The organism is Kouleothrix sp., from assembly GCF_046328425.1.
Classification (GTDB): Bacteria; Chloroflexota; Chloroflexia; order Chloroflexales; family Roseiflexaceae; genus Kouleothrix.
Map to the genome: position 1 here is coordinate 288,358 of NZ_JAXLWP010000005.1, position 57,671 is coordinate 346,028.

The 57,671-nt window shown below is 68.3% G+C and carries 48 protein-coding genes and 1 riboswitch (1 of these 49 running past the window's edge); of the genes, 23 read left to right on the forward strand and 25 right to left on the reverse strand.

Translation table 11 applies throughout. From position 1 onward, the window contains the following. The 5 genes from U0177_RS05920 to U0177_RS05940 all read left to right on the forward strand — a co-directional run. Window positions 1-1,165: the 3' portion of a hypothetical protein gene (locus U0177_RS05920; RefSeq protein ID WP_409569675.1), read on the forward strand. The gene continues 938 nt to the left of window position 1, outside the view; only the last 1,165 of its 2,103 coding nucleotides appear in the window; the start codon falls outside the window, past its left edge; it ends in the stop codon at window positions 1,163-1,165. Window positions 1,166-1,792: 627 nt separating this feature from the next. Beyond that, window positions 1,793-2,110, forward strand: a complete 318-nt coding sequence (locus U0177_RS05925) for a hypothetical protein (RefSeq protein ID WP_409569676.1) — start codon at window positions 1,793-1,795, stop codon at window positions 2,108-2,110. Window positions 2,111-2,932: 822 nt separating this feature from the next. Beyond that, window positions 2,933-3,919, forward strand: a complete 987-nt coding sequence (locus U0177_RS05930; RefSeq protein ID WP_409569677.1) for an ATP-binding cassette domain-containing protein — start codon at window positions 2,933-2,935, stop codon at window positions 3,917-3,919. A gap of 149 nt (window positions 3,920-4,068) precedes the next feature. Further along, a complete protein-coding gene (locus U0177_RS05935) occupies window positions 4,069-4,866 on the forward strand; it encodes an ABC transporter permease (protein ID WP_409569678.1) in 798 nt (265 codons plus the stop codon). A gap of 2 nt (window positions 4,867-4,868) precedes the next feature. Then, window positions 4,869-5,654, forward strand: coding sequence for an ABC transporter permease (locus tag U0177_RS05940; protein WP_409569679.1), 786 nt, complete (start codon window positions 4,869-4,871; stop codon window positions 5,652-5,654). A gap of 39 nt (window positions 5,655-5,693) precedes the next feature. On the opposite strand, the gene metK is transcribed toward U0177_RS05940, so the two are convergent. The 8 genes from metK to mtnA form a co-directional block, all read right to left on the reverse strand. Next, the gene (gene metK / locus U0177_RS05945) at window positions 5,694-6,905 is read right to left on the reverse strand and encodes a methionine adenosyltransferase (RefSeq protein WP_409569680.1); all 1,212 of its coding nucleotides are present in this window, start codon (window positions 6,903-6,905) and stop codon (window positions 5,694-5,696) included. Between the two features lie 232 nt (window positions 6,906-7,137). Next, on the reverse strand, window positions 7,138-7,521 hold the full coding sequence (locus tag U0177_RS05950; protein ID WP_409569681.1) for a hypothetical protein: 384 nt from the start codon (window positions 7,519-7,521) through the stop codon (window positions 7,138-7,140). Window positions 7,522-7,627: 106 nt separating this feature from the next. After that, window positions 7,628-8,890 (reverse strand): adenosylhomocysteinase, encoded by a 1,263-nt coding sequence (ahcY, locus tag U0177_RS05955; RefSeq protein WP_409569682.1) that lies wholly within the window; start codon window positions 8,888-8,890, stop codon window positions 7,628-7,630. Between the two features lie 51 nt (window positions 8,891-8,941). Further along, complete coding sequence (locus U0177_RS05960; protein WP_409569683.1) at window positions 8,942-9,172, reverse strand: hypothetical protein; 231 nt, start codon at window positions 9,170-9,172, stop codon at window positions 8,942-8,944. Further along, the gene (locus U0177_RS05965) at window positions 9,169-10,170 is read right to left on the reverse strand and encodes a Gfo/Idh/MocA family protein (RefSeq protein ID WP_409569684.1); all 1,002 of its coding nucleotides are present in this window, start codon (window positions 10,168-10,170) and stop codon (window positions 9,169-9,171) included. The genes U0177_RS05960 and U0177_RS05965 overlap by 4 nt, the downstream gene beginning before the upstream one ends. A gap of 51 nt (window positions 10,171-10,221) precedes the next feature. Then, a complete protein-coding gene (locus U0177_RS05970) occupies window positions 10,222-11,202 on the reverse strand; it encodes a carbohydrate kinase family protein (RefSeq protein ID WP_409569685.1) in 981 nt (326 codons plus the stop codon). Between the two features lie 42 nt (window positions 11,203-11,244). Continuing rightward, a complete protein-coding gene (locus U0177_RS05975) occupies window positions 11,245-12,288 on the reverse strand; it encodes a hypothetical protein (RefSeq protein ID WP_409569686.1) in 1,044 nt (347 codons plus the stop codon). A gap of 107 nt (window positions 12,289-12,395) precedes the next feature. Further along, window positions 12,396-13,439, reverse strand: a complete 1,044-nt coding sequence (gene mtnA, locus U0177_RS05980; RefSeq protein WP_409569687.1) for an S-methyl-5-thioribose-1-phosphate isomerase — start codon at window positions 13,437-13,439, stop codon at window positions 12,396-12,398. 42 nt (window positions 13,440-13,481) lie between these two features. Then, a riboswitch (SAM riboswitch) is annotated at window positions 13,482-13,666 on the reverse strand. Between the two features lie 154 nt (window positions 13,667-13,820). Between mtnA and U0177_RS05985 the strand changes: the two genes are divergently transcribed. The 3 genes from U0177_RS05985 (at window position 13,821) to U0177_RS05995 (ending at window position 18,134) form a co-directional block, all read left to right on the forward strand. After that, on the forward strand, window positions 13,821-14,669 hold the full coding sequence (locus U0177_RS05985; protein ID WP_409569688.1) for an MBL fold metallo-hydrolase: 849 nt from the start codon (window positions 13,821-13,823) through the stop codon (window positions 14,667-14,669). A gap of 220 nt (window positions 14,670-14,889) precedes the next feature. Further along, window positions 14,890-16,875, forward strand: a complete 1,986-nt coding sequence (locus U0177_RS05990; RefSeq protein ID WP_409569689.1) for a glycosyltransferase family 4 protein — start codon at window positions 14,890-14,892, stop codon at window positions 16,873-16,875. 212 nt (window positions 16,876-17,087) lie between these two features. Then, on the forward strand, window positions 17,088-18,134 hold the full coding sequence (locus U0177_RS05995; protein WP_409569690.1) for a GHMP kinase: 1,047 nt from the start codon (window positions 17,088-17,090) through the stop codon (window positions 18,132-18,134). A 255-nt stretch (window positions 18,135-18,389) separates the two neighbouring features. Here U0177_RS05995 and argF read toward each other — a convergent pair whose 3' ends face one another. The 15 genes from argF to argC form a co-directional block, all read right to left on the reverse strand. Continuing rightward, window positions 18,390-19,316, reverse strand: coding sequence for an ornithine carbamoyltransferase (argF, locus tag U0177_RS06000; RefSeq protein WP_409569691.1), 927 nt, complete (start codon window positions 19,314-19,316; stop codon window positions 18,390-18,392). 60 nt (window positions 19,317-19,376) lie between these two features. Further along, window positions 19,377-20,591 (reverse strand): MFS transporter, encoded by a 1,215-nt coding sequence (locus U0177_RS06005; protein WP_409569692.1) that lies wholly within the window; start codon window positions 20,589-20,591, stop codon window positions 19,377-19,379. Further along, window positions 20,582-21,952: an argininosuccinate lyase gene (gene argH, locus U0177_RS06010; protein WP_409569733.1), complete on the reverse strand. Its 1,371-nt coding sequence runs from the start codon at window positions 21,950-21,952 to the stop codon at window positions 20,582-20,584. The genes U0177_RS06005 and argH overlap by 10 nt, the downstream gene beginning before the upstream one ends. Window positions 21,953-22,190: 238 nt before the next feature. After that, window positions 22,191-23,435 carry a bifunctional glutamate N-acetyltransferase/amino-acid acetyltransferase ArgJ gene (argJ, locus tag U0177_RS06015; protein ID WP_409569693.1) on the reverse strand — a complete coding sequence of 415 codons (1,245 nt, stop codon included), beginning with the start codon at window positions 23,433-23,435 and terminating at the stop codon, window positions 22,191-22,193. Window positions 23,436-23,655: 220 nt separating this feature from the next. Next, complete coding sequence (locus tag U0177_RS06020; RefSeq protein ID WP_409569694.1) at window positions 23,656-26,004, reverse strand: glycoside hydrolase family 31 protein; 2,349 nt, start codon at window positions 26,002-26,004, stop codon at window positions 23,656-23,658. Window positions 26,005-26,025: 21 nt separating this feature from the next. Next, entirely contained in the window at window positions 26,026-26,535 is a 510-nt protein-coding gene (locus U0177_RS06025) for a GNAT family N-acetyltransferase (protein ID WP_409569695.1), read from the reverse strand. Window positions 26,536-26,752: 217 nt separating this feature from the next. Then, window positions 26,753-27,997, reverse strand: coding sequence for an argininosuccinate synthase (locus tag U0177_RS06030; RefSeq protein WP_409569734.1), 1,245 nt, complete (start codon window positions 27,995-27,997; stop codon window positions 26,753-26,755). 115 nt (window positions 27,998-28,112) lie between these two features. Then, complete coding sequence (locus U0177_RS06035; protein WP_409569696.1) at window positions 28,113-31,304, reverse strand: SNF2-related protein; 3,192 nt, start codon at window positions 31,302-31,304, stop codon at window positions 28,113-28,115. A gap of 120 nt (window positions 31,305-31,424) precedes the next feature. Next, a complete protein-coding gene (gene carB, locus U0177_RS06040; protein ID WP_409569697.1) occupies window positions 31,425-34,826 on the reverse strand; it encodes a carbamoyl-phosphate synthase large subunit in 3,402 nt (1,133 codons plus the stop codon). A gap of 41 nt (window positions 34,827-34,867) precedes the next feature. Further along, the gene (locus U0177_RS06045) at window positions 34,868-35,260 is read right to left on the reverse strand and encodes a GxxExxY protein (protein WP_409569698.1); all 393 of its coding nucleotides are present in this window, start codon (window positions 35,258-35,260) and stop codon (window positions 34,868-34,870) included. Window positions 35,261-35,293: 33 nt separating this feature from the next. Further along, entirely contained in the window at window positions 35,294-36,433 is a 1,140-nt protein-coding gene (carA, locus tag U0177_RS06050; protein WP_409569699.1) for a glutamine-hydrolyzing carbamoyl-phosphate synthase small subunit, read from the reverse strand. Window positions 36,434-36,452: 19 nt separating this feature from the next. Beyond that, the gene (locus tag U0177_RS06055; RefSeq protein WP_409569700.1) at window positions 36,453-36,956 is read right to left on the reverse strand and encodes a GNAT family N-acetyltransferase; all 504 of its coding nucleotides are present in this window, start codon (window positions 36,954-36,956) and stop codon (window positions 36,453-36,455) included. Between the two features lie 70 nt (window positions 36,957-37,026). Next, on the reverse strand, window positions 37,027-37,962 hold the full coding sequence (locus U0177_RS06060; RefSeq protein WP_409569701.1) for a TIGR03560 family F420-dependent LLM class oxidoreductase: 936 nt from the start codon (window positions 37,960-37,962) through the stop codon (window positions 37,027-37,029). Between the two features lie 24 nt (window positions 37,963-37,986). Then, window positions 37,987-38,772, reverse strand: a complete 786-nt coding sequence (argB, locus tag U0177_RS06065; RefSeq protein ID WP_409569702.1) for an acetylglutamate kinase — start codon at window positions 38,770-38,772, stop codon at window positions 37,987-37,989. A gap of 53 nt (window positions 38,773-38,825) precedes the next feature. Then, on the reverse strand, window positions 38,826-39,839 hold the full coding sequence (gene argC, locus U0177_RS06070) for an N-acetyl-gamma-glutamyl-phosphate reductase (RefSeq protein ID WP_409569703.1): 1,014 nt from the start codon (window positions 39,837-39,839) through the stop codon (window positions 38,826-38,828). A 540-nt stretch (window positions 39,840-40,379) separates the two neighbouring features. On the opposite strand from argC, the gene U0177_RS06075 reads away from it, so the two are divergent. Then, window positions 40,380-40,931 (forward strand): PadR family transcriptional regulator, encoded by a 552-nt coding sequence (locus U0177_RS06075; RefSeq protein WP_409569704.1) that lies wholly within the window; start codon window positions 40,380-40,382, stop codon window positions 40,929-40,931. Between the two features lie 50 nt (window positions 40,932-40,981). Then, window positions 40,982-41,821, forward strand: coding sequence for a molybdate ABC transporter substrate-binding protein (modA, locus tag U0177_RS06080; RefSeq protein WP_409569705.1), 840 nt, complete (start codon window positions 40,982-40,984; stop codon window positions 41,819-41,821). Window positions 41,822-42,086: 265 nt separating this feature from the next. On the opposite strand, the gene U0177_RS06085 is transcribed toward modA, so the two are convergent. Together U0177_RS06085 and dnaK are read right to left on the reverse strand one after the other, a co-directional pair. Beyond that, window positions 42,087-42,926 (reverse strand): lysophospholipase, encoded by an 840-nt coding sequence (locus U0177_RS06085; protein WP_409569706.1) that lies wholly within the window; start codon window positions 42,924-42,926, stop codon window positions 42,087-42,089. Window positions 42,927-43,095: 169 nt separating this feature from the next. Beyond that, entirely contained in the window at window positions 43,096-44,967 is a 1,872-nt protein-coding gene (dnaK, locus tag U0177_RS06090; RefSeq protein WP_409569707.1) for a molecular chaperone DnaK, read from the reverse strand. A 331-nt stretch (window positions 44,968-45,298) separates the two neighbouring features. Between dnaK and U0177_RS06095 the strand changes: the two genes are divergently transcribed. The 13 genes from U0177_RS06095 to U0177_RS06155 all read left to right on the forward strand — a co-directional run bounded on the left by U0177_RS06095 (window position 45,299) and on the right by U0177_RS06155 (window position 57,634). Further along, the gene (locus tag U0177_RS06095; protein ID WP_409569708.1) at window positions 45,299-45,430 is read left to right on the forward strand and encodes a hypothetical protein; all 132 of its coding nucleotides are present in this window, start codon (window positions 45,299-45,301) and stop codon (window positions 45,428-45,430) included. 184 nt (window positions 45,431-45,614) lie between these two features. Further along, window positions 45,615-47,240 (forward strand): serine/threonine-protein kinase, encoded by a 1,626-nt coding sequence (locus U0177_RS06100; protein ID WP_409569709.1) that lies wholly within the window; start codon window positions 45,615-45,617, stop codon window positions 47,238-47,240. Window positions 47,241-47,310: 70 nt separating this feature from the next. Next, a complete protein-coding gene (locus U0177_RS06105) occupies window positions 47,311-48,387 on the forward strand; it encodes an NADH-quinone oxidoreductase subunit D (protein WP_409569710.1) in 1,077 nt (358 codons plus the stop codon). Between the two features lie 21 nt (window positions 48,388-48,408). Then, window positions 48,409-50,163 (forward strand): proton-conducting transporter membrane subunit, encoded by a 1,755-nt coding sequence (locus U0177_RS06110; protein WP_409569711.1) that lies wholly within the window; start codon window positions 48,409-48,411, stop codon window positions 50,161-50,163. 88 nt (window positions 50,164-50,251) lie between these two features. Then, complete coding sequence (locus U0177_RS06115; RefSeq protein ID WP_409569712.1) at window positions 50,252-50,974, forward strand: hypothetical protein; 723 nt, start codon at window positions 50,252-50,254, stop codon at window positions 50,972-50,974. 2 nt (window positions 50,975-50,976) lie between these two features. Then, complete coding sequence (locus U0177_RS06120) at window positions 50,977-52,449, forward strand: proton-conducting transporter membrane subunit (protein WP_409569713.1); 1,473 nt, start codon at window positions 50,977-50,979, stop codon at window positions 52,447-52,449. 2 nt (window positions 52,450-52,451) lie between these two features. Continuing rightward, entirely contained in the window at window positions 52,452-52,814 is a 363-nt protein-coding gene (locus U0177_RS06125) for an NADH:ubiquinone oxidoreductase (RefSeq protein ID WP_409569714.1), read from the forward strand. After that, window positions 52,811-53,641 (forward strand): hypothetical protein, encoded by an 831-nt coding sequence (locus tag U0177_RS06130; protein ID WP_409569715.1) that lies wholly within the window; start codon window positions 52,811-52,813, stop codon window positions 53,639-53,641. The genes U0177_RS06125 and U0177_RS06130 overlap by 4 nt, the downstream gene beginning before the upstream one ends. 107 nt (window positions 53,642-53,748) lie before the next feature. After that, a complete protein-coding gene (locus U0177_RS06135) occupies window positions 53,749-54,825 on the forward strand; it encodes an ABC transporter ATP-binding protein (protein ID WP_409569716.1) in 1,077 nt (358 codons plus the stop codon). A 105-nt stretch (window positions 54,826-54,930) separates the two neighbouring features. Continuing rightward, entirely contained in the window at window positions 54,931-55,698 is a 768-nt protein-coding gene (locus U0177_RS06140; protein WP_409569717.1) for a hypothetical protein, read from the forward strand. A 275-nt stretch (window positions 55,699-55,973) separates the two neighbouring features. Beyond that, complete coding sequence (locus U0177_RS06145) at window positions 55,974-56,273, forward strand: ArsR/SmtB family transcription factor (protein ID WP_409569718.1); 300 nt, start codon at window positions 55,974-55,976, stop codon at window positions 56,271-56,273. 158 nt (window positions 56,274-56,431) lie between these two features. Continuing rightward, window positions 56,432-57,016 carry an ANTAR domain-containing response regulator gene (locus U0177_RS06150; RefSeq protein ID WP_409569719.1) on the forward strand — a complete coding sequence of 195 codons (585 nt, stop codon included), beginning with the start codon at window positions 56,432-56,434 and terminating at the stop codon, window positions 57,014-57,016. A 9-nt stretch (window positions 57,017-57,025) separates the two neighbouring features. Beyond that, window positions 57,026-57,634, forward strand: a complete 609-nt coding sequence (locus U0177_RS06155) for a hypothetical protein (protein WP_409569720.1) — start codon at window positions 57,026-57,028, stop codon at window positions 57,632-57,634. The last annotated feature ends 37 nt before the right edge of the window (window positions 57,635-57,671 follow it).

Consider the following 57,671-nt stretch of genomic DNA (forward strand, 5'->3'; position numbering starts at 1 on the left):
CCTGGTTTGCCTGAAAAGCTGGCGCTTCGGCTGCGCGGGCGGCACACAGCATATTGCGGCGCTGCTGAGCGCGCTCGACTACGCGCAGCCCGCGCTGCGCCTGCCGCCCGAAAGCATGCCCGGCGTCGAAACCTACCTGGCGGCCGGCTCGGTGCCGCTGCCGCACACATTTCGCCAGGGCACTCGCACGATCTCGTGGTACCACGGGCCACTCGGCACTGGCGAGCACCGGCGCGACGTGGTGCTGCCGGTGCGCGCGGCCGACGAGCTGCTGCACTACGATCTCGCTCACGGCATATTCGATGTTTCGTATGCCGCCGCCTGGGAAATTGGGCGCCTGCTAGCCTTGCAGGACAAAGCCTTCTCGACCGGGCTGTTTGTGTGGAAGCGCCGCAACATCCAGTCGCGGCGCCAGGCCGAGCAGCGTGCCAAGCAGCCGCACCTGCCCATCCCTAAGCTCGAGGCTGTGCCAATGCCGCAGACGCTGGTGCACTGGCTTGACCGGCTGCGGCTGCTCGAGGGCGTCCCGTTCAACTACCTCGTGCCCGACGAGCGTATGCTGCCGCGCGAGTCGATCCGCTTTTTTCTGATCGACCAGCTGTGGGTCGACGCGCTGATCGACGGCGCGCTGAGCATTGGCCGGGCTACATCGGCCGACTACCGCAACGACCAAGCCGGCCAGTTTGGGGCGCCGCCCGACCCCAGCCGCGCGATCACTGGCGTTGTGCTGCGCTCGGCAGCGGTAAGCGGCTGGCCAAGCCTGCTGGCCGACGCCTACGACCACGACGGGACGCAGCTTGAGCACCTGCGCGGCGAGCGCCTTGGCCCCGATGTCGCGATCCACCTGTTTGCCGGCGTGCTCGGCAGCGTCGCGCTGCACCTGCCACCCGAAGCGCTGCACTTCGGCGCCGACCCGCCCGACGAGCACGCCGGCGAGCCGCACAAAGACTTGCGCGACAGCGCGGGCCACAGCGGCGCGGCGGGAGTTGCCGCGCTGGCCTGGCGAAAAAACGCCGCGCGCGTGCTCGACGTCGGCGCGCTGGCCGAAACCATGCGCAGTGCGCTCGGTCTGCCGAGCATCTCGTCGGCCCAGTTCGCGCTCCAGATGATCGCAGGCGCGCCCAGAGTTGTGTTTCAGCGGGTTGCACGGCGGCGGCCGGGCTAGCCGCTGGCGACATACATCAAACGCAAGACTGATCTTACATTCGCAAATCTGTGCTAAGATCGGCGCATCATGCATTCGTATTAGACTTCTTGGGAAATAGGGGAGCCGGAGGAGCGAAGCTTCTCCGAACCTCTCGGTGACAGGACTTACGCGGTGTCCTCCCGCATGGGAGGTTTGGGAGGGCGCAAGCCCTCCAGACTCTTTTTGGCTGGTCGCGGCCGGCGGTGGCCGCGACCAGCAAAGAGTTTTCGGGGGCGGCTTTGCCGCCCATACATTAAGCGTAGTAGACAAGGACAGCTCTTGTGGTATGGTTGTTGTCGCTAAACCACAACCAAACACCGACGGGAGCCGCCCTGATGACGACTATACCACAGCTGGCCGCCACGCTTGCGGCGGTGTTGACCGAGGAAGCCGACCGTGCCAGCCGCCAGACCGGCTTTGTTCAGCGCTCGGACGCCAAACTGACCGGCAGTGTGTTCGTGCAAACGCTCGTGTTTGGCCTCCGGTGCCGACCCGCAGGCGAGCTTGAGCGCCCTGACGCAGACGAGTGCCGCCTTGGGCGTAACCATCTCGCCCGAAGCCTTGCATCAGCGGTTTGACCGAACCGCCGCCACCTGTCTGGAACACGTGCTCGGGGCTGCGATTGGCGAGGTGCTGTGTGCTGACCCACTCAGCTTGCCCATCCTCGACCGCTTCGCCGAGGTGGTGGTGCAAGATAGTACCACGATCGCCTTGCCCGAGGCGCTCGCTGCGGTCTGGACCGGCTGCGGTAATGGCACGCCCGACGCCGGCAACGCGGCGCTTAAAAGCAAGGTCGCCCTCGACCTGCGCACGGGAGGCCTTGCGCGGCCCGACCCGCCTGATGGCCTGAGTCGGATGCTCACGCCACCCTGCATCACGATCTGCCGCGGGCGCGGTCCGGCTGGTGGATTTGGGCTATTTTGACCTCGCCCTGCTGGCGGAGTTGGACGCGCGGGGCGTGTCCTGGTTCTCGCGCATGCGGGCACTGACCAGCCTGCAAACGGACGATGGACGCTGGTGGCGCCTGCACGACCTGCTGGCCGCCATGCCCGAGGCAACGCTCGATCACCGGTGCGGCTGGGGCGGGAGGCGCAGGTGCGGGCGCGCTTGCTGGCAGTGCGGGCACCGCAGGAGGTGGTCGACCAGCGCCGCCGCCGCTTGCGGGAGGAAGCCAAAGCGCAGGGCCAGATGGTCAGCGCGCTGCGCTTGGCCTTGGCGGCGTGGAGCGTGTTTGTGACCACCATCCGCCGGACGGACTGACGGTGACGGAGGCGCTGGTGCTGGCGCGGGCGCGCTGGCAGATCGAACTGCTGTTTAAGCTGTGGAAAAGCCACGGGCAGATTGATCTGGTACGGGACGTGCAGCCGTGGCGGGTGCTGTGAATTGTATGGACGCTTGCTCAATCAAATTGTGCAGCATTGGCTGCTGCTCGTGGCAGGTGGGATGCGCCCGCACGGAGTTGGGGCAAAGCGGCACAGACAATTCGTACGCATTGGATCGCGCTGGCAACGGCGATGGGGCAGCCCGCACGGCTGCGGGACGCGCTGACGACGCTGGCACGCTGTATTCAAGCAGGCTGCCGCAAGAACCGACGCAGGAAACATCCGTGTACCTTCCAGCGGTTTTTGATGAGTACCGATAGCTGTGTGGCGTAAGCTTAATGCGCATGGGGGCGGCGAAGCCCCCCCCGAACCCCCACCACGTAAGTCGTGTCAGTGAGCATGTTATTGAAAGGCCGAGCGCGCCGTGAGCACAGCACGCGAGACGATCGCCGTCGATTCCCTGAGCAAAACGTACCACGTGCCCGAGCGCGAAGGCGGCTTCGGCTCGGCCGTGCGCAGCTTCTTCCGCCGGCGCTACCGCGACGTGCAGGCCGTGCACGAGGTGAACTTTCGCATCGGCCAGGGCGAGATCGTCGGGTTTCTTGGGCCAAATGGCGCCGGCAAAACCACCACGCTGAAGATGCTGGCCGGGCTGCTGCACCCGAGCGCCGGCCGCGCCGACGTGCTTGGCTTCACCCCGTGGGAGCGCAAGCGCGGCTACCTGCAGTCGATGACGCTGGTGATGGGCCAGCGCAACCGCCTCGCGTGGGACATCCCGGCGGCCGACTCGTTTCTGCTGAACCAGGCAGTCTACCGCATCGGCGATGCCGACTACCGCCGCACGCTGGCCGAGCTCGACGACCTGCTCGAGCTGGCGCCGATCATGCGCAAGCCGGTGCGCAACCTCTCGCTCGGCGAGCGCATGAAGTGCGAGCTGGCGGCCGGCCTGCTGCACCGCCCGCAGGTGCTGTTCCTCGACGAGCCGACGATCGGGCTCGATATCACCGCCCAGGCGCGCATCCGCAGCTTTCTGCAGGAGTACAACCGCCGCACCGGGGCGACGATCCTGCTCACCAGCCACTACATGGCCGATGTCACCGCGCTGTGCGAGCGGATCATCATCATCCACCACGGCCAGCTCAAGTACGATGGCGCCATTAGCGATCTGACGCGCCGGATCGCGCCGTTCAAGCTGATCGCCGTGGCGCTGCGCGACGAAACCCCCGGCGACCTCAGCCGCTACGGCACGCCGCTGCCAAACGAGAACGGCGACGGCAAGCGGCTGATCCAGGTGCCCGCCGGCGAGGCCGCCACGATCACCGCGCGCCTGCTCTCGGATCTGCCAGTGCACGACCTGACGATCGAAGACCCGCCGATCGAAGACGTGATCGAGCGCGCCTTCCACGAATAATACGCTGTTCGGTTGATCACGTATCGATTGCGACTCGTGGCTTCGCCACGGAGTGCAACACAATAAGAAATTTGGGGGCGGCTTCGCCGCCCCCAAACCCCCACCAAAGTGTCAGTAATCAAGCGAAATTGGTATAAATAGGAGCACGCATGCTGCGAATCTACTGGCGCATGTGGCAGGTGAACTGGTCGGAGCAGTGGCAGTACCGCGCGAACCTGCTGATGTACCTGTTGTACTGGCTGGTCTCGCCGATCGTGTACCTGTCGGTCTGGTCGACGGTGGCGCGCGGCCAGGGCCAGGTCGGCGGCCTCACGCCCAACGACTTCGTCACCTACTACCTGACGCTGCTGATCGTCGACAACCTGGCCAGCGATATTACCATCCACCTGCTGGCCTACAAGATCCAGGATGGCACGCTGTCGGGCGATCTGCTCAAGCCGGTGCACCCGATCCTCACCAACACGCTGATGAACAACCTGGCGTTCAAAGCGCTGATGCTGATGGTGCTGGTGCCGGTATGGCTGCTGCTGTGCCTGCTATTCCAGCCCGATTTCAGCGGCGTCACGCCGATGTCGCTGCTGCTGGCCGCGCCGGCGATCGCCCTGGCGTTTGGCATCAGCTTTCTGTTCGGCGCGGCGATCACCTGCGTGGCGTTCTGGACAACACGGGTCTACTCGCTGCACGAGTTCTACATGGCGCTCATGATCTTGTTCGCCGGGCAGTTCGTGCCGCTCGACCTGATGCCGCCGATGATCCAGCGGATCGCGCAGTTCTTGCCGTTCCAGCTGCTGCGCTACTTTCCGATCCAGCTCATCCTCGGCAAGCTGCCGCCCGACGTGATCGTGCGCGACTTCGCGCTGGCTGCGGTGTGGTTCGCAATCGCGCTCGGGCTGTTCCAGCTGGTGTGGCGCAGCGGCGTCAAGCGCTTCTCAGCGGTGGGGGCGTAGGCATGCACCATCTCAAATTGCTCGGCACGCTATTCAAGCTGAACCTTCAGCAAGAGCTGGCCTACCGCGCCGACACGGTGATCAACATGCTGCTGAGCCTGATGTGGCTCGGCTGGGAGCTGCTGAGCCTGAGCATTATCTTCAGCAACACGGCGACGCTGGGCGGCTGGGGGCCGGGCGAGCTGATCGCGCTGCTGGGCGTGTGGCGGCTGGTGAATACGCTTATGGCCGCGCTGATCTGGCCAAATACCGAGCGCTTCAACACCAGCGTGCGCGACGGCTCGCTCGACTACACGCTGCTGCTGCCGGTGAACAGCCTGTTTCTGATTAGCTTCGCGCGGATTGTGATCTGGCGAGCTTGGGACATCGGCCTGGCGCTCGTGCTGCTGGCGGTCGGGCTGAACATGCAAGGCGGCGGCGCGACGCCGCTGAGCCTGCTGAGCTTTCTGCTGCTCACACTCTCGGGCGGGCTGATCATCTATAGCCTGTGGGTGGTGCTGATCGCCTGCACGTTCTGGTTCGTCAAGTTCGACAACAACGTGACGATCTTGCAGGCGCTGATGGACGCGGGGCGCTACCCGGTGACGGTCTACCCGGCCTGGCTGCGCGTGATCATTACGTTTGTGGTGCCGATCGCGGTGGCTACGACTGTGCCGATGCAGGCGCTACGCGGCGACCTGCGCTGGTGGCAGGTGCTGCTGTTTGTGGCGGTGGCGATGGTGTGCGTGCTGGCGGCCTCGCTGGTGTGGCGCCTGGGGGTGCGGCGCTACAGCGGCGCCTGCGCGTAGGGGCGCGCCACAACCCTACGCGCTGGCGCCGAACCACGGCTAGAGCGTAGCGGCGCGCCGCAGCGCCTCGGCACGGTCGGTGCGCTCCCACGGCAGGTCGATATCGGTGCGGCCGAAGTGGCCGTACGCGGCGGTCTGCCGGTAGATCGGCCGGCGCAGGTCGAGGTCGCGGATGATCGCGCCGGGGCGCAGATCGAAGTGCTGGTTGATCAGCTTGACGATCGTCTCCTCGGCGATCTTGTTGGTGCCGAAGCTCTCGACGCTCACCGAGAGCGGGCGCGCCACGCCGATCGCGTAGGCCAGCTGCACTTCAAAGCGGTCGGCCAGGCCGGCGGCCACCACGTTCTTGGCAACCCAGCGCGCCGCGTAGGCCGCCGAGCGGTCGACTTTCGTCGGGTCCTTGCCCGAGAACGCGCCGCCGCCGTGGCGCGCCACGCCGCCGTACGTGTCGACGATGATCTTGCGGCCGGTCAGGCCGGCGTCGCCGTGCGGCCCGCCCGTCACGAAGCGGCCGGTCGGGTTCACGTAATACTTGGTCTTGCTGTCGAGCATCTCGGCGGGCACGACCTTGTGAAACACATCCTCGATCACATCCTCGCGGATCTGGTTCTGGCTGACATCGGCGGCGTGCTGCGTGCTGATCAGCAGCGTGTCGACGCGCACCGGCTGGCCGTGCGCGTACTCGACCGTCACCGGGCTCTTGGCGTCGGGGCCAAGGTAGGCGATCCGGCCAGTCTTGCGCGCCACCGCGAGCTCGCGCGTGAGCTTGTGGGCCAGGCTGATCGTCAGCGGCATAAGCTCGGGCGTCTCGTTGCAGGCGAACCCGAACATCATGCCCTGGTCGCCTGCGCCGACGGCCTCGATCTCGGCCTCGGTCATGGCGCCCTGCTTGGCCTCGAGCGCTTTATCGACGCCCAGCGCGATATCGGGCGACTGGCCGTGCAGCGCCACAATCACGCCGCAGGTATCGGCGTCGAAGCCCACGCCGGTGCCGGTATACCCGATCTCGCGGATGGTCTTGCGCACAACTTCCTGGATCTCGACGTAGCCCTCGGTGGTAACCTCGCCCATCACCAGCACCAGCCCGGTGGTGGCGGCCGTCTCGCAGGCCACGCGCGAGCGCGGGTCGACCGCCAGGAACGCGTCGAGGATCGCGTCGGAGACCTGGTCGCACAGCTTATCGGGGTGCCCTTCCGTCACGGATTCCGAGGTGAAGAAGAGCTGGGGCGATTGCATGAACGATGTTGGCATGCGAAAAACTCCTGGTTTGTCGGGGCGAGGCTCGCCCTTCTGGTGCGGCGCGCGCCGCAATTACTTCCTGTTGCGCTTGTATGGTGGCAAGCGCGGGGCACGTGCTATCTTTGGCGCCCCGACGTTTGAGCCGAGGCTTCGCTGCCTGAGCGTATTCCGGAGTGCAATCGCGCAGTATGGAGCGCGATTGCACTCCGGAGCAATCGGAGCACGTCGCCGGAAACGGCGCGCTCTATCGCAGCTGCTGCTGAAAGCGCGGGTCGCGCATCAGCGCCGCAAAGATGGTGCCATAGAGCGCGATAATGCTGATCAGCGCCAGCAAAAACAGCGAGCCGAGGCCAACCGCCAGCCAGCCGTACAGCCGCGCCCTGCTCGGGTCGACGGCGGTTTTGGCTTTGGTAAGCGTGACGATACCGACGATCAGCGGCACCAGCGGCGCCAGGCAGTTCAGGCCAGGGATGCAGCTTATCAGCGAGGTGCCGACGATCGCCAGCGCCGCGATCGCCCAGCGGTCGCCGCTGGTGGTGAGCTGAGGCTCGCTCTGCGCCGCGCCCGGCGCGGGCTGGTCGACCGGCGGGTTCCAGCTTGGCTGCTGCCCAGGATCGTAGATCGCCATGATCGCTCGTTCCTTTCGACGCTCATCACGAGAGCCACGAGCCGAGAGCCGAGAAGCGCCCGATGCCCGGTGGTTCCCAGCTCCTTAGCTCTTGGTTCTGCTCGGTTTACGTTCCCTCTTCCCACGAGTGCAGGTACTTGTCCTGCTCGGGCGTCAGCGTATCGATGCTAATGCCCATAGCCTTGAGCTTCAGCGAGGCGATCTCGCGATCGACCTCTTTGGGCAGCGCGTGCACGCCATTGGCCAGCTTGCCCTTGTTCTTCTGCAAGAACTCCGAGGCCAGCGCCTGGTTAGCGAACGACATATCCATCACCGCGCTGGGGTGGCCCTCGGCGCTGGCCAGATTGATCAGCCGGCCCTCACCCAGCAGATTGATCACGCGGCCATCTTTCAGCAAGTACTGGTCGATGAATGGGCGCGGCTGGCGCTTCTCGGCGGCCAGCGCTTCGAGCGAGGGGATGTTGATCTCGACATTGAAGTGGCCGCTGTTCGCCACAATCGCGCCATCTTTCATCACCGCGAAGTGGTGGCCGTCAAGCACATTGATGTCGCCGGTGGCGGTGCAGACGAAATCGGCAAGCGGCGCGGCCTCGAGCATCGGCATTACGCGGAAGCCGTCCATCGCGGCCTCCAGCGCCTTGATCGGGTCGATCTCGGTGACGATAACGTTGGCGCCCAGGCCGCGCGCCCGGTCGGCGATGCCGCGCGAGCACCAGCCATACCCGCCCACCACGAACGTTTTGCCCGCCAGCAGCACATTCGTGGCGCGGATGATGCCGTCGAGCGTGCTCTGGCCGGTGCCATAGCGGTTGTCGAACATGTGCTTGGTGTCGCTATCGTTCACCGCGATCACCGGGAATTTCAGCACGCCGTCGTTGGCCATGGCCTTGAGCCGGATGACGCCGGTGGTGGTTTCTTCGGTCGAGCCGATCAGCGTGTCGAGCAGCTCGGGGCGCTGCTTGAGGATCGCCGACACCAGGTCGGCGCCGTCGTCCATGGTGATGTGCGGGTTGTGATCGAGCGCGGCGCCAAGGTGCGCGTAGTAGGTCTGGTTATCTTCGCCCTTGATCGCGTAGACCGGGATCTCTTCGTAGGCCACCAGCGCGGCGGCCACGTCGTCCTGCGTGCTGAGCGGGTTCGAGGCGCACAGCACCACGTCGGCGCCGCCGGCGGCCAGCGTGCGCGCCAGGTTGGCCGTCTCAGCGGTGACGTGCAGACACGCCGAAAGGCGCAGGCCGTTCAGCGGGCGCTCTTTCTCGAAGCGCTCGCGCAGCAGCCGCAGCACCGGCATCTCTTTCTCGGCCCAGTCGATGCGCTTGCGGCCCTGCTCGGCCAGAGAAATGTCCTTGATGTCGTAATTGTTTGCCATTGAGAATCCCTGCTCCTTTATTTGTCTTGGTTTGAGACAGCTTCTCAGCCGCTATTTCAGGCTGGCCACCCACTCCGGGTCGACCCACAGGTCGATATGGCCGCAGACCGTACAGGCGGTAGCCTCGGTGGGGTAGTGCTCGTTGTACACCACGCCGAGCGAGCGATGCGCGTGGCCAGGCGCCACCGCCGAGGGCTTCTCGCCGCTAGCCGGGCCGTGGTCTTCAATCAGCACCACCTGCTTCACGGCGCCGCCGCACACCGAGCAGACGCGCTCGCTCATTGCGCCACCTCCACCGCGCCGCCGTCGCGCGCGCTGCGCAGCAGCGCCTCGATCGCGGCCATGTTGTCGAGCGTCTCGGCCAGCGGCATCTCGGGCAGGCCGGCGGCGCCGTGGCCGGCGGCAACCAGCCGGGCGAAGCCTTCGGCCTCGGCCTGGTACTGGTTTACTCCTGGGAACTCGATCGTCTCGGGGGCTGCGCCAGGCGCGTCGCGCCGAATATGCAGCACGCCGGCCTGGTCGGCCGGCAGGTTGAACGCGCCGTCGTACTGGATCACGCCAGCGCTGCCGACGATCTGCACGCTCTGGTGGAACGAGGTTGCCAGGCTGCACGAGATCTGCGCCAGCGCGGCGCCGGGGTACTCGAGCGTGCCAGCCAGCGTGAGATCGACGCCCGAGGGCGCCCAGCGCGCCGCCGCCAGCGCGCGGCTAGGCGCCTGGCCCACCGCCAGCCGCGCCAGGTTCACGCAGTAGCAGCCGACATCCATCAGCGCGCCGCCAGCCAGCTCGGCGTTCAGGCGCACATCGGCGGGGTTGGTCGCCATGAACGCAAACGAGGCGCGCACCAGCCGCACCTCGCCAATCGCGCCCTGGCGCAGCAGCTCGGCCAGCTTGAGCGTGCGCGGGTGGAAGCGGTACATAAACGCCTCCATCAGCCACACCCCGCCGGCGCGCGCGGCCTCGAACATGGCCGCAGCCTCGGCCCGGCTCACGCCCATCGGCTTCTCGCACAGAACGTGCTTGCCGGCGGCTGCGGCCTTGGCGGCCCACTCGGCGTGCATGCTATTCGGCAGGCCGATATACACGGCGTCGACGTCGGCGTCGGCCAGCAGCGCCGCATACGAGCCATAGGCGCGGGCGCCGCCGTGGCCCCGCGCGAACTCGGCGGCGCGCGCCGCATCGCGGCTGGCCACCGCCACAACCTGCTCGCTGCCCGACGGGCGGAGCGCGTCGGCAAACTTCCCGGCGATATGGCCGGTGCTGATGATTCCCCAGCGCATACTCACTCCTGGCACGATGACACGAGCCAGCCCTGCCATCGCTTCATCGCTTCACCGCGTTACGCCGTCGGCGGCCCATGTTTCAATCGCGCGGCTCGGCCCGAACGCAGCGGCATAGCGCTCGGCGAACTCGGCGACGGTGTAGCTATGCTCCTGGCAGCCGCGCTTCTCGATCGCGTAGGCGGCGGCCAGCGCGGCCACGCGGCCGGCGACATCGAGCGGCAGCCCGCGCGCCAGGCCGAACACCAGGCCGCCCAGGTACGCATCGCCGGCGCCGGTCGGGTCGACGACATCGGCGATCGGGGCCACGGGGATGGCGATCTCGCTGGCGTGCGCATTGTCGTAGAGCACCGAGCCCTCGCTGCCGCGCGTTACCACCGCCAACGGGGCGCTGCCGATCAGATCGGCCTCGCTGCGGCCAGTCTTCTGCGCCATCATGGCGAACTCGTAGTCGTTGCCAACCAGCACGCTGGCGCCATTCAGGCCAGCCAGGATCTGCTCGCCGTCGAGGCGCGGCGTCTGCTTGCCGGGGTCGAACAGGAACGGCACGCCCTGCGCGCGGCACTCGGCGGCATAGCGCGACATCGCCTCGGGATCAGTCGGCGAGATAATCACCAAGTCGCCGGCGCCGAGCCCGAGGCCCAGCAGCGAGAGGTGCTTGGAGTGCGCCATCGCGCCGGTATAGAACGCGACGATCTGGTTGTTGGCTTTGTCGGTGTTGATAAAGCACGAGGCGGTGAACTCGTCGTCGATCAGGCGGATGCCGCTGGCGTCGATGCCCTGGCGCTCCATCAGGGCACGGTACTCGCCGAAATCCTGGCCGGCGGTAGCCACCACCAGCGGGCGATCGCCCAGCAGCGCGAGCGTGTAGGCGATGTTGCCGGCCACGCCGCCGCGCATGCGCCGCATTGAGTCGACCAGAAAGCTGACGGTGAGCATATGAACTTTATCCGGCAGAATATGATCCTTGAAGTAGCCGGGAAAGTCCATAATATAATCGTAGGCGAGCGAGCCAGTGACGACGATTCGCACGAATTGCTCCTTGTTGCAAAGCGCAGATTGCAATCTGCGCAACTAGATCAGCTTGTACTGCTCGCGCAGCTGCGCCGAGGCTTCGGCCAGAAGCTGCAGAGCGCGCTCGGCGGCCGCCACCGAGAGGCGGCTCAGTGTGCCCGCGACCGAGAGCACCGACTGGCGCAGCAGCGCCTCGGCGGCGATGCCGTGCGGCGCGAGCTGCCCGGCCAGCGCGCCGGCCTGCGCCGCCAGCGTATCGGCGCTGGCCCGCGCAATTGCGTCTTCGTCGGCGGGTAGCAGGCCCAGGCCAACCACGCCGCCGCGTCCGAGAAACTCGCCGAGCGCCGGCGCCGCTTCGGCCAGCGCCGCGCCGTGATGCGCGACATCGGCGATAATCATATCGACGCCGATCTGCAGCAGCTCGTGCCAGTTGGGCACCCCGCCGGCGAACAGCGCCTTGCAGCCGCGCACGCCTTCGAGCACCTGGTCGATCTGCTCGCGCACGCGCGGCCACTCGACGGGCACAAACGGCAGGCCGACCATCTCGAGAAACGGTTCGTCGACGCAGATGATCGTCGTCGGGTTCCACTCGCTCAGCCGCGCCTCCTGCCACTCGGCGCGCAGCGCCAAGTGCTGCGCCAGCGCGTCGAACAGCATGTCGTCGTACAGCAGCGGCTGGTCGTTTTCGTCGGTCACCTGCGCCGCCAGGCTGATCGGCCCGGTCAGCTGGCCCTTGAGCGCCTTGGCGGCGCGCAGCCCCTCGGCCTGGCGCAGCAGCTCATCGAGGCCGTAGGCGTCGTCGGGGGCGAGCGCCACCGTCGCGTAGCGATCTTCCAGGTAGGCCAGCCCCAGCCGGTCGAGCTCGCGCTCGGCGCGCCGCCGGTCGACATACACGCGGGCCTGGGTTTCGTCGACCACCAGCCCCGGAAAGCCGAGCATGCTCTGCACGACGCTTTGCTCGCGCAAGCTGCGCTGAGGCAGCTGCGGCCAGGCCAGCAGCGCCCCGGCGTAGCGGCGCGAGATCTCGAGCGCCTGCGCCGCGTTGCGGTGCGGCAGCCCGCCCAGCAGCAGCGGCAGGGCGGCGGGTGCGAAAGGCAACGGCATAGCGATTTACGATTTACGATTTTGGATTTACGATAAACTCCACATCGAGCGCTGGCGGGGCACCGGGCAGCATCGGCCCGAGAAAATCGTAAACCGTAAACCGCAAATTACATAATACGACGCAGGTTCTCCTCGTATGGCGGCCGAATAACGCCACGCTCGGTGATCAAGGCGGTGATGAGCTCGTGGGGCGTAACATCGAACGCGGGGTGCGCGGCCTGCACGCCGGCCGGCGCCAGCATCTGCCCGCCAATCGTCGTGACCTCGGCCGGGTCGCGCTGCTCGATCGGGATGGCATCGCCGTCGGGCAGGCTCAGATCGATCGTGGAGGAAGGCGCTGCGACATAGAACGGGATGGCGTGGGCGCGCGCCAGCACGGCCAAGCCGTAGGTGCCGATCTTGTTGGCGATATCGCCATTGGCCACCACGCGGTCGGCGCCGACGATCACGCAGTCGATCTCGCCGCGGCGCATGAAGTAGGCGGCCATATTATCGGTGATCAGCGTCAGCGGCACGCCGGCGCGCTGCAGCTCCCAGGCCGTCAGGCGCGCGCCCTGCAAAAACGGCCGGGTTTCGTCGACGAACACATGCACCGGCCGGCCGCTGCTGTGCGCGATGCGAATGGGCGCGAGCGCGGTGCCAAGCCCGGCGGTGGCCAGCCCGCCGGCGTTGCAGTGCGTCAGCACGTGGCCACGCTCGGGGATGAGCTGCAGGCCGTGCTCGCCGATCGCATAGCACATCGCCAGGTCTTCGGCCATGATCGCGTGGGCTTCGTCGAGCAGCGCGCCGCGCAGCGCGGCTGGCTCGTCGGTGGCGTGGGATTCGGCGGCGCGCAGCATGCGCGCGGTTGCCCACATCAGGTTCACGGCGGTGGGGCGGCTGGCGTCGAGCGCGGCCTTGGCCTCGGCCAGGCGAGCAAGCAGCTCGGCGGCGCTGCCGTGGTGCTGCTGCGCCACCAGCGCCATGCCATAGGCCGCAGTGCAGCCGATCGCCGGCGCCCCGCGCACCTGCATGCTCTTGATTGCCTGCACCACATCGCCGAGCGTCGCGCAGCGCACCGCCACCTCGGCGCCCGGCAGCAGCCGCTGGTCGAGCAGGCCCACGGCGTCGCCGTCCCACCAGATATGCTGAAATGTTTCGGCTGTTTTCATCAAAAAAAGCCGCCCGCACTGCGAGAGGCCCAGCTATGTTACCTCTCATCTTTCAGGTGCATCAGGAACACCTGCAGGAATTGGCACCTTCCCTACCGAGCTTTGAGGTTTGCATTTTAAGCCTGAGTTTTACCTCGACAACTCAGCACTTAAAACTCAGCATTCAAAACCTGGTATGGGGTTGCCGGGCTTCGTCGGGCCAGTCCCTCCGCCCCTCGTGATGAGCATACTATTCACTTCGACGCGCGATTATAGCATAGCTGCGGCCGCGCTGCAACCTGCCAGCACGCCCAGGCGATACCGGCGCGCAAAACACGCGAGCAGGCTCCTACACGCAGGGCGCGTATGCTATAATGCAGCCGGATCAGCAGTACATGCGGCGTGTTGCTTCGATGGGGCCGGGCGCCGGCGCACGACGCAATTGCGTCGCGCGACGCGAGCATGCGACTGACATTTTTAGGAACCGGCACATCGATGGGCGTACCGGTGATCGGCTGCCGCTGCGCCGTGTGCACCTCGCCCGACCCGCACAACCACCGGCTGCGCACTTCGGCGCTGCTCGAGGCGGGTGGCCGCACGCTGCTGTTCGACGCCGGCCCGGACCTGCGGCAGCAGGCGCTGGCCGCGCATATCAGCCGCGTCGACGCCGTGCTGCTGACGCACGCCCACGCCGATCATATTTCGGGCCTGGACGATCTACGGCCGCTGAATTTCGCGCAGCGCTCGGCAATACCGCTGTTTGGCTCGGCTACCACGCTGGGGATGGTGCGCGAGCGCTTCAGCTACGCGTTTCACGATAGCTCGCGCGGCTCGACGCGCCCCGAGCTCGAGCTGTGCGAGATCCGCAGCGGCGTGGCGTTTCGAGCCGCCGGCGTGGCCGCGCTGCCATTCGACGTGCAGCATGGCACATGGTCGATCACCGGCTTCCGCATCGGCCGGCTGGGGTATGTGACCGACGCCAGCGCGCTGCCGCCGGAGTCGCTGGCGCTGCTGCGCGGCCTGGATGTGCTGGTGCTCAACGCGCTGCGCTACGCCGAGCACCCGACGCACTTCAATGTCGCGCAGGCCTGCGCCGTGGCGGCTGAGCTGCAGCCGCGCCGCACCCTACTGGTACACATGACCCACGATCTCGAGCACGCCGCCGTGAATGCCGCGCTGCCCGACGGCGTCGAGCTGGCCTACGACGGCCTGGTGGTCGAAGCCGGCGACAGCTACGACAGTGCACCGTAGCTGCCACGGGCAGCATACGCCACATCGGCGTGAAATAGCCGTTCTGTGGTACGATAACAATGATAGCTCGCTGCGTTCATACAAACAGTATTCTGCCCGCTCGTGGAGCCCACGCTGCGTCGCAGCCGTCCGGCCTGGGCCGCACTGGCGCGCGGCCGGGCCGCGGCGTGTATCGCGGCAGGCGCACCCAGGCGCCACGAGCACATAGATTCGGAAAAGCATGCGTATTGCAATTGACGCCCGTCTGAATGCTTACCGGCAGGGCGGCATCTCTCAGTATACGCGCCAGCTGCTTATGGCGCTGCCCGATGTTGCCCGCGACGACGAGTTCGTCTGCCTGCAGCATCGCGACCAGCTGCGCCCGCTGGCGATCGCGCCGAATGTGTCGCGCCGCACCGCGCTGACGCCGCCACACCATCGCTTCGAGCAGTGGACGCTGCCGCTCGAGGTGATGCTGGCGCGGCCGAACGTGCTGCACTGCCCCGATTTCATCGCGCCGACGCGCCGGCCCTGCCCTGCGGTGGTGACGATCCACGACCTGGCGTTTATGCACTACCCCGAGATCCTCGACGACTCGGCCAGGGCCTACTACGGCCAGGTGAAGAGCAACGCCCCGCGCGCCGACGGCGTCATCGCAGTTTCGGAGGCGACGCGCCAGGACATCGCCCAGTTCCTGGACATGCCGGCCGAGCAGATCGACGTGATCCACGAGGCGGCCGCGTCGCTCTACCAGCCGATCGAGCTGCGCGCGGGCGAGGCGCGCGTGCTGAACGGCAAGCCGGTGCAGGCCGGCTCGTTCCTGCTGTTCGTCAGCACGCTGGAGCCGCGCAAGAACCTGCCAACGCTGCTGCAGGCGCTGCGGATCTGCCTCGATCGCCAGCCCAACGCCGGGTATCGCCTGCTGATTGTCGGCCGGCGCGGCTGGCGCGACGAGGCAATCTTCGCGGCGGTGCGCGATTTGAACCTGGCCGATCACGTGCAGTTCGCCGGCGGGGTGGGCCAGTACGACCTGCGCTGGCTGTACAACGCCTGCCGGATCTACATCAACCCTTCGCTCTACGAGGGCTTTGGGCTGCCACTGCTCGAGGCGATGGCCTGCGGCGCGGCCTGCCTGGCCGCGGCTACTTCGAGCCTGCCCGAGATCGGTGGCAACGCCGCTGTGTACGTGCCACCGCTCGACGCCGACATATGGGCCGACGAGATCGCCGCGCTGTGGGACGACGACGAGCGCCGCGCCGAGCTGGGCCGCATGGGCGTGGCGCGCGCGCGCCAGTTCTCGTGGGCGCGCGCGGCCCGCGAGACCATGGCGGTGTACCGCCGCGCGGCCGAGCGGCTGCCCGCGCGCGCGGTTGTCGCGCCGCCGGCCGCGCCGCTGTTCGCTCGCGAGCTCGCCGCGCTCGAGCCCTCTACGGCCATGCATGCCATGCATGTTCCTTCGCCAGGCGGGCCGCGCGCCTGCCTGCGCTGTGGTGCCAACCTGGTGCCTGGCACATTGCAAAGCCAACTGGCGCTGCGGCCGCTGGCCGAGCACGAGGGCAGCCAGCCGATCGCGCCGCGCATGTGGGCCTGCGCGCGCTGCGGCCATGTCGAGCTGGTGCTCGATTGGTCGGTGGCGGTGCATCAGGCCGTGCCCGACGCGCCCGAGGCCGCGCAGCCGCTGGCGCATGCCGAAGCCAACGCCGATCTGCCCGAGCCGATCGACCCTGCCGATGCGCCTGAGGAAATCGCGCCTCCCGTAGACGTCGCTGCCGAGGTTGATGCGCCTGAGGAAATCGCGCCTCCCGCCGAGGCCGCCGCCGAGGCCAACGCGCCTGAGGAAATCGCGCCTCCCGCCGATGCCGCCGCCGAGGCCAACGCGCCTGAGGAGATCGTGGCTGCCGCCGCTGCCGAGGCCAGCGCGCCTGAGGAAATCGCGCCTCCCGCCGAGGACAGCGCCGACGAGCCAGAGGAGCGGCTGGCCGCGCTCGAGATACCCGAGCTACACCCGGCGCCGCTCGACGCGATTGCCGCCGCAGTGAATGGCCACGACGCGCCGCACAGCGTTGCGGCGAATGGCGCCGCCGGGCCGGACGCGCACGCCCCGGCTGGCGAGGACGCGCCACCTCCCGGCGCGCCCCCGGCCGGCACAGGCCGGCGCGGACGCCCGCGCGCCGAGCCGGCTGCCGAGACCCCCAAGCGCCGCCAGAACCGCGCCAAGCGCAAATAGCTAGAACCTACGCAGCTGGTGTGCTCAGCCTTCGCCAGAGCGGTACTTTCCTCGTATATTGCGTGCGGTTGGCGTGCTCAGCCTTCGCCAGATTTGGACGTGTGCGGTTTTTCCGCGCACAGAAGATACACAAGAACCATGCTGCCGCAGGCTCAACCTCGTTGCCTGAGCAAGCCGAATAGCGCAAGTGCGTAACGCTCAATGGCATAGGGATGCGCGAAACACCGATCCGCACAATCAACAGCGCCGCGCCGATCCGCATCTGCGACAACGGCGGCTGGACCGACACCTGGTTCGCCGGGCACGGCCAGATTTTCAACATCGCGGTGGCGCCCTGCGCCGAGGTGCAGATCGCCGTGTACCCGCGCGCGGCGCGCCCGGCGCCTGTGCTACTGCACGCCGAAAACTACGGCGAGCGCATGGCCCTCGGCCCGGCCGAGTGGGCCGCGCCGGCCGCGCAGCCACACCCGCTCCTGGCGGCCGCGCTGGCCGAGCTGCCGCCGCCCGACGATATCGCGCTGGAGATCAGCCTGTACTCGGCGGTGCCGGCCGGCTGCTCCACCGGCACATCGGCGGCGGTGGCCGTGGCGCTGCTCGGCGCGCTCGACGCGCTGACGCCCGGCCGGCTCACCGCCCACGAGCTCGCCTACGCCGCGCACCGCGTCGAGACCGAGCGGCTGGGGCTGCAGAGCGGCATTCAGGATCAGCTGTGCGCGGCGTATGGCGGGATCAACTACATCGAGATGTTCGCCTACCCGCACGCCAGCGTGTCGCCGCTGCACCTGCCGGCCGCGCTGCGCTGGGAGCTCGAGCGCCGCCTGGTGCTGGTGTTTCTCGGCCGCAGCCACAACTCGTCGGAGGTGCACGGCAAGGTGATCGGCCAGCTCGAGCGCGAGGGCGCGGCGTCGCCGCAGCTGGCCAGGCTACGGGCCATGGCCGCGCGCTCGCGCGACGCGCTGCTGGCCGGCGACCTCGCCGCGCTTGGCAGCGCAATGGCCGAGAACACCGAGCTACAGCGCGCGCTGCACCCCGAGCTGGTGGGGCCCGAGGCCCAAGCGCTGATCGAGCTGGCGCGCGCGCACGGCGCGCTGGGCTGGAAAGTCAATGGCGCGGGCGGCGCGGGCGGATCGGTGACGCTGCTGTGCGCCGAGTCGGCGGCGGCGCGGCGCGCGCTGATCGAGGCCATCCCGCGCCACAACCCGCTGTTCCGCCCCATCCCGATCGCCCTGAGCCGCCACGGCGTGCGGGTGTGGGGCTAGGCGCAATACTTTTCAAATAGCCACAAAGACTCGAATAGCCTTTGCGTCTTTGAGCCTTTGTGGCAACCTTTCGCCGGCCCTGGCATGTGAAAAGTATAGGACAAACGCCGTTGGCGCCCTCAGCCTTCGGCAGAGCGGTATTCTTCTCCGTATCGTGTGCGGTTGTTCCGCGCTCGGCGCAGAACAACCGCACACAGAAGATGAACAAGCAGCATACGGCAAGTGATCATCCGGATAAGGGCGCTCGCGCCGCCGCTATAGGCCCAGCAGCGTCAGGATCAGCGCCTTCTGCACGTGCAGGCGATTCTCGGCCTGGTCGAACACCACCGAGCTTGGGCCATCGATCACCTCGGCGGTGATCTCCTCGCCGCGGTGGGCCGGCAGGCAGTGCATAGCCAGCGCGCCTGCGCGGGCCTCGGCCATAAGCGCGGCGTTCATCTGGTAGGGCTGAAACACCGGCCGGCGGCGCGCTGCCTCGTGCTCCTGGCCCATGGAAGCCCACACGTCGGTGTACACCGCGTCGGCGCCGCCAACCGCCTCGGCCGGCGCCGAGCTGATCGCGATCGTCGCGTCGCTTTCGGCGGCGAGCCGCTCGGCCTGGGCCACGATCTCTGCGTCGGGCCGGTAGTCGGGCGGGCAGGCCACGCTCACATTCACGCCGAGCGTCGCGCCCAGCAGCAGCAGCGAGTGGCAGACGTTGTTGCCATCGCCGAGGTAGGCCAGCCGCAGCCCCTGCAGGCGCCCAAAGCGCTCGCGCAGCGTGAGCATATCGGCGAGCGCCTGGCAGGGGTGCTCGCGGTCGCACAGCGCGTTGATCACCGGCACGCTGGCGTGGCGCGCCAGCTCAGCCACGGTGGTGTGGCGGAACACGCGCGCGGCGATCACCTGCACCCAGCGGCTCAGGTTGTGCGCCACGTCGGGCACGCTCTCGCGGCCGCCCATGTCGATGTCGTTGGCCGAGAGGTAGCTGCCGTGCCCGCCAAGCTGGGTCATGCCGGCCTCGAAGGCTACGCGCGTGCGCAGCGAAGGCTTCTCGAACACCAGCGCGAGCGTCTTGCCGCGCAGCGGCATATCGGCGTGGCCGCCGGCGTGCCACTCGGTCTTCAGGGCCTGCGCGCGCGCGAGCAGCGCCTCGGCCTGTTCGCGCGTCAGGTCGGCGGCGGAAAGAAAGTGTTTGATCATAGCGAACCTCCGGTTGTTTTGTTCGAAATCTTCACACCAGCGGGCGCGCCCGGCGTGAGCTTATGCGGCGTTGCGCGCGGCCCTAGCGCGCAGGCCGCGCCCGACGTGCAGCGCCAGCATGGCTAGCGTACCGGCAACCACCAGCAGGGCGCTGGCGGCTGGCCCCGAGCGCGCCAGGAGTATGCCCTGCAGCCAGGGCAGCAATATTCCGCCGAGGCTGCCCATCGACGCCGCAACGCTCACGGCGCTGCCCTGCGCCTCGCCAAAGCTGTCGGCGACGATCGCGATGACGGTGGGGAACACTGGCCCAAAGCACAGCCCCAGCAGCAGCACTGCCGCGATCGTCGCCGAGGGGTAGCCAATGCTCAGCGCCAGCAGCAGGCCGCCGGCCAGCGCCCCGCTCAGGCACAGCTGCAGCAGCCGGTTTGGCGCGAGCCGGGCGCTCAGCAGCGCGCCAAGCACCCGCCCGACGGTGATCGCCATCCAGAAGCCGGCGGTGATCAGCGCCCCGGCGCTCGCGCCGAGCGAGGTCGTGCGCTGAATGTAGGTGGCGGTCCAGCCCGAAAGGCTGATCTCGGTGCCGACGTACAGCAGCAGCAGGGCGCCAAGCGCCCAGAGCAGCGGCGAGCGATAGACTGCTGCCGCGCGCGCCGCCTGGGCTGGCCGGCTCTGCGCTGCAGCCGGCGTGAGGCGCGGCAGCAGCAGCACCAGCGCGGCCGGTACAAGCGCCAGCGCCGCGCCCAGGCCCAGCACCGGGGTGGCGATGCCCCACAGCCCCAGCGACATCACCGCGACCGCCGGGCCGGCCATGTCGCCGATCCCAAAGAAAATATTCGTCAGGTTGAGCGCGGCGGCGCCACGGCCGGCAAACATGCGCACAATCAGAATATTGCAGACGATCACGAGCACGCCCTGGCCCAGGCCGGCCACCAGCGCGCCCGCCAGCGTCAGCGCCAGCGATGGGCTGGTGGCGTAGCCAAGCGTGCCCGCCACAAACAGCGCCACGCCGGCGATCAGCACCACGCGCTGGTCGAGCCGGTCGCTGAGCGGGCCGGTCGCCAGCTGCGCCACCAGCGCGCCCAGGAACAGCGCGCTGAAGAGCGCGCCAACATCCTCGATCGGGTGGCCGGTGCGCGCGGCCAGCTCGGGCAGCGCCGGGCCTACCGCCGACATGGCCATGCCCAGTGCTAGGAAGCACAGGCAGACGAGCGCGAGCGCGATGCGCGCCTGCCTGGCGGCCCCGCGATCGACGGGCGCAGGGTGTTCTACAGGCACGCGCGGGCCTGCTCGATCTGCAGGCGCACGGCGGCCGGCGCGGTGGCCCCCGGCACCTGCCGGCTGGCGGCCGAGCGCGCCGGGCTGAACACGTCGAGCACATCTTCCTCGAATGCCGCGTGGCAGGTACGGTACACCTCGAACGGCAGCGCCGAGAGCGCCACGCCGCGCGCCTCGGCCGCGCGCACCAGCGCGCCCACGGCCTTGTGCGCCTCGCGGAACGGCACCGCGCGCTCGACCAGGTAGTCGGCCAGGTCGGTGGCGAGCATGGCGTCGTCGATCGCAGCGTGCATGCGCCCGGTGTTGAAGCGCGCGGTGGCGATTGCGCCGGCAGCCACCGGCAGCGCCAGCTCGAGCGTATCGGCAGCGTCGAACAGCGGCTCTTTGTCTTCCTGCAGGTCTTTGTCGTAGGCTGCGGGCAGGCCCTTCAGCACCGTCAGCATGCCCACCAGGTGGCCCACCAGCCGGCCCGACTTGCCGCGCAGCAGCTCGAACGAGTCGGGGTTTTTCTTCTGCGGCATCAGGCTCGAGCCGGTGGAGTAGGCGTCGGCGAGCGTCACGAAGCCAAACTCGCTGGTGCTATAGATCACCATATCCTCGGCGAGGCGGCTGAGGTGCGTGCCGATCGTGGCCGCGCAGAACAGGAACTCGGCCACGAAGTCGCGGTCGCTGACCGCGTCGAGGCTGTTCGGGCTCGCGGCGGCGAAGCCCAGGTCGGCCGCGAGCGCCGCCCGGTCGATGTTCAGCGGCGTGCCGGCCAGCGCGCCCGAACCGAGCGGCAGCACCGCCGCGCGCCTGGCGCAGTCGGCCAGGCGCGCGCGGTCGCGCTGGATCGGCCAGAAGTGCGAGAGCAGCCAGTGCGCCAGCAGGATCGGCTGGGCGCGCTGCAGGTGGGTGTAGCCGGGCAGCAGCGCCTCGCCGGCGGCCTCGGACTGGGCCAGCAGGGCCGCCTGTAGCTCGCGCAGGCCGGCGTCGGCGCGCGCGATCGCGCCAAGCGTCCACAGCCGCACGTCGGTGGCCACCTGGTCGTTGCGGCTGCGGCCGGTGTGCAGCTTGCCGGCGACTGCGCCGGCCAGCTCGCCCAGGCGCCGCTCGACCGCGCTGTGGATGTCTTCGTCGTCGGGCCGGGCCTGGAAGCGGCCTTCGGCATACTCGGCGCGCACTGCGTCGAGCCCGGCCAGCAGCGCGGCCAGCTCGCCGTCGCTGAGGATCCCGGCGGTGTGCAGCTGGCGCGCCCAGGCCGCGCTGCCGCGAATATCCTCGGCCCACAGCCGCCAGTCGAACGGGTAGGAGTTTTGAAAGCGCGCCATGCGCTCGTCGATCGACTCAGAGAAGCGTCCGCCCCACATTGTATCCTCCAGCGGTCAGGCGTCAGAAGCCAGGCGTTAGGTGCCAAAGGCCAGAATTCCGCAGGCAGGGGCCGGGATCAGGGAAAGCCGTACCCCTGGCTTGTGAGTTCTGGCCCTGAGTTTTAGTGCAGGTTATCACACATCCGAACCGGGTTTGACGAAAGACGGAAGAAGGAAGACGAAAGAAGGCGCTGATTCGTCGTCTGTCTTTCGTCCTGAAAACTCGGATCGAACCTGCGGTAGCCTGTGCTTAGGTCGTATAGTGTGCGTTGATCTCGACATATTCTTTGCTGAAGTCGCATGTCCAGACGGTGGCGGCGGCGGCGCCAAGGCCGAGGTCGAGGTTCACGTACACCGGGTCTTCGCGCAGCAGCGCGGCGGCGGCCGGCTCGGCGTAGGCGAGCGGCAGGCCAGCGGCCACCACCGCCACCTGGGCGCCGCCGGGGTGGCCAAAGCTCAGCGAGAGGCGCTCGGCGTCGATCTCGGCGCCGCTGTAGCCGGCCGCGCACAGCACCCGGCCCCAGTTCGGGTCGCCGCCGTGCACCGCGCACTTAAACAGCGGCGAGCGGGCGATGCTGTCGGCAACCTGGTGGGCCTGGGCTTCGTCGGCCGCGCCGCCGACGCGGATCTCGATCAGGCGAGTGGCGCCCTCGCCGTCGCGCGCGACCTGCTTGGCCAGATCGACGCACACGCCGGTCAGGGCTTCTACGAATTGCTCGAAAGCTGTGGCGGGCTGGGCATCGCGCGCGCCCTCTGCGCTGATCTCAACACCCGAGGCGCCCGAGGCGAGCAGCAGCAGCGTATCGTTGGTGCTCATGTCGCCGTCGACGCTGACGCAGTTGAAGCTGCGGCCAGCCGCCTGGCGCAGCGCGGCCTGCAGCAGCTCGGGCGCCACGGCCGCGTCGGTAGTGACGATCGCCAGCATGGTGGCCATGTTCGGGTGGATCATGCCCGAGCCCTTGCACATGCCGGCGATCGTGACGGGCTGGCCGCCGATCTGGGCTACGGCGCGCGCCACCTTCGGGCGCGTGTCGGTGGTCATGATCGCGCGCGCGGCGATTGGCGCGCCGTGCTGCGCGGCGGCGGTAGATGTGACGGCGGCAAGGCCCTGCGCGACCTTGTCCATGTCGAGGTGCCGGCCGATCACGCCGGTGGAGAGCACCAGCACATCGTCGGGCTGGCAGCGCAGGCCATAGGCCGCCAGCTCGGCCATGCGGCGCGCGTCGGCCATGCCGCGCGGGCCGGTGCAGGCGTTGGCGTTGCCGGCGTTGGTGATCACGGCGCGGATGCCGCTAGCGTTCTTCGCCAGGATCTGCTGGTCGTAGATCACCGGCGCGGCCTTGACGCGGTTGGTAGTGAACACGCCGGCGGCGCTGCATGGCCCCTCGGCGGCGATCAGCGCCAGGTCGAGGTTGCCGCTGGGCTTCAGGCCGCAGGCGGTGGCGGCGGCGCGGAAACCGGGGGCCAGGGTGAATGTGCTGATACTGTCGTTCATGGTGTTCCTCTTACGCCTCGGGTTGAATTTTGAGCGGTGACACAATCCTCAGAAATTGCCTGAGAAGGGACCACCAAGACACGAAGACACCAGGAACGTGTATGTCGTGTTGGTGCTTTTTCAGCGTATTGCCGCTTGGTGCCTTGGTGGTACACAGGCTTTTCAAACAGCCTCCCAGGCCGGTATGCGCCGGCGGGCTTCGCCGGGGTGGCCGAGGGCTTTAGCTCGATGGCGTGCGGGTAAAGCGTATCTCCCGCGCCTGCCCATCGTCCTCGAACTCGGCCGGCCGATCGGCCTGCCAGCGATCCGGCCCTTTCACCCGTACAGCGACGGTGCGGCTTGCCGGGGTATACTGGCCCGCGCGGGCGCCGATCGTAAACACCAGGTCGTCGCCTTCGCGGCGCAGTGTGTAGCGCGTGGTGCAGTGCTGGCCGCGCTCGTAGGCAAAGGTGTGGCCATCGTCTTCATAGAAGGTTAGCTCGCCGTCGCCGGGAAACAGGTCGAGCGCCAGCGCGTCGAGCGGGCGCTCGTCGGCGTAGCGCATAGCCGGGCCGCTAGGGATGATCGCGCCGGCGCGGGCGTACAGCGGCATGCGCTCGAGCGGCGCGTCGGCGAGGATCGGCGCGCCGCGCTCGGCGGTGCCAACCCGCTCGCCGCTCCACCAGTCGTACCACTCGCCGCGCGGCAGGAACACCGCGCGGAAGCGCCGGCCGGGGTGGTACACCGGCGCGGCCATGAGCGCCGGCCCGAGCATCACCTGGTCGTGGATCTGGTAGGTGGCCGGGTCGTCGGGGAAGTGGAACAGCAGCGGGCGCAGCACCGGCGCGCCGCTCTGCGATGCCTCCCAGAACAGCGTGTACATGTACGGCAGCAGCCGGTAGCGCAGCTGCAGATACTCGCGGCAGATCGCCTCGATCTCGGGGCCGAATACCCAGGGCTCGTGGCGCTCGGTTTCGGCGTGCGAGTGCCCGCGACAGAACGGCGTCAGCGCCCCCAGCTGCATCCAGCGTGCGAATAGCTCGCCGCTGGCATTTCCAAAGAAGCCGCCCACGTCGGTGCCGACAAACGGCACGCCCGAGAGGCCCATGTTCATCAGCTGCGGCATGGTCAGCTCGAGGTGCTCCCACCACGAGCTGTTATCGCCCATCCAGCAGGCGCTCCAGCGCTGGATGCCGGCGAAGGCCGAGCGCGTCAGCACAAACGGCCGCTCGTCGCTGTGCGCGCGCAGGCCCTCATACGAGGCGCGGGCCATGCCGTAGCCGTACATGTTGTGCACCTCGGCGTGGGTGGTGCGCTCGCCGTCGGGGCCTTGCGGCGCGTCGAGGTCGATCGTGCCGACATCGCCGGCGCCCTCGCCGAACGGCCGCTGAAACACCGCCGGCTCGTTCATGTCGTTCCAGATGCCGCGCACGCCCATGTCGGCCAGCGCCTTCTGCTGCTGGCCCCACCAGGCGCGCACCTCGGGCCGGGTGTAGTCGGCGAACACCGAGTCGTCGGGCCAGACGTAGCCGTGAAAGATCGTGCCGTCGGCGCGCGTGATGAACATGCCGCGCGCCAGGCCGTCGCTGTACACGTGGTAGTCCGGGTCGATCTTCACGCCCGGGTCGATGATCGTAACCGCCTTGAAGCCGGCGGCGCGCATATCGGCCAGCAGGCGCGGCGGGTCGGGGAAGCGTGCCGCGTCCCAGGTGAACACGCGGTAGCCGCGCATGTAGTCGATGTCGAAGTGGATCACGTCGCAGGGCAGGTCGCGCGCGCGGAACTCGGCGATCAGCTCGCGCACCATCGCCTCGGAGGTGTAGCCCCAGCGGCTCTGGTGGTAGCCGAGCGCCCAGCGCGGCGGCAGCGGCGCGCGCCCTAGCAGCGCGCTGAGCTGCTCGAGCGCCGCGGCCGGCGCCGGGCCGTAGGCCAGGTAGTAGTCGATCGCGCCGCCGTCGGCGCGCATCTGCCACTCGCCGTAGCGCGCGGCGCCCATGTCGAACTCGCTGCGCCAGGTGTTGTTGAAGAACAGGCAGTAGGCCAGGCCGGGCCGCAGCGCCATGAGCACAGGCATGGCGATGTACAGCGGGTCGGTGCCGGGGCCGTGGCCCCAGGCCGGGTCGGTCGTCCAGTTGATCATGCGGCGGCCGAGCTTGTCGAGCTGGCCGGTGCGCTCGCCGAAGCCGTAGAAGTGCTCGCCGGCGCCGATGCGCTTGGCGCAGGCCACCGCGCCGCCCGGCTCCCAGCGCGCGCCGGTGGTGTCGGCGCAGAACTGCGCGCCGCTGGCGTCGGCGAAGGCGACGCGCGCGTCGGCCTTGGCTATGCGCACGCTGATCGCGCCGGTGTCGAGCACCACTGCGTCGTCTTCGTCGCGCACGTCGAAGGGCACGGCGGCAAAGGCTTCGTCGGGCGCGGCGGCGGCCCACGAGCGGCGCGGCGCGAAGGTGCCGCCCGGCCCGACGCTCACGCGCACCAGGCGCGGCGCCAGCACGCTCACGCGCAGCCGCGCCGCGCCGCACTCGAGCATGAGCGCCTGGCCTTCGCGCGTGAAGGAGCGGACTGTACCGGGCGCATTGGGTAATTCTGGCATGAATTTCTGCTCTGCTTGCTGCTAGAGCTGCTTTTCAAGCAGCGTCGCTTCCCACCCGCTGTCTTCGACAACCGTGCCGCGCTCGGCGAACCCGGCGCGCCGGTAGTAGGCCCGCAAGGCCAGGTTCGGCCCCATGCAGTCCAGCCGTAACAAGCGCCGGCCGCGCGCCAGCGCCTCGCGCTCGGCCCAGCGCAGCAGCGCCAGCCCGAGGCCCTGGCCGGCCGCTGCCCTGCTGATCGCCAGGCCGTGAACATACAGCGCGTCGCCGCGGTCCTGGCCCCACAGCGCCTCGTCGGCCGGCAGGAGCGCGAGCGTGCCGACGGCGGCGCCACCGCGCCACGCCAGGTAGCAGCAGCCCTGCGCGATCCGCTCGCGCGTCTCGCGCTGCTCGTGCGCCGATGGCGGCCAGACCGATGACCACTGGTGAATGCCGCGCGCCGCGAGCCAGGCGCCGGCCTCGTACAGCAGCCGGTCGACAATCTCGGCCTGCTCGGCGGTCGCCGGCGCGACGACGAGATCCTGATCGTCCATAGCACCTCAACGAGCGCTCGTCCGCAGGCTGCACAGTGGCACGTGTGCATCTTCTGTGTGCGGTTTTCCGCGCGTAGCGCGGAAAAACCGCACACGCATCTGCCGAAGGCTGTACGCGCCAGCTGCGTACGTTCTACCGGGCACGCAGCCGGCAAGGCGACAAGCAGACGGGCACATAGGCGAAGTGCCGCTTGCCTCCTTGCCGGCCTTCGGAGGGCTACTCTTGCGGCCGGAGCCCGTGTTTGGCCTTGTCGCTGCCCTCGACCAGCGCGCGCACCTTCACCGGCAGGCCGAAGATCTTGATAAAGCCCTCGGCGTCTTTCTGGTTGTAGGTTTGGCTCATGGTGAAGCTGGCGATGTCGGGGTTGTACAGGCTCGCGGCGGCCTTGCGGCCCACCAGCGTGGCGTTGCCCTTGTAGAGCTTCAGGCGCACCGTGCCGGTGACGTTCTGCTGGGTGACGTTGAAGAACGCCTGCAGCGCCTCGCGCAGCGGCGTGTACCACAGGCCGTTGTAGACCAGCTCGGCGTAGCGATGCGCCACCACGTCTTTGTAGTGCATGGTCTCGCGGTCGAGCGTGAGCTGCTCGAGGCCCTGGTGGGCCGCGCGCAGGATCGTGCCGCCCGGCGTCTCGTAGACGCCGTGGCTCTTCATGCCCACCAGCCGGTTCTCGACCAAGTCGACGCGGCCGACGCCGTGCTTGGCGCCGAGGTCGTTCAGCGCAACCAGCAGCTCGACCGGGCCGAGCCGCTGGCCGTTCACGCTCACCGGCGTGCCCTGCTCAAAGCCAACCTCGACGTACTCGGGCGTGTCGGGGGCCTGCTCGGGCGACACCGACAGGGTGAACATGGCCTCCTCGGGCTCGTTCCACGGGTCTTCGAGCACGCCGCCCTCGTGCGAAATATGCCAGATATTGCGGTCGCGGCTGTAGATCGACTTGAGCGTCGCCGTGACCGGCACATTATGCTCGGCGGCGTAGTCGAGCGCGTCCTCGCGCGAGCGGATGTCCCACTCGCGCCAGGGCACGATCGCCTTGAGGTGCGGCGCGAAGGCCATGTACGTCACCTCGAAGCGCACCTGGTCGTTGCCCTTGCCGGTGCAGCCGTGCGCCAGCGCGTCGGCGCCCTCCTGCAGGGCGATCTCGGCCTGGCGGCGGGCGATCAGCGGGCGCGCCACCGAGGTGCCCAGCAGGTACAGCCGCTCGTAGATCGCGCCCGACTGCAGCATGGGGAACAGGAAATCGCGCACGAACTCCTCGCGCAGATCCTCGACATAGCACTTCGACGCGCCGCTGGCCTTGGCCTTCTCCTCCAGCCCGGTCAGCTCGTCGGCCTGGCCGAGGTTCGCGCAGTAGCACACCACCTCGGGGTTGCCGTAGTTCTGCTTCAGCCACGGCACGATGATGCTGGTGTCGAGGCCGCCCGAGTAGGCAAGCACGACTTTCTTGACATTGGGTTTCACGATTTGCTCCTCATTGGCCGATGAAAGGATGTACGATAGACACGTAGAACTTACACAGATGGTGTGCTCAGCCTTCGGCAGAGCGGTACTTTTCGACGTACAAGCGGATCGCGATCGATCATGAGAACAGCACCTCGATGTCTTCGCGCGTGAGCGACTTGAACACCCCGCCCTCGGCGCCAATCACCTGGTCGACGATCGCGCGCTTGTGCTCCTGCAGCAGCAGGATCTTCTCTTCGACGGTATCGCGCGCGATCAGCTTGTACACAAACACCGGCTTGTCCTGCCCGATGCGGTGGGTGCGGTCGGTGGCCTGCTGCTCGACCGCCGGGTTCCACCAGGGGTCGATATGGATCACATAGTCGGCGGCGGTGAGGTTCAGGCCAACGCCGCCGGCCTTGAGGCTGATCAGGAAGAACGGCAGGTCGTCGTTGTTCTGAAAGCGATCGACCTCGCCCTGGCGGTCGCGCGTCTGGCCGTCGAGGTAGCAGTAGGGCACCTTGCGGTCGTCGAGCGCCTCGCGCACGAGCGCGAGCATCTGCACGAACTGCGAGAACACCAGCGCGCGGTGGCCCTCGGCGCGCAGCGTGTCGAGGGTGTCGAGCAGCAGCTCGAACTTGCCCGAAACGCCTTTGAACTTCGCGTCGACCAGGCGCGGGTGGTTGCTGATCTGGCGCAGGCGCAGCAGGCCCTCGAGGATCTTCATGCGCGCGTCGTTCATGCCGTCGTTGTCGATCAGGCCGAGCAGCAGCGCGCGGTAGTAGTCGCGCTGCTTGTCGTACAGCTTGCGCTGGGTCGGCTCCATGTCGCACATCACGATCTCTTCGCTGCGCGGCGGCAAGTCGGCCGCAACTTGGTCTTTGGTGCGGCGCAGGATGAACGGGTAGACCATCTTGCGCAGGAACTGGGCGGTGTCGCCGTTCTGCTGGCGCTCGATCGGCGTCACAAACTCCTCGCGGAAATAGCCGACATCGCCGAGCAGGCCGGGGTTGAGAAACGCGAACTGCGACCACAGCTCGAGCGTTGAGTTCTCGATCGGCGTGCCGGTGAGCACCAGGCGGTGGCTGCCGCGCAGCAGCCGCGCGGCCTTCGACGTCTCGGCCAGCGGGTTCTTGATCGCCTGCGACTCGTCGAGCACGATGTAGTTGAACTGGTACTGGCGCAGCTTCTCGACATCGCGCAGCATGGTGCCATAGGTTGTCAGCACCAGGTCGTGCTTGGCGAACTCGGCCGGGTCGGCGATGCGGCCCTGGTCGGCGTGCACATACACTGCCAGCTCGGGCGTAAACTTCTCGGCCTCGCGCTGCCAGTTGAACAACAGCGAGCGCGGCATGACGATCAGGCTGGCGGGGGCCTCGTTCTCGGCCTCGTAGAGCGACTCGAGGAACGCGAGGGTGCAGATCGTCTTGCCGGTGCCCATGTCGTCGGCCAGGCAGCCGCCAAAGCCATACTCGCGCAGGAAGTGCATCCAGTCGTAGCCGAACTTCTGGTAGGGCCGCAGCTGGCCTTTGAAGGTAGTGGGCAGCGGCTGCGGCTCGATCCGCTCGAAGCCGCGCAGCTTCTCGCGGCGCTGCTCGAACGCCTCGTCGGCGCGGGCGCGGTCGGCGTCGGCCAGCAGCTGGTCGAGCATGGTGATATGGTGCTGCGAGAAGCGCAGGTCGTCGCCGTGCTCCTGGCCGAGCGCGAGCAGGTGGCGGTAGCGATCGATCCACTCCTCGGGCAGCTGGCCGATCGTGCCGTCGGCGAGCTTGACATATTTCTCGCGCTTTTTGATCGCGTGGCGGATGTCTTTCAGCGACACCGACAGATCGCCGTAGTTCACGACCGCCGTCACGTCGAACCAGTCGATGCCGCTGCTGACATTGAACGAGATCGTGGGGGTGTTGCGGTTGACGCGCGCCAGCGTGAGCGCCTCTTCGCCGTAGATCGTATAGCCGGCCTCGGCGAGCTTGGGCACCTGGTGCATCAGGAAGTCGATCGGGTGGACGGTTTTCTTCACCAGCCAGATGTGTGGCTCGGGGCCGCGCTTGAGGCTGTAGGACGAGAGGTTCTGCCAGGCTTCCTGCTCGCGCTGCGGCTGGCGGGCCACGCGCGCGAGCGAGGTGCTGCCGGGCTTGCGCAGCGTGGCCGTCTCGGGCAGGCGTTTATCGTAGGCCAGCTCGTACTCGCCGTAGCCGAAGCGCAGCTCGGCCTGCAGGCCCTCGGGGCTCTCGGCGAGGTACAGCCGCGGCTGGGGCGCGTCGGTGATATCGTGCCACTGCACCATGTCGCCGCGCACGGTGACGCGCTCGGTCAGCGGCAGCAGGTGCTTCTCGAGGAAGGTTTCCTCGTCTTCGGGCGGGATGGTAAGCTCGGGGTATTCGAGCAGCGCCTGCGCCAGGCCGTCGCCGCTTTTGAGCTGTACCAGCGTGTGGCCCAGCAGCAGCCACGGCGGGTCGGGCACCACCACAACCGTCTCGCGGCGCTTGATCGGCAGCACGCGATCGCCGACCGACACGCGCGCCACCAGGCGCAGGCCGGCCTTATGCTGGCTCAGCTCGGCCTCGACGGTGCCAAGCTCGGGCAGCACCTCGATGCGCTGCTGCAGCGGGTTGCCCTCGTGGCCGATATACACCAGGCTGCCGGGCAGCAGCGGCAGCACCGGCTCGTAGAAGGCATTCTCGCGGCCGTAGCTGTAGCCCGAGAGCATGTACGGGTTGCCGACCGCCAGGTTCACCGCCGCCAGCTCGGTCTCGCTGGCGCCGGGGTACGTCTGGCGGCTGATCCGGCTGCGGATGGGCTTGGCGTGGCTGGAGAGGTCGATCCGCGCGATCGCCGCAGCGATCGCCTCGTGGTCGCCGAGCTCGTGGCTGGCGAACAGGCGCGCGGCCAGCGAGTAGGGCACCACCGCCCAGCTATTGTTGCGCTCTTGCAGGCTAAACACAATCGGGCTGTAATTCACGCTCGGGCGGCGCGCCGAGGAGTGCGCGCTCTGGTCGAGCACGGCCTGCCAGAGCTTGGGCGGGTGCGCCACCAGGTACTCGTGCAGCTTCAGCGCGGCGGCCACGCGGTGGCGGCACAAATACCACTGGTAGCTTTCGCGGCAGGTGCAGCTGAGCGCGATCTGGTGCGCGTGCAGCCACACCGACACAGTGTATGGGCGGTTGGTCTTATGATCGCGCACCTGCAGCCGCGCCGAACTTTGCCCCACGCTCTCGATGCTTGCCCGGCCGGCGGCAAAATCATCGCGGCCGGCGGTGACATTCTGGGGTGGGGTATTTTTGCTGATCTGCTCGATGCTGAGCATATCGGCGGTGAGAAGGTTGATCATCGCTTCCTGCTCCCTTTGCAGGTGCCGCAGCTGCGCCTAACGTGGTATGTGCGATGTGCGGGCTGAGAACCTGTAGCAGCGCGGCGCTGTGCTTGGCCGAACCAGCGGCCAAAGCAAGTATCAGCGCTCTACTATAGCACGTCGGGCGTGGTGCTCTTGCAGCGAGCGCACCTTCAGCTCTTTGGCCTTGAGCGCGCGGATGGCGCTCACGGTGGCGGCCGCGCCGGTGAGCGTGGTGACGAGCATCACACCGTGGCGGATGGCGGCCGAACGTAGCGCCTGGCCGTCCTGGTAGGCGCGCGCGCCCAGCGGCGTGCTGATCACCAGCTGCACCTTGCCGGCGGCGATCAGGTCGGCAGTGGTGCTGCCGCCCTCGGAAACCTTGTTGACGGCGTCCACCGGCAGGCCGAGCTGGGCGAGCCAGGCGGCGGTGCCGCGGGTGGCGTAGAGCGAAAAGCCCAGGCGCACCAGGTCGCGCGCGATCCGGCTGATCGCGCCCTTGTCGAAATCGTTGACCGTCAGCAGCGCCCCGCCGGCGGTGGGGATCTTCTGGTTCGCGCCCATCTCGGCCTTGGCGAAGGCGTGGCCAAAGCTCGAGGCGTGGCCCATCACCTCGCCGGTCGAGCGCATCTCGGGGCTGAGGAACACCGCCGCGCCGGGGAACTTCTCGAACGGCAGCACCGCTTCTTTCACAAAGAAGCCGTCGAGCGCCGGCTCGGCCAGCAGGCCCAGCTCGGCCAGGGTTTTGCCGGCGGCCACCTGCGCGGCGATCCGCGCCAGCGGCACGCCAGTGGCCTTGGCGATAAACGGCACGGTGCGGCTCGAGCGCGGGTTCACCTCGAGCACATACACTTCGTCGTCCTTGATCGCATACTGCACGTTCATCAGGCCCCTGACGCCCAGGGCCATGCCGATGCGGATGGTCTCGTCGCGGATGATCGCCAGGTGGTAGGCGCTGACCTTGTAGGGCGGCATGACCATAGCCGAGTCGCCTGAGTGGACGCCGGCCTCTTCGACGTGCTCCATGATCCCGCCGATCACCACGCGCTGGCCATCGCCCACCGCGTCGACATCGACCTCAAAGGCGTCTTCGAGGTAGCGATCGATCAGCACCGGCTGGCCCTCGCTGATCCGCGCGGCCTCGTGCAGGTACTGCGCCAGACCGTCGTCGTCGTAGGCGATCGCCATGGCCCGGCCGCCGAGCACATACGAGGGCCGCACCAGCACCGGGTAGCCGATCCGCGCGGCGATCTCGCGCGCCGCCGGCAGGTCGGCGGCCATGCCACTTTCGGGCTGCTCGATCTCGAGCGAGCGCAACAGCGCGCCGAAGCGCCCGCGGTCCTCGGCCAGGTCGATCGCGTCTTGCGAGGTGCCCCAGATCGGCACGCCATAGGCCGCCAGGCCCTTCGCCAGGTTCAGCGGCGTTTGCCCGCCGAACTGCACCAGCACGGGGACGAAAGACGAGGGACGAAAGACGGGGGATGAAATGTCCTCATTTGTCTTTGGCCGTTCGTCTGTCGCCTCGCCCGACTCGCGCTCCCAGATGTTCAGCACATCCTCGAGCGTCAGCGGCTCGAAGTACAGCCGGTCCGAGGTATCGTAGTCGGTCGAGACGGTCTCGGGGTTGCAGTTGACCATGATCGTCTCGTAGCCCAGGTCGCGCAGCGCGAGGCAGGCGTGCACGCAGCAGTAGTCGAACTCGATGCCCTGGCCGATGCGGTTGGGGCCGCCGCCGAGGATCATCACCTTGGGCTTATCGGTCACCGCGGCCTCGTCGGCGCTGGCGTAGGTGCTGTACATGTACGGCGTGTGGGCCTCGAACTCGGCGGCGCAGGTGTCGATGCGGTGGTACACCGGGGTGATGCCGAGCGCCTTGCGCCGCGCGCGCACGTCCATTTCGCCTGGGCGAGCGGCGGGGGGCGAAGGAGGAAGGCCCGGCTCGGCCGAAGAAAAGCTTTGGTCTTCCGTCTTTTGTCTTTCGTCTGGGCGAAGGAGCAGTGCGATCTGCGCGTCCGCGAAGCCATTCTGCTTGGCCTCGCGCAGCAGCACAGCCGGCAGGCTGGCGAGGGTGTGGCCGGCCAGCTCGCGCTCGATCGCGATGATCGCGCCCAGCTGCTCGGCGAACCACGGGTCGTAGCCCGACGCGGCCGCCAGCTCGTCGGGGTGCATGCCGGCGCGCAGCGCATCGGCGGCGGCGAAGATGCGCTCGGGGCTTGGCGAGCCGAGCGCCGACAGCCAGGAGCCCTCGCCCGGCGATTGGCCGGCCCTCGGCTCTTGGCTCTTGGCTCTTTTCATCCCAAAGCCCACCGCGCCGATCTCGAGGCCGCGCATGGCCTTCTGAAACGCCTCGTTGAAAGTCGTGCCGATCGCCATCACCTCGCCGACGCTTTTCATCTGCGGGCCGAGCGTCGGGTCGACGCCGGGGAACTTCTCGAAGGCCCAGCGCGGGATCTTCACCACCACGTAGTCGAGGCTCGGCTCAAACGAGGCCGGCGTGACCTTGGTAATATCGTTGGGGATCTCGTCGAGGGTATAGCCCACCGCCAGCAGCGCGGCGATCTTGGCGATCGGGAAGCCGGTAGCCTTCGAGGCCAGCGCCGACGAGCGGCTGACGCGCGGGTTCATTTCGATCACGATCGTCGCGCCGTCGGCCGGGTTCACCGCGAACTGCACATTCGAGCCGCCCGTCTCGACGCCCACCACGCTCATTACGGTCTTGGCCTGGTCGCGCAGGCGCTGCAGCTCGCGGTCGGTGAGCGTCATGGCCGGGGCGACGGTGATCGAGTCGCCGGTGTGCACGCCCATGGGGTCGAGGTTCTCGATCGAGCAGACGACCACGAAGTTGTCGGCGCGGTCGCGCATCACCTCGAGCTCGTACTCCTTCCATCCCAGCACGCTCTGCTCGATCAGCACCTGGCCCACCGGCGAGGCGCGCAGGCCGCGGTCGGCGATATCGCGCAGCTGGGCTTCGTCGTAGGCCACGCCGCCGCCCGAGCCGCCAAGCGTGAACGAGGGCCGCACCAGCACCGGGTAGCCGATCTGCCGGGCCAGCGCCAGCGCGCCGTCCACGGTCGTCACCGTCTCGCCCTCGGGAACGCCGAGGCCGGCCTTGAGCATCGCCTCCTTGAAGAGCTGGCGATCCTCGGCCAGGTCGATCGCGTCGGGCGAGGCGCCGATCAGCTGCACGCCGTAGCGCTCGAGCACGCCGCTCTTGAACAGCCGCATCGCCAGGTTCAGGCCCGTCTGGCCGCCGACAGTCGGCAGGATCGCGTCGGGGCGCTCGCGCTCGATGATCCGCTCGACGATCCCGGGGGTCAGCGGCTCGATGTAGGTCGCGTCGGCGAACTGCGGGTCGGTCATGATCGTGGCGGGGTTCGAGTTCACCAGGATCACGCGGTAGCCCTCGCGGCGCAGCACCTTGCACGCCTGCACGCCAGAGTAATCGAACTCGCACGCCTGGCCGATCACAATCGGCCCCGCGCCGATGATCAGGATGCTTTTGATGTCAGTACGCTTGGGCAATATCTTATCCCTTTGCCACAAAGACGCGAAGGCACGAAGGCTTAAATGACGACGCGTCTGATGCCATTCTTCATAAGAGGGACATTGAAGTTAATGAGAAAGCCTAAACGCTTCTTTGCCAGCCGTAAGTGACTCAGTATCTGAGCCATATAGACCGGGTGCATCTCGTCAGTCGCCTTGAGTTCGCATATAACAGAGTCTTCCACGAGCAGATCGAGACGTAACGCTTCCTCAAAGGTTATGTCATCGTATACTATCGGCAGGGCAACCTGTCGTTGGCAGCGCAGTCCACGTTTTCCCAGCTCATGATGGAGGCAAACTTCATACACATTCTCGAGCAAACCCGGGCCAAGCGCTTTATGAACAGTGACGGCCGCATCGACAATTATAGTCGCGATTCGCTCTTCTTCGGTTGATAATTGACGATAAGCCATCGGCAATTCCTTCGAGTCTTTGCGTCTTTGTGGCTATCTTTCTGCTCTCATGAGGGCGACGAACTGGTCGAACAGGTACGATGCGTCGTGCGGGCCGGGCGCAGCCTCGGGGTGGTACTGCACGCTGAAGGCGCGCAGGTCGGGGGCGCGCAGGCCCTCGCAGCAGCCGTCGTTCAGGTTGGTGTGCGTCACCTCCACGCCGGCCGGCAGGGTTGTGTCGTCGACGGCGAAGCCGTGGTTGTGGCTCGAGATCTCGACGCGCCCGGTGTCGCTGAAGCGCACCGGCTGGTTGCCGCCGTGGTGGCCGAAGCGCAGCTTGTAGGTGCTGCCGCCCAGCGCCAGGCCGAGGATCTGGTGGCCCAGGCAGATGCCGAAGAGCGGGCGCTTGCCCAGCAGCTCGCGCACCGACGCCACGGCGTACGTCACGGCGGCGGGGTCGCCGGGGCCGTTTGAGAGAAACACGCCGTCGGGGTTCAGCGCCAGCACGTCGGCGGCGGGCGTGTTCGCCGGCACCACCGTCACGCGGCAGCCGCGCTCGGCCATCAGCCGCAGGATATTGCGCTTCATGCCGAAGTCGTAGGCTACGACGTGGAGCGCGGGCGCGCCGTCGGCATCGCCGGCCGGGTGCTTGGCGGCCCACTCCGCCGCAGGCGGCTCGGCCCAGTGGTACGGCTCGGCGCAGGTCACGTGCGGCACCAGGTCGAGCCCCTCCATCGAGGGGGCGCCGCGCGCCGCCGCGACCAGCCGCTCGGCGTCGGGCTCGGCCGACGAGATCACGCCGCGCAGCGCGCCGGCCTCGCGGATGTGGCGCACCAGCGCGCGGGTGTCGACATCGCTGATGCCGACGATGCCGTGCTCGCGCAGGTACTCGCCGAGCGGCGCGGTAGCGCGCCAGCTGCTGACGCGCGGGCTGGCGGCGCGCACCACAAAGCCGGCGAGCCACGGCTTCACGCTTTCCTCGTCCTCGAGGTTCACGCCGGTGTTGCCGATATGCGGCGCGGTCATCACCACGATCTGGCCGTAGTACGAGGGGTCGGTCAGCACCTCCTGGTAGCCGGTCATGGCGGTGTTGAAGATCACCTCGCCGGCGCGCTCGCCGATCGCGCCCAGGGCGAAACCCGGCCAGGTGGTGCCGTCTTCGAGAGCTAGCAGGGCGGGGGTGCGCTGTGGCATCGAGATCCCTCTCTCATTGTTACAATTCCACCACCACGGCGGTCTCGTCGCAGGCGTGCTGCAGCGGGCAGATCACGCAATCTTTCCATACCTTCTCGGGAAAGCGCGCGCGGTCGGTGATTGCGAAGCCCAGGCGCGTGAAGAACGACACCGCGCGCGTGAGCGCGAACACGGTGGGGATGCCGCGCTGGCGCGCGCGCTCGACCAGGCCGCGCACGATCAGCGCGCCGATGCCGTAGCTGCGGAACTCGGGCAGCACCGCCAGCGACCGCACCTCGACGAGCGTTGGGCTCATGGCTACCAGCGAGCCGATGCCGACCACGCGGCCGCCGACCTCGGCCACCAGCCAGTCGGCCAGCGACGCGCGGATGTTCTCGGGGCTGCGCGGCAGCAGGTGGCCGATGCGGGCGTTCTCGTTCACCACCGCGACGATGGCGAAGATGTCGGGCTCTGCGGCCGGCCGTACAATCGGCGACCCGGCCGGGGCGGTGTAGATGGGATTTTCGGCGACCCGAGCGATCATTCGAGTTTCCTTTTGTATTGCGGTGCTTGACCAATTGTGTACCATGCGCGACAGCTCCGAGACGGCCAGCCTAGCGCGGCGCCGGAGGGAAGGCGGGCAGCACGGCGGCGGCGATCGCCTCAAGCTCGGCCATGTCGTCCCAGCCGAACCACTGCAGCATCACGCGCTGCGCGCCAGCCGCTGCGATTGCGTGCAGCTGCTCGGCAAGGTCGGGCGCGGTGCCGGCCACGATCCCGCGCTGGCGCAGCTCGGCCGGCGTGCCGCCCCACTCGGCCGCGCGCTGGCGCAGCTCGGCGTCGTCGCGGCCGAACACCATGCCGGTCATCAGGGTGCGGCGTACGTCGCCGGGTGCGCGCCCGGCATCGGCGATCAGCGCGTCGAGCTGTGCCTGGAGCTCGCCGAAGCGCTGGGGCGTCACGTACACGGCATTCCACTCCTGGGCATAGCGCGCGGCCAGCGGCAGGGTGTACTTCGGGCCGTTGCCGCCGATCACGATCGGCGGGCCGCCGGGGCGGCGCGGGCGCGGCAGCAGCGTTGCCTCGCGCAGGGTGTAGTACTTACCCTCGAACGAGGCCGGCGCGTCGCCGCGCAGCAGCAGCGACACCACCTCGAGCGCCTCGCCGAAGCGCGCCATACGCTCGGTGGTGCCGAGCAGGCTGTAGCCGAACATGCTGTGCTCGCGGGTTTGCCAGCCGGCGCCCAGGCCGAACTGCAGCCGCCCGCCCGACAGGTCGTCGACGGCAAGCGCCGTGCGCGCCAGCATCACCGGCTCGCGGAACGAGACCGGCGACACCAGCGGGCCGAACTCGATCCGCTGGGTGTGGCTGGCCAGCCACGTCAGCGACACCCACGCCTCCAGCGCGTCGCTGCTAGGCGGCTCGGCGTCGGTGAAGTGGTCGGATCGGTACAGCCCGGCGAAGCCCAGCCGCTCGACCGCCGCGGCCACGCGCTGCCAGATCGGCCACGTCACGCCGCTCTGGCCCTCGATCATGATCGCTACGTCCATTGCTGCTCCTCTCGTCGCTGGGTGCTACGGCACAATCAGCGTGCCGGTGCCGCCGGCCAGGCCGGCCAGGTTGGTGATCCGCGCGGCGCGCACGCCGGCCGCCAGCGCGGTGAGCGCGGCGCGCACCTTGGGGATCATCCCACCATAAATCGTGCCGTCGCCGATCAGCGCCTCGATCGCGGCGGCGCTGAGCTGCGGGGCCAGCTGATCGTGCACCAGCACGCCGGGCACGTTCGTCACAAATACCACCTCGGCGTCGGCCAGCGCCGCCGCGATTGCGCCGGCGGCCTCGTCGGCGTTCACGTTATAGGTGCCGTCGGGGCCAAGCGAGATCGGCGCGATCACCGGCACCACGCCCTGCGCCAGCAGATCGCGCAGCAGCTCGGCGCGCACCGCAACCGGCCGCCCGACGCGCCCGAGGTCGCCGGCGGGGTGGCTGGCCTTCTCAACCCGGATCAGCCCGCGGTCGACACCCGAAAGGCCAAGCGCGTCGGCGCCGGCAGCCGCAAGCGCCGCGACCAGGCGCGTGCTCACCAGGCCGCACAGCACCATCTCGGCCGCGTGCAGCGCGGTGGCGTCGGTGTAGCGCAGGCCGGCCACAAAGCGCGGCTCGCCGCCGAGCGCGGCCTGGATCTGGCCGATCTCTTTGCCGCCGCCGTGTACCAGCACCGGCTGCGGCCGCAGGCTCGCCACCGCGCGCGCCAGCTCGGCCACGAACGCCGGGTCGTCGAGCTCGTTGCCGCCGATCTTCAGAACCAGCTGTGAGCTGTGAGCTGTGAGTGTTGAGTTCGCAGGACTAATGACGCTCATGGAACCTCGCCAGTTGTCTTGACGATCGATGTCAAGATGCCTCTTCGACATTTCTACGCTAGGAGCCCCAGGGTCTCTTCCAGGCCAAACATCACGTTCATATTCTGGATCGCCTGGCCGGCCGCGCCCTTCACCAGGTTGTCTTCGCTGGTCATCACAATCAGCACGCCCGGCGCGGCCAGCGTAAGCGAGATCGCGCACAGGTTGGTGTGGACGGTATGCGCGAGCGTGGCAAGCTGGCCTTTGGGCAGCAGCCGCACGAACGGCTCGCCGGCGTACTGCTCGGCGAAGAGCGCGCGCACCTGGTCTTCGCCCAGGTCGGCGGGGACGCGCAGGTACAGTGTGCTGAGGATGCCGCGGTTCACCGGCAGCAGGTACGGTGTGAAAATAATCTGCGGCGCGAGGTTGCCGGCCAGCCGCGCGGCCTCCTGCTCGATCTCGCCGACGTGGCGGTGAACGCGGCCGATGCTGTAGGGCGCCAGGCTCTCGTTCACCTCGACGAACGAGGTGTTCTGCTTGGGCGCGCGGCCGGCGCCCGACACGCCCGACTTCGCGTCGATAATGATCGTCGGGTCGGCCAGGGCGCCGGCGCGCAGCAGCGGCGCCAGGCCCAGCAGCGCGCCAGTGGGGTAGCAGCCGGGGTTGGCGATCAGCGCGGCGTCGCGCAGCGCGGCGCGGTTCAGCTCGGGCAGGCCGTAGGGCGCGGGCAGCAGCTCGGGCGCGGGGTGGTCGTGGCCGTACCAGCGCTTGTACGCCTCGGGCGTAGCCAGCCGGAAATCGGCCGAGAGGTCGATCACCCGCACGCCGGCGGCCCGCGCGCGCCGGGCCGTCTGGCCGGCGACGCCGTGTGGCAGGCCCAGGAACACCACGTCGGCCTCGCCGATCGGCGCGTCGTCGGGGGCGATCAGCTGAGTGTTGAGCGGGCCGGGGTAGACATCGGCCAGCGCCTTGCCGGCCTGCGACTCGGAGGTAGCGAACACGACGCGTGCCTGCGGGTGGCGCCCCAGCCAGCGCAGCAGCTCGTAGCCGGCGTAGCCGGTGACGCCAAAAATACCGACCTTCAGCATGGATTGACCCCCGCACATACAAAAACCCCTGGGCCCAGGTGGGTCCAGGGGTGGTTCACGATCTCTCGCGCCGGCCGGGCGCCGATGCAACCTTTGCTGCGCACGCCCTAACCGCCCCCCGAACCCTCGCGGGCCGGACGACGTGTGCGACGACGCAGCGTATAATTGTTGCACGACAGCTGCTTCATAACGGCGCTAATGATATATCTGTGTGGGGTTCTTGTCAAGCGCCGAGCCGCAGTGTCCAGGGCTCGTGCAACGTCTTTCGACCTTTCCCCTTCCCTCCTCTGTCATGGGAGGGGGTAACACATCTGGCTGTGTGGTGGTCGCCGCCGCGACCGCACCACACAGCCAACAACCATCCTCCTCTCCCGCGCGGGAGAGGGCCGACTTTGCACGAGCCCTGCTTCTGTAAACTCAGACCCTCTCTCGCCCCCGTGTGTGAAGGGGCGCGCTCTGGTAGATGCTATTTGACAATTCGCCGCGCCCATGCCATAATCGGAAAATCACTACTTATTTAATCAGCAAAGGTTCAGCGCCATGAGCCCAATGGTCAAGCAGCCGCTGACGATCGAGCACGCGCTGCTCGGTTTTTTGCGGCAGCAGCCCATGCATGCCTACGAGATCCACCAGACGCTGCTGCGCAATGAGGCGCTTGGCCTGGTGTGGCACCTGAAGCAGAGCCTGGTGTACGTGATGCTCGAGCGCCTCGAGGCCGAGGGCTACCTCAGCGCCGCGCTCGAGCCACAGGGCAGCCGCCCGCCGCGCAAGATCCTGCAGCTCACGCCAGCCGGCCAGCGCGCCTTCGCCGGCTGGCTGGCCGCGCCGGTTGCGCATGGCCGCGACTTCCGGCTGGAGTTTCTGGCGAAGCTGTATTTCATCAGCCACGACCCGGCGAGCGCAGGCGCGCTGATCCGCACCCAGCAGGCTGCCTGCCGCAGCTGGCTCGCCGACCTGCGCGCGCAGGCCGAGGCGCTGGGCGGCGAGCGCACCTACGACTGGCTGGTGCTGCAATTTCGCATCGGCCAGATTGACGCGATCCTGGCCTGGCTCGATACCTGCGCCGCCACCGTGCTCCCGGTACCAGCATAGCCCTTTCCGCCAGTGTTCGCCCGGCCCACTATATGAAAGGAGCCATGTGTATGCTTCGCCCACGCTGGTTGTTCGTGCTGGCGCTGCTCGCGGCTGTGCTTGCGGCGTGCGGCGGCACGCCCGCCGCCGCCCCAGCCCCGACAACCGCCCCTGCTGCCGCCCCGGCCGCAGCCGGCGACCTGACGGTGTTTGCAGCAGCGTCGCTCACCGACGCCTTCAAGCAGATCGGCCAGCAGTTCGGCGCGGCCAACGGCGGCGCGAGCATCACCTTCAACTTCGCCGGCTCCGACCAGCTAGCCACGCAGATCGGCCAGGGCGCGCCCGCCGACGTATTCGCCTCGGCCAACAAAAAGCAGATGGACGTGGTGATCCGAGCCGGCGATGTGATCAGCGGCACCGAGAAGACGTTTGTGCGCAACCGCCTGGTGGTGATCTACCCCAAAGACAACCCGGCCAAGCTCGCGGCGCTGAAGGATCTGGCCAACCCCGGTGTCAAGCTGGTGCTGGCGAACAAGCATGTGCCGGTGGGCGGCTACGCGCTCGACTTCCTGGCCAAAGCCTCGAAGCTGCCCGAGTACACCGCAGCCTACAGCCCAACCGTGCTGAGCAATGTGGTGTCGTACGAAGAGAGTGTAAAGTCGGTGCTGAGCAAAATCGCGCTGGGCGAAGCCGACGCCGGGATCGTCTACACCACCGACGCGGCGACGGTGAGGGATGGCTCGGTCGCCCAGATCGCCATCCCCGATACCCTGAACACAATCGCGACCTACCCGATCGCGGCGACGAAAAACGCCAAGCATGCCGACCTGGCCAAGAAGTTCGTCGACTACGTGCTCGGGCCCGAGGGCCAGCAGGTGCTGGCGAAATACGGCTTCATCCCGGTCAAGTGACAGGACTTACGCGGTCGCCTGAGCTATGGGCTTGTTCTGCCTGCGGCAGCATGGTACTTCGCTTTCTTTTGTGCTCAGATTTTCGCGCAAAGCGCGAAAATCTGAGCACCTTCCATGAAAAAGTACCGCGACGAGCAAGCGGCTGGAGGCACGTACATGCGGGTTCGCGGGCGGCGAAGCCGCCCCCGGACTTTGATTTTGAGATGCCCTGCCCGGCGAACCGGGCAGGGCATCTCAAAAATAAAGCGATCAAACCGAGTTCGTATCAGGCCGGCACCGGCGTGCGCGCGCGCAGCCAGCCGACGATCTCGGCCAGTACGTCGGCCTGCTCGGGCTCGTTGTGCATCTCGTGGCGCAGGCCATCCCAGCGCTTAAACGTGCAGCCGGGGGCGCGAGCCGCGAACTCCTGGCTGGCTGCCGCCGAGGTGATCGGGTCGGCGCCGCCGTGCATGAGCAGCAGCGGCAGCCGCAGCTCGGCGGCATGCTCGAGCGCCCACAGGCCGGCGGCGTAGAGCGCGGTATACATGCGCGCCGAGATCTTGCTGTGCACCAGCGGGTCGGCAATATACGCCGCGCCCACCGCCGGGTCGCGCGAGAGGCCCTCGGTGTCCAGGCCGGTGTCCTGGATCAGCGCCGGGTAGATCCGATCCATCGCGCGGCCGAGCAGCACCTGGAACTTTGGCGGCTCGAACGCCAGCCGCAGCCACGGCGACGTGACCACCGCGCCGTCGAGCGCGGGGCGGCGGCGCAGCAGGTAGTTGAGCGTCACGTTGCCGCCCATGCTGTGGCCATACACGAACTGCGGCAGGCCGGCGAAGCGCTCGGCTGCGGCGCGCGCCAGCCCATCCACGTCGTCGAGCAGCGCCTCGTAGCTCGGGGTGTGGCCGCGCAGCCCGCCCGACTTGCCGTGCCCGCGGTGGTCGCCTGTGACAACCGCGTAGCCCGCGCCGGTGAGCGCGGCGGCCACGTGGCGGTAGCGCCCGCAGTGCTCGCCAAAGCCGTGCACCAGCGTCACCGCCGCGCGCGGCGGGCCTTCGGGTTCCCAGCACTGCGCGTGCAGCTGCGTGCCGTCGCCGGCCGCGCGCGCCCACTCGAACTGCTTCATCGTCGTTCCTTTTGTTGCGTCTGGCCTTTGCCGCTTGATCTGTGTGGTTTTTCCGCACGAAGCGCGGAAAGCGGCACCCAACATGCTGCTGCAGCAGGCAGAATCGGCGCGCGCCGCGATCATACCGCCGAGTCGCCCGCCGCTCGGTAGCCGTGCCACCGCCCGCGCACTACTCGACGGTGTACTCGCCGTCGACCACGCCCTCGTCGGCCTTGCCGCCGCCCGAGGCCTGGCCCTGCGGCTCGCTGTAGGCGCCCTGGCCGACCTGCATCATCAGCTGCTGCAGCTCGCCCGAGAGCGATCGCATACGATCCTCGTTCTCCTGAGCGACGGCCTCGCGCAGGTCTTTGATCAGGCTCTCGGCCCGGCCCTTCTGCACCGAGTCGACTTTGTCGCCCAGCTCGTTCAGGCTCTTCTCGCTCTGGTAGGCCAGGCTGTCGCTCTGGTTCTTCAGCTCGACGATCTCGCGCCGGCGCTTGTCCTCGGCCGCGTGCGACTCGGCATCGCGCACCATCCGGTCGACCTCGTCCTTGTTCAGGTTGGTGCTGGCCGTGATCGTAATGCGCTGCTCCTTGCCGGTGGCCTTGTCCTTCGCGCTGACATTCAGGATGCCGTTGGCGTCGATGTCGAACGTCACCTCGACCTGCGGCACGCCGCGCGGCGCCGGCGGAATGCCCTCGAGCCGGAACTTGCCGAGGGTCATGTTGTCGTTGGCCATCTCGCGCTCGCCCTGCAGGATGTGGATATCCACCGCCGTCTGGCCGTCGGCTGCGGTCGAGAAGATCTCGCTCTTGCGCGTCGGGATGGTGGTGTTGCGCTCGATCAGCCGCGTCATCACGCCGCCGAGCGTCTCGACGCCCAGCGACAGCGGCGTCACGTCCAGCAGCACCACGTCCTTCACGTCGCCGCCCAGCACGCCGCCCTGAATGGCCGCGCCGATCGCCACGACCTCGTCGGGGTTCACGCTCTTGTTCGGCTCTTTGCCGGTGAGCTTGCGCACCAGCTCTTGCACCACCGGCATGCGCGTGCTGCCGCCCACCAGCACCACCTCGTCGAGCTGGCTAGCCTGCAGCCCGGCGTCTTTCAGCGCCTGCTGGAACGGGCCCTTCAGCCGGTCGGTGAGCGGCTGCGTCAGCTGCTCGAACTTGCTGCGGTTCAGCTTGATCTGCAGGTGCTTCGGCCCGCTGGCATCGGCGGTGATAAACGGCAGGTTCACCTCGGTCTCGCTCATGCTCGACAGCTCGATCTTGGCCTTCTCGGCGGCCTCCTTCAAGCGCTGCAGCGCCTGGCGATCCTTGCCCAGGTCGATGCCCTGGTCCTTCCTGAACTCCTCGATCAGCCAGTTGACGATCTTCTGGTCGTAGTCGTCGCCGCCGAGGTGCGTGTCGCCATTCGTCGCCTTGACTTCCACCACGCCATCGCCGACCTCGAGCACCGACACGTCGAACGTGCCGCCGCCCAGGTCGAACACCAGAATCGTCTCGTCCTTCTTCTTGTCGAGGCCGTACGCCAGCGCGGCCGCCGTCGGCTCGTTGATGATCCGCAGCACCTCGAGCCCGGCGATCTTGCCGGCATCCTTGGTGGCCTGGCGCTGGCTGTCGTTGAAGTAGGCCGGAACCGTGATCACCGCCTGCGTCACCGTCTCGCCCAGGTACGCCTCGGCGTCGGCCTTCAGCTTCTGCAGCACCATGGCCGAGATCTCCTGCGGCGCGTACTCTTTGGCCGTCTGGGCCGAGTGGATGCGCACGTCGGCGCGCGGGCCTTTGGAAACCTTGAACGGCACCATCTCGCGCTCGACGTTGGTCTCGTCGAAGTTGCGGCCGATGAAGCGCTTGATCGAGAAGAATGTATTCTCGGGGTTGATCGTCGCCTGGCGCTTGGCCGTCTGGCCCACCAGGCGCTCGCCATTTTTTGTAAACGCAACGACCGATGGGGTGGTGCGGTTGCCCTCGGCGTTGGGGATCACGACGGCGTCGCCGCCCTCCATCACCGCCACGCACGAGTTCGTGGTTCCCAGGTCGATACCGACTATCTTTGCCATGCTATTCCTCACTTCTATGAACTACGAGTTGCGTTCGAGGCGCGAGCAGCTGCTGCACAACCTTTCCGCAACTCGCGCTGCCATTAGTGTACTGTATTTGCGATAGTGGGCTATAAGAGCGGCGTTAGAGAAATGTTAGAATCGGCGAGCGAGGCCGGGCGTGCATGCCTCAGGCTGCCCGCCAGAGGCCACACCGCGCGCCGGGCGGCGCTTCTGACAGGAAATTATCAGCATCTTGTAATGTAATTATCAGCTATAGTTCGCGGGCGGCAGTGTATCATAGCAAGGCTTAGGGCAGCGCAGGTACCCATACAACGCATTGGAGACACAGATGCTCTGGTTGATCTGGATCGCGATCATGCTGCTGACGCCCATTCTCGCCGGTGTGAGCGTATGGCGCGAGACGCGCGCCAACGCCGAGCCGGCCATCGCCGAGCCAAGCGGCGATCGGCTGCAGGCGTAGCCCACTCCTAACCCCTCGCCATTCCCTTTCCATAGGCGCGCGGAAGCCCGCAGGCGGTGTAGCCTGCGGGTTTGGTGTGTTATAGTATGGGCTCGCGCAACGCGCCCGCCGTGGGGCGTTCACGTTCGGCACGGCGGCACTATGTTTGGCCTCCGGCGGCCGCGCGCAGCAGGAGAACAGAGCGTTGACTGGAACCGCAGATCTGATCGGCACAACCTTAGGCGCATACGAGCTGCACGCGCTGCTCGGCAGCGGCGGCATGGCCCGCGTGTACCGCGCCACCGACACGCGGCTGCGCCGCGAGGTTGCCGTCAAGGTGCTCACCGCGCAGGCCGCGCGCACCCCCGGCCTGCCCGAGCGCTTCCAGCAAGAGGCGCGGCTGATCGCCAGCCTGCGCCACCCCAATATCGTCCAGGTGTACGATTTCGGCGAGCACGCCGGCTACACCTACATGGTGCAAGAGCTGCTGGCTGGCCCGACGCTGGCGCAGCAGCTGGCCACGCAGGCCGCCACCGGCCGGCGCTTCGAGCGCGCCCAGGTGCTCGAGATCGTGCGCCAGCTGGCCGCCGCGCTCGACGCGGCCCACGCCGCCGGCATCATCCACCGCGATGTCAAGCCCGCGAATGCGATCTGGAACGGCCGCGGCGACCTGGTGCTCACCGATTTCGGCATCGCCAAGGGCGCGCAGCCTGGCGCCGAGTTCACCCAGGCCGGCATGGTGGTCGGCACGCCCGACTACTTATCGCCCGAGCAGGCGCGCGGCCTGCCGCTCACATCCGCCAGCGACATCTACTCGCTGGGCGTGGTGCTGTACGAGCTGCTGGCTGGGCGCGCGCCCTTCCACGCCGATACGCCCATGGCCGCAGTGCTCGGCCACATCCAAGACGCGCCGCCGCCGCTGCGGCCATCGCGCCCCGACCTGCCGCCCGGCGTCGAGCAGGTGATCTTGCAGGCCATGGCCAAAGACCCGGCCGCGCGCTTTCGCAATGCCAGCGCGCTGGCGCGGGCGCTCGAGGCAGCCTGGCCGGCAACAGCCGCCCGCACGCTGCATAGCCAGCCAACCCAGGCCTGGGCGCCGCCCGCGCCCGCAGCCCCGCCACCCCAGCCCGAGCGGGCCGCGCCGCCCTCGGCGGTCGCCATACCGCCCGCCAGCCGCCCGGCGCCGCCGGCCGCGCCCGCGCAGCCGCGCCGCTCGCCGGTGGGCTGCGTGCTGATCGCGCTCCTGCTGCTGGGCGTGCTGGGCGGCGTAGGCGTGGCGGCGCTGCTGCTGGGTGGCAGCTTCCCCACGCCACCAGGCCCCCAGCCGGCCGCCACCGCTGCCCCCGTCGCCGCCGAGCCCACTGCGGCGCCGGCCCCAACCGAGGCGCCGCCGCCCACCGAAGCTCCACTGCCCACCGAAACACCCGCGCCCGCGCCGACCGAGCCGCCCGCGCCGACCGAAGCACCCGCGCCGACCGAGCCGCCGCCCACCGAAACACCTGTGCCCGCGCCAACCGAGACGCCACCCGCCATCCTGCTCGACCCGTCGGTGGGGCAGCTGCGCGAGCTGCTGCTGGCCGGGCTAGCCGACGGCCGCTCTGGCAAGCACGGCGACGATCTGCTCGCAAACCTCGAGCAGGCCGACCAGGCGCTGCGCGACAACAACGCCAAGCGCGCCACCGACCGCCTGCGCGACATTCAGAAGCGCGTAGCCGCCGACGCGCGCGACAGCGCGATCGACCTTCAGTTCGCCCAGCAGACGCTCGACGGCGTCGACGCGATCGCGCGCGCCTATAATCTGAAACTGCCCACGGTAAAGCTCAAAGGCTAGCCAGCCCGAAGCCAGCCACGACGGGTATGGTATAATGCGCGTCTGACTGACGCAGTGAATGGGAGGGAATGTGACCTATTCGCTGGCGCTGGGGCCATTTCATCCTGCTTTGCGCGGGCCGCAGCGCTTCGAGCTGAAGCTCCACGGCGAGCAGATCGCCGACATCGAATATCACGACGGATTCAACGAGCGGGGCTGCGCCGAGCGGCTGCCGCGCCTGGATCTACCACAGGCTCTTCACCTCGTCTCTCGAATCTGCGGCACCTGCTCGCTCGCGCACACGCTGGCGTTCTGCCAGGCGCTCGAGGCGCTCTGCGCGATCGAAGTGCCCGGCCGCGCCCAGGCGCTGCGCTGCGTCGCCGCCGAGCTCGAGCGCATCGCCTCGCACGCGCGCGCCGCCGCCGCGATCCTGCGGGCGCTGGGCATGGATCGCTACGCCGCCGACCTCGACGGCCCGCGCGAGCTGGCGCTCACGTCGCTCGCGGCGATCGGCGACGCGCGCGTCATCCCAAACCTGTGCCTGCCCGGCGGCGTGCGCCGCGACCTTACACCGCGCGACCTCGAGGCGCTGCGCCAGGCGCTGCCCCAGCTGAACCGCAGCCTCTACCGCTTCGCCGACCGGCTGATCGACCACCGGCCGCTGCTGGCGCGCACCGTCGGGGTTGGCGTGCTGCCGCGCGCCGCCGCCGAGCAGTTTGGCGTGCACGGGCCGCTCGCGCGCGCGTCGGGCATCGCCCGCGACACCCGGCTCGATCAGCCGTATGCCTGCTATGCGCAGCTTGATTTCAAGCCGATCACCCAGGACGGCGGCGATGTCTACGCCCGGCTGATTCTGCTGCTGCTCGAAGCCTACGAGAGCGCCAAGCTGATCGAGCAGGCGCTTGAAGCCTTGCCCGGGGGCGAGTGGCGCGGCGAGATCCCCACCAGCCTGCCCAAGGGCCAGGCCAGCGCCGCCGCCGAAGGGCCGCGCGGCGCCATTCGCTACTCGCTCGAAAGCGACGGGCGGCGCCTCACGCACGCGCGCATCGACGCGCCGCGCCAGCTCGATCGCTTGCTGGCGCGCACGCTGCTCTCGAACGCGCTGATCGACAACGCCGTAGCCATTATTGCCTCGGCCGATGTGTGTACGGCCTGCGCCGAGCGCTGAACCATACAGGGAATCGTTCGCATGCTCGTTCTGCTCTTCAGCCTGCCCTGCCTCGTCGCGCTGGCCTGCCTGGCGCTGAACCAGTCGGTGCCGACGCGCCGGCTTGGCGTTGGCGCGGCGGCCACGCTGCTGGCGTACGGGCTTGCGCTGCTGGCCGCCAGGGCGCGTGGCGGGCTGCCGCTGACGCTGGCCGAGTTCACGTGGATGGCGATCGATAGCCGGTCGCTACAGGTAGTGCTGCGCTTCGACGCACTGAGCTGGGGCCTGGCGCTGCTGGCGCTGCTGGGCGGCGGCCTGGCGCTGCTGGTGCTGGCGCTGGGCCTGCCCCCGGCGCTGCGCGGCTTTGGCGGGCTGTTCGGCGCGGCGCTGCTGGCGCTGTTCGCCAGCGCCGTGGGCCTGGCAAACCAGGGCCTGGCGCTGCTGCCGTTTGCGTGGGCGCTGGTGGCGCTGCTGAGCTTTCTGGCGCTGCGCGCCAGCGGCGCGCTGGCCGGCTCCGACGCGCCGGTGGTGGTGCTGCTGGCCGGGCTGTGCAGCGCGCTGGTGCTGCAGGGCGCGGCGCTGCTGGGGCCGCTCGAGCCGGGCACGCCGGTGGCGCTGGCGGCGCTGCTCTGCTGGACGCTGCTGGGCCTGCTGGCGTTTGGCGCGCCGCCGTTCCACGCGCCGCAGCAAGAGCTGGCCGAGGCCCCGGCGGCGCTGGCAGGCGCGCTGCTGCCGCTCGGCCTGCCGCTGCTGGGCGGCGCCGCGCTTATCCGCTTCATGGCTGGGCAGAGCGCCACGCTGCCGGGCGGCTGGCGGCTTGCGCTGACGCTGCTGGGCCTGCTGGCGCTGTTCGCAAGCGCTGCTGGCGCGCTGGGCACCACCCGGCTGCGCCGCTGGCTGGCCTGGCAGTTCAGCGCGCAGCTGGGCGTGCTGCTGATCTGCGCCGGCCAGGGCGGCGCCGCACTGTCGGTGGCCGCGCCGGCGCTGCTGCTCAACGCGGTGCTCTCGACACTTGCGTGCTTCCTTGCGGTGGCGCTGCTGGTGCGCCACACCGGCACCGACGACATGGCCGAAAGCGCGCTGGCCGCGCCGCTGATCTGGCCCGGCGCGCTGCTGCTCGTCGGCGCGGCCTCGGCGGTGGGGCTGCCGGGCGTGTGGGGCTTCTGGCCGCGCCTCTGGCTGCTCGAAGCGCTGCAGGGCAGCGCGCCGTGGGCGGTTGCGCCGCTGCTGGCTGGCGGCACGCTGCTGGCGCTGGCCTTTGTGCCGCCGCTGGCGGTGTTCTGGCGGCGCGACGCATTGGTGGGCCAGCAGCTCGCGCCGCCGGCCGGCGATGCTCGCCTGGCGCTGCTGGTTGCCGGCGTGGCCGGGCTGCCGCTCATCCTGCTGGGCGCGGCGCCGGCGGCTGCTTGGCGCGGCTGGCTAGAAGATGTGCCGGCCGCGCTTGGCGCTGCCGGGGCCAGCCCGTCGCTGCCGGGGCTGCTGGCGCAGCTCGCGTGCGGGCTCGCCGCGCTGCTGCTGCTGAGCCTGCCGCTGGCGCTGCGCGCGCGCGGCGCCGCCGCCCCCGACGAGCCCGCCGCAGAGCCAAGCTCCGGGGTGGTGGCGCCGGCTGGCCTGGGCGCGAGCCTGCGGGCGCTGGCGGCGCTGGCTGCCCCCAACGAGGCGTTCGCCAGCGCCTGGCGCGCGCTTGTACTCGCCAGCGATGCGCTGCGGCGTGGGCTGGCACTGTTCGAGCAGCGCTACTACCTGGCCGGCCTGCTGATCGCCGTGATTGTCGTCGTCCTGCTGTTCATTCAGTGAGCACTTTCGCCGTGCGGGTCCAATCGCAACCTGCTCACCGCCAGCCCGAGTACCGGCAGCGTAACGCCGTCGCTACCGGCCAAGCTACATGACCATACTTGCCCAAAACCTGCCGGTGCTGCTAGTGGCCTTCTCAGGCGCGCTGATACTGCTGCTGCGCGACTGGCGCATCACCTTTTCGGCGCTGCTGCTGAACTACGTCGGCGTGGCGCTGTTCCTGGCGCGCCAGCAGTTCATCCAGCCCGATCTGCAGCTCGGCGGCCTGGCGCTCAGCACCACCGTGCTGGTGAAGCTGATCACCGGCGCTGCTGCCACCGCGATCCTGGCGATCACCGCGCTGACGTTCTCGCGCGAGTATAATCAGGAGGATCTCGACGAGTTCTCGCTGGCCGAGCTGCGCCGCGCCGCGCGCCGCGCCCAACGCCAGCGCGCCGCCGAGCCGTTTCGCGCATCCGATTATTTCATCCCGTTCTGGACGCTGATGCTCGCGACGCTCGCCAGCGTGGCGCTGCCGCGGCTCTACCCGATCGGCGCCGACTATTCGATCGACTTTGTGTGGTACTGGCTCGGGCTGATCGGCCTGTTTACCATGGTGGTGGCCGGCGATATATTGAAGGTCGGCCTGGGCCTGCTGCTGTGCATCGGCAGCATCGACGTGCTCTACACCGCGATCTCCAGTAGCGTGCAGGTGTTCCCGCTGGCGCTGCTCGGCCTGGTCGAGATCGTGCTCGCGCTGTCGATCGCCTACCTCAGCGGCCTGCTGTACGGCCGGCTGAAAACGCTCGAGCTGAACGAGCTGTATAAGCGCTAGCTATGATCTACCTGCTTCTGATATTCTTTCCGATCGCCATGGGCGCAGGCTGCTTTGTACTGCGTACGCAGACCCGGCTGGTGATCGCGGCGGCCGTGGCCACGGTACTGGCGCAGATCGCGCTGGTGCTTCAGCTGCCGCTCGACCAGCCTGCGCGCCTGCTGGGGCTGACGCTGACGCTCGACCCGCTCGGCCGGCTGTTTCTGCTCACATTCCTGGCGGTGGGCGCGCTGGCCTTGCTCGCGACGTGGCGCATCCCGCACGGCGAGAACTTTGTGCCGATCGCGCTCATGCTCCTCGGCATGACCAGCACCACCCTGCTGCTGCTGCAAGAGCCGTTCGTCGCCTCGCTGCTGCTGATCAGCACCGGGCTGCTGGCGGTGCTCGCGATCGTCGATTTGCCAACCGCCAGCTCGGCGCTGGTCGGCCGCGCCACGCTCGCCACCGCGCTGAAATACCTGGTGCTCATGCTGATCGCCGGCGTGATGATGTACATGGGTTTTGTGCTGGTGAACGCCGCCCAGCCGAACCTCGCCAACACGCGCATCTCGCCGACGCATCTCGTGCTGGCGCTGGCGGTGGTGGGCTTCGGCCTGCGCCTGGCGATTGTGCCGTTCCACTCGTGGCTGCCCGACCTGGCCGAAGACGCCGCGCCGATGGTGTCGGTGCTGGTGGTGGCGGTGGTGAATGTGACTAGCCTGCTGTTCCTGATCGTCTCGTTTCAGCTGGTGTTCTACCCATTCGAGGTCGTCGGCGGCCCCGACAACCAGCGCGGCATGCAGCTGCTGCTGGCGCTCGGCATTATCACGGCGCTGCTCGGCGCGCTGCTGGCGCTGGCACAAACCAGCATCCGCCGCACGATCGGCTACCTGGTGGTGTACGATGCCGGCATGGTGCTGTTCGGCCTGGCGACCATGGACAAAGTCGGCGTGACGGGCGCGCTGTTCGAGGCCTGGAATCAGACGATCGTGGTGCTGCTGCTGTTCGTGAGCATTGGCCTGCTCGAGCGCCCCGACGGCCGGCCGGCGAATGTGCTGCGGCACGACCTGCTGTGGCGCTGGCCGGTGGCCGGCACTGGCTTGCTGGGCGGCGGGCTGGCGCTGCTGGGTCTGCCGCCGTTCAACGGCTTCGCCAGCAAGCTGCTGCTCTACGAGGCCGCCGCGCGCAAGGGCGGGCTGTACCTGGTGCTGCTGCTGCTCGCCAGCGCGCTGGCGCTCCTGGCGCTCGTGCGCCTGGCCCGCGAGCGGCTATTCGGCAGCTCGGAAGAACAGCGCGTCGACGAGGCGCCGGTTCTGCTCGGCACCACCGATCTCGACCGCCCGGCCGACCGGCGGCTCGATCCTGAGCCGCGCGGCATGGCGCTGCTCACCGCGCTGCTGCTGGCGGTGTGCCTGGCGATCGGCCTGTACCCGCAGCCGCTGCTCTCGACGATCAACGAGGTTTCGCGCGGCCTGACGTTCTTTCAGCCATTTTAGCTATGATCAAAGTCTACCGCATTAACACAGGCTCGTGCGGCGGCTGCGACGCCGAGATCGAGGCGGCCGTGGCCGGCGCCGCAACCCTGGCCTGGGCCGATTCGCCGGCTGCCGCCGATGTGCTGCTGCTCACCGGGCCGCTGACGCCGCCCGCGCGCGAGGCGTTCCAGGCGCTGTGGCAGCGGCTCGGCGGGCACATTCGGCTGCTGGCGGTTGGCCGCTGCGCGATCGACGGCCACCCGTTCGGCCGCGGCGGCGTGGCCGATCTGCCGGGCCTCGGCGCGCGCACGCTCGACGGCTGCCCGCCCACGCCCGAAGCAATCGTTGAGGCGATCGGGCGCCTTGCGGCCGAGCAGAACCTATGAGTACGACGCTTGCGATTTTGCTGTACCCTGGCCTGGCGCTCGCGCTGCTGCTTGGCGTGCTGTTTGGCTGGCTGATCGAGCGGCGCACTCCGCCGGCGCCGCGCGCGTCGGCGCTGCGCGGCCTGGCCGGGCCTGCGGCGCTGGCGGGGATTGGCCTCACCGGGCTGGCGCTGACGCTGCTGCCGTGGCCGCTGCATCCCGCCGCAGGCTGGAGCGCGATCGGCAGCCCGGCCACGCTGTGGGCGCTTTTCGAAGGCGCGTTCCTGCTGCCGCTGCTGCCCGGCTTTGTGTCGGGGCGGCCATTTGCGGCCCGCGCCGCCGCGCGCGAAGCCCAGATCGGCGCCGCCGGCCGCTGTGTCTTCTGGCTGGCAGCCGGCAGCGCGCTCTGGAGCGGCGCCGGCTGGTCGCTGGCGCTGCTGCCAGGGCGCTTGCTGCTCGGCCTGGCCGGCCTGCTGGCGCTGCCGGTCGCGATCGGCTGCGGGCCATTCGGCGCCGAGCAAAGCCTGGCCGCCGCCGGCGCCGAAGAGGGCCTTGACGACAGCACCGCCGCTCTGGTACGCTTGGCGCGGCTGGTTCGCGGCGCGGCGCTGCTGGCGGCCCTGCCGCTGGCGCTGCTGCGCCCGCTGCTTGGCCCCGAGGCGCGGCTCGCGCCGGCGCTGGCGCTGGCGATTGTAGCCGCGCTGTTCGTGGCGGTGGCGCTGCTGCTGCGCCAGGTCGGCGCGCTGATGCCGCGCCTCACGCTGCCGGGCGCGCTGCGCTGGTGCTGGGGCCGGGCGCTGCCGCTGGCCCTGGCGGGCGTACTCTACCTGGCGCTGGTGCGCGGCTAGCGTGTTCCGCTCGCTGCGCGCGGGGTGCGCGTCGCTTACATCTCCACCGGGCGATACACCGCGCCCTTTCGAGATCCTTGCTTGCACTGTACAATGGCGAAAACAGCATGGACGCGATCGAAATCCAGGATCTTTATAAATCGTACGATGGCCTGAGCGTGCTGCGCGGCCTCGATCTGCGCGTGCCGCAGGGCAGCGTGTATGGCCTGCTCGGGCCAAACGGCTCGGGCAAATCCACGCTTATTCACCTGCTGCTCGGCTTCCTGAGGCCAAACCGCGGCACGCTGCGCGTGCTGGGCCAGCACGACCTCGCGCTGGTGCGCGGGCGGATCGGCTACCTGCCCGAGCGGCTGCGCTACCACCTGCACTACACCGGCCGCGAGTACCTGCGCTACCTCGGCCAGTTCAGCGACATGGCCGGGCCGCAGCTGGCGCGCCGCGTCGCCGACGAGCTCGATGCCGTGGGCCTCAGCGCCGCCGCCGACCGCCGCCTCGCGACATACTCGAAGGGCATGCTCCAGCGCCTCGGCATCGCACAGGCGCTGCTGGCCACCCCCGATATGCTGCTGATCGACGAGCCAACCTCGGGGCTCGACCCGGCTGGCCAGCGCGAGATACTCGATCTGCTGGGCGAGCTGCGCCAGCGCGGCCATACGATCTTCCTGGCGACGCACTTCCTCGACGAGATCGACCTGCTGTGCGATACCGTCGGCATTCTGTACGACGGCAGGCTGGCGGAACAGATCGATGTGCCTACACTGCGCGCGCCCGGCCGCTCGGCGCTGCTGAAGCTCGCCCACATCACTCCCGAGCTTCAGGCGCAGCTCGCGCAGCTCAGCCCGGCGGTGCGCTCCAGCGGGCGCGAGATCGCGCTTCAGCCAAACACGCCCGCGCTGCAGGCCCAGGTGCTGCGCGCGCTGCTCGACGCCAACGTGCCGATTATCTCGCTCGAACCGCAGAGCCGGCCGCTCGAAGAGATCTATATGCGCGTGGTGCGCGGTGAGCCAGGCGATCAGGCGCTGGAACAGGCGCCACCAGGCATGTTCGTGCCGCCTGGCCACCCCGACGCGCTCGCCGCCGCGCCGCCAGCCCGCCGCTCGAATGGCGATACGCTGCTGCGCGAGCTGCTTGGGCGCCCCGATGGCAAGGCCGGCCCGCCCGACTCTGAGCAAGCGAAGAAGTAACAGGTTCGCAGCTTCCAGCTTGCCACCCGCAACGTGTGAACCCCGCGTAACCCAAGGCGGTTTGCGAACCTGTGTCCCGAAGCAACCTGCAACCGTGTGAGTCCTATGGCCCGATCACTCTCGCGCACACTGCGCTTCACAATCTTCACGCTCGTCGAGTACACCCGCTCCGGCCGCATTCTGGTCGAGCTGGCGGCAACCACGATCTTCTTCTACATCTTCTTGCGGCGCTGGACATCCGCGCCGCCGCCGAACTACTTTTTCTCCACCGTCGCGCTGTTCGAGCTGGCGCTCAGCTTCTACACCTCGGCCTCGATCATGGCGCTTGGCGACCGGCCGCAGGGCTACCTGATCCTGGCGCGCCGGGTGGGCCGCAACGGCTACCTGCTAGGCTTGTACCTCGCAGTGCTGGCGATAGCCGTGGCGCTGTACGGCCTGATCAGCCTGGCGACCGCGCTCTACAACCCGGTGGCCGGGCTGACGCTGGCCGGCTGGCTGGCCGGCACCACGCCGCTGCTGCTGAATGTCGCGCTGCTGTCGGCGCTGCTGGCGCTCATGGCGCCGATGGTGCTGCCGGCCAGCGCGCGCCTGACGGTGCTGGCGCTGATCGCGGTGGCCTTTTCCGGCAGCCTGATCGGCGGGCAGACGCTGGCGGGCCTGCCGGGGCCGCTGGTGGCGGTGCTCAGCGTGCTGCGCACGATCTTCAGCACGCCGCTGCTGCCGGCGTTCACTGGCTTCGAGCTGGCGCTCAGCCGCGACTATAGCGGGCTGGCGCTGGCGATTCCCCTCGCGCAGTTCTCGCTCACACTGGGGCTGCTGGCGCTGGCGCTGTACGCGTTCGCCCGCCGCGAGATCATCTTCAGCGGCGCGTAGGCCGCACCCGAAAAGACGGCTTAGAGTAACCAGATCTAGCTGATTACTTGCTTTCGTGTGGGGGTTCAGCGGGCGGCGACGCCGCCCGCTGAATTTTCTTTTTGCGATGCCCTGCCCGGCGAAGCCGCCCGCTGAATTTTCTTTGTGCGAGGCCCTGCCCGGCGAAGCCGGGCAGGGCATCGCAAAAAGAAAGCGAGCAAACGGAGTTGATAAAAACTCAAGGTTGACAACGCCGTGCCATGCGAGTAGAGTTAACCCACGCACGGAGGCACGCGATGGCAACTGCGCGATGTCAGCGAGATGACCAACGCCTCTACCGGTTGCTCAAGGCACTCGGCAACCCGGTGCGCCTGCAGATTGTACGTTTTATACAAGATCACCCCCGCTGTATTGGCTACCAGATCCAACTCCACCTGCCCGACGACGTCGCCCGCGCGCAGTCGACATTATCGCAGCACCTCAAGATACTGCGTTCTGCTGGCATAATCCAGGCCCACGACGACGGGTCGGCAACTTGCTACGCGCTCGACCACGAGATGCTGGGCTGGCTGCGCGAGCAATTAGCCGATATGTAAGATTTGTACAGGCTTGACCGTCCGGTATCGATTGTGCTACAATGAACAATCGAAAGGTATCAACGGTTTCTTAACCTCGACGACAATCAAACAAGGTGCTAGCGCGCGATCCACGCCGATCGCACAGGGCACCACAGCCTTGTATACAGGAGAGGATCATGGCCCAACAGTTACGGCTGGTTATCGCCGACGACGAATCGCTCATCCGCATGAACCTGAAAGAGACCCTGGTCGGCCTTGGCTACCTGGTGGTTGGCGAGGCTGGCGACGGCGTGAGCGTGGTGAATCTGGCGCGCGAGCTGCGGCCCGATCTGGTGATCATGGACATCAAGATGCCCAAGCTCGACGGCATTCAGGCCGCCAAGGTGCTGACGGAAGATAAGATCGCGCCGGTGCTGCTGCTCACGGCCTACTCCGATCGCGAGCTTGTCGACCGCGCGCGCGAGGCTGGGGTGGTGAACTATATTGTGAAGCCATTCCGCGATGCCGAGCTGCTGCCGGCGATCGAGATCGCCATGGCCCGCTACTCCGAATTTCAGGAGATGGACAAGAAGATCGGCAACCTTGAAGAAACCCTCGAGACGCGCAAGCTGGTGGAGCGCGCCAAGGGCGTGCTGATGGACACGCAGGGCCTCAAGGAGCAAGAAGCCTTTCGCAAGATTCAGCAGCTTTCGATGAACACGCGCAAATCAATGCGCGAGATCGCTCAGGCGATCCTGCTGACCGCGCAGATCGAGAAATAGGAGCGTTCTTTGGACGCCCCGGCCACGCAATCAGGCGCGCCCAGCCCCCGCCGGGGGCCGGGCGCGCTGTTGATTATGCTGCGCGCCGCGCTGCCCTACGTGCTCACGGCGCTGGCGGCGGTAGCCCTGAGCCTGCTGGTTCAGTCGCTCTGGCAGCCCACGCCACAGCCAGCCGTAGTTGTGCCGACGCGCGAGCCGCCCGCCGCCACCACCGTAGCCGCCACCCCCCGCCAGATCGCCACCGCCCCAACCGCGCTGCCGCTCTCGCAGGGCATTAGCCAGCAGGAACTGGCCGATGTCCGCGCCGAGGCCGATCGCAAGCAGGCCCAGATCTACCTGCTGCTGGCGATTGTGCAGATCGACGACGCCGAGGCCGCACTGCGCAGCAATGAGCTTGCGAGCGTCGACCAGTCGCTCGTGGCGATCGATAGCTCGCTCCAGCTGGCCTACGATCGCTACGAGCGCGCAGGCGACTCGGCCAGCGACGCAGTGGCGCAGCGCCGCATGGAGGTGAGCAAAATGCACGACGACCTGTATCTCTACCCCGAACACATGGATCAGCGCCTGAACACGCTGCGCCAGCTCACACTCGCGCTGATCACCGAGCCGGCCCGGTGAAGTCTAAGGGACTTGGAAATTGGTCATCATCCGGCGG

Coding starts and splice junctions, on each gene's coding strand:
- U0177_RS05975 (WP_409569686.1), bottom strand. CDS start 12,288: ATGCCGTTGCCTTTCGCACCCGCCGCCCTGCCGCTGCTGCTGGGCGGG.
- U0177_RS05950 (WP_409569681.1), bottom strand. CDS start 7,521: ATGGCGATCTACGATCCTGGGCAGCAGCCAAGCTGGAACCCGCCGGTC.
- argB (WP_409569702.1), bottom strand. CDS start 38,772: ATGAGCGTCATTAGTCCTGCGAACTCAACACTCACAGCTCACAGCTCA.
- U0177_RS06110 (WP_409569711.1), top strand. CDS start 48,409: ATGCTCGTTCTGCTCTTCAGCCTGCCCTGCCTCGTCGCGCTGGCCTGC.
- ahcY (WP_409569682.1), bottom strand. CDS start 8,890: ATGGCAAACAATTACGACATCAAGGACATTTCTCTGGCCGAGCAGGGC.
- dnaK (WP_409569707.1), bottom strand. CDS start 44,967: ATGGCAAAGATAGTCGGTATCGACCTGGGAACCACGAACTCGTGCGTG.
- U0177_RS05965 (WP_409569684.1), bottom strand. CDS start 10,170: ATGCGCTGGGGAATCATCAGCACCGGCCATATCGCCGGGAAGTTTGCC.
- U0177_RS05990 (WP_409569689.1), top strand. CDS start 14,890: ATGCGTATTGCAATTGACGCCCGTCTGAATGCTTACCGGCAGGGCGGC.
- metK (WP_409569680.1), bottom strand. CDS start 6,905: ATGCCAACATCGTTCATGCAATCGCCCCAGCTCTTCTTCACCTCGGAA.
- U0177_RS06055 (WP_409569700.1), bottom strand. CDS start 36,956: ATGATCGCTCGGGTCGCCGAAAATCCCATCTACACCGCCCCGGCCGGG.
- argJ (WP_409569693.1), bottom strand. CDS start 23,435: ATGAACGACAGTATCAGCACATTCACCCTGGCCCCCGGTTTCCGCGCC.
- U0177_RS06115 (WP_409569712.1), top strand. CDS start 50,252: ATGACCATACTTGCCCAAAACCTGCCGGTGCTGCTAGTGGCCTTCTCA.
- U0177_RS06035 (WP_409569696.1), bottom strand. CDS start 31,304: ATGATCAACCTTCTCACCGCCGATATGCTCAGCATCGAGCAGATCAGC.
- U0177_RS05995 (WP_409569690.1), top strand. CDS start 17,088: ATGCGCGAAACACCGATCCGCACAATCAACAGCGCCGCGCCGATCCGC.
- U0177_RS06095 (WP_409569708.1), top strand. CDS start 45,299: ATGCTCTGGTTGATCTGGATCGCGATCATGCTGCTGACGCCCATTCTC.
- U0177_RS05960 (WP_409569683.1), bottom strand. CDS start 9,172: ATGAGCGAGCGCGTCTGCTCGGTGTGCGGCGGCGCCGTGAAGCAGGTG.
- argC (WP_409569703.1), bottom strand. CDS start 39,839: ATGCTGAAGGTCGGTATTTTTGGCGTCACCGGCTACGCCGGCTACGAG.
- argF (WP_409569691.1), bottom strand. CDS start 19,316: ATGATCAAACACTTTCTTTCCGCCGCCGACCTGACGCGCGAACAGGCC.
- U0177_RS06130 (WP_409569715.1), top strand. CDS start 52,811: ATGAGTACGACGCTTGCGATTTTGCTGTACCCTGGCCTGGCGCTCGCG.
- U0177_RS06145 (WP_409569718.1), top strand. CDS start 55,974: ATGGCAACTGCGCGATGTCAGCGAGATGACCAACGCCTCTACCGGTTG.
- U0177_RS06075 (WP_409569704.1), top strand. CDS start 40,380: ATGAGCCCAATGGTCAAGCAGCCGCTGACGATCGAGCACGCGCTGCTC.
- U0177_RS06085 (WP_409569706.1), bottom strand. CDS start 42,926: ATGAAGCAGTTCGAGTGGGCGCGCGCGGCCGGCGACGGCACGCAGCTG.
- mtnA (WP_409569687.1), bottom strand. CDS start 13,439: ATGAAAACAGCCGAAACATTTCAGCATATCTGGTGGGACGGCGACGCC.
- U0177_RS06045 (WP_409569698.1), bottom strand. CDS start 35,260: ATGGCTTATCGTCAATTATCAACCGAAGAAGAGCGAATCGCGACTATA.
- U0177_RS06060 (WP_409569701.1), bottom strand. CDS start 37,962: ATGGACGTAGCGATCATGATCGAGGGCCAGAGCGGCGTGACGTGGCCG.
- U0177_RS05935 (WP_409569678.1), top strand. CDS start 4,069: ATGCTGCGAATCTACTGGCGCATGTGGCAGGTGAACTGGTCGGAGCAG.
- U0177_RS05940 (WP_409569679.1), top strand. CDS start 4,869: ATGCACCATCTCAAATTGCTCGGCACGCTATTCAAGCTGAACCTTCAG.
- U0177_RS06140 (WP_409569717.1), top strand. CDS start 54,931: ATGGCCCGATCACTCTCGCGCACACTGCGCTTCACAATCTTCACGCTC.
- modA (WP_409569705.1), top strand. CDS start 40,982: ATGCTTCGCCCACGCTGGTTGTTCGTGCTGGCGCTGCTCGCGGCTGTG.
- U0177_RS06020 (WP_409569694.1), bottom strand. CDS start 26,004: ATGCCAGAATTACCCAATGCGCCCGGTACAGTCCGCTCCTTCACGCGC.
- U0177_RS06125 (WP_409569714.1), top strand. CDS start 52,452: ATGATCAAAGTCTACCGCATTAACACAGGCTCGTGCGGCGGCTGCGAC.
- carA (WP_409569699.1), bottom strand. CDS start 36,433: ATGCCACAGCGCACCCCCGCCCTGCTAGCTCTCGAAGACGGCACCACC.
- U0177_RS06120 (WP_409569713.1), top strand. CDS start 50,977: ATGATCTACCTGCTTCTGATATTCTTTCCGATCGCCATGGGCGCAGGC.
- U0177_RS06025 (WP_409569695.1), bottom strand. CDS start 26,535: ATGGACGATCAGGATCTCGTCGTCGCGCCGGCGACCGCCGAGCAGGCC.
- U0177_RS06135 (WP_409569716.1), top strand. CDS start 53,749: ATGGACGCGATCGAAATCCAGGATCTTTATAAATCGTACGATGGCCTG.
- U0177_RS06150 (WP_409569719.1), top strand. CDS start 56,432: ATGGCCCAACAGTTACGGCTGGTTATCGCCGACGACGAATCGCTCATC.